Annotated in this window: 54 protein-coding genes and 4 riboswitches (1 of these 58 running past the window's edge); of the genes, 43 read left to right on the top strand and 11 right to left on the bottom strand. The window is 31.2% G+C overall.

Annotated features, from left to right (window positions below; translation table 11 throughout):
• The 8 genes from KPL55_RS09100 to rpsI form a co-directional block, all read left to right on the top strand.
• Nucleotides 1-613, top strand: partial view of a DNA-directed RNA polymerase subunit alpha gene (locus KPL55_RS09100; RefSeq protein WP_216306399.1) — the 3' portion only. 335 nt of this gene lie to the left of the window's left edge; only the last 613 of its 948 coding nucleotides appear in the window; its start codon lies beyond the left edge, outside the window; it ends in the stop codon at nt 611-613.
• Nucleotides 614-625: 12 nt separating this feature from the next.
• Entirely contained in the window at nt 626-967 is a 342-nt protein-coding gene (gene rplQ / locus KPL55_RS09095; protein ID WP_216125692.1) for a 50S ribosomal protein L17, read from the top strand.
• Between the two features lie 80 nt (nt 968-1,047).
• Nucleotides 1,048-1,893, top strand: coding sequence for an energy-coupling factor transporter ATPase (locus KPL55_RS09090; protein WP_216306398.1), 846 nt, complete (start codon nt 1,048-1,050; stop codon nt 1,891-1,893).
• Entirely contained in the window at nt 1,878-2,732 is an 855-nt protein-coding gene (locus KPL55_RS09085) for an energy-coupling factor transporter ATPase (protein WP_216306397.1), read from the top strand. Before KPL55_RS09090 ends, KPL55_RS09085 begins: the two co-directional genes overlap by 16 nt.
• A gap of 78 nt (nt 2,733-2,810) precedes the next feature.
• Nucleotides 2,811-3,608 (top strand): energy-coupling factor transporter transmembrane component T family protein, encoded by a 798-nt coding sequence (locus KPL55_RS09080; RefSeq protein WP_216306396.1) that lies wholly within the window; start codon nt 2,811-2,813, stop codon nt 3,606-3,608.
• A gap of 62 nt (nt 3,609-3,670) precedes the next feature.
• Nucleotides 3,671-4,405 (top strand): tRNA pseudouridine(38-40) synthase TruA, encoded by a 735-nt coding sequence (gene truA, locus KPL55_RS09075; protein ID WP_216306395.1) that lies wholly within the window; start codon nt 3,671-3,673, stop codon nt 4,403-4,405.
• A gap of 163 nt (nt 4,406-4,568) precedes the next feature.
• Nucleotides 4,569-5,009: a 50S ribosomal protein L13 gene (gene rplM / locus KPL55_RS09070; protein ID WP_216306394.1), complete on the top strand. Its 441-nt coding sequence runs from the start codon at nt 4,569-4,571 to the stop codon at nt 5,007-5,009.
• A gap of 24 nt (nt 5,010-5,033) precedes the next feature.
• Nucleotides 5,034-5,426: a 30S ribosomal protein S9 gene (rpsI, locus tag KPL55_RS09065; protein ID WP_216306393.1), complete on the top strand. Its 393-nt coding sequence runs from the start codon at nt 5,034-5,036 to the stop codon at nt 5,424-5,426.
• Nucleotides 5,427-5,498: 72 nt separating this feature from the next.
• Here the strand turns inward: rpsI and KPL55_RS09060 are convergent, their stop codons facing one another.
• Complete coding sequence (locus tag KPL55_RS09060) at nt 5,499-6,149, bottom strand: superoxide dismutase (RefSeq protein ID WP_216306392.1); 651 nt, start codon at nt 6,147-6,149, stop codon at nt 5,499-5,501.
• Nucleotides 6,150-6,302: 153 nt separating this feature from the next.
• Here KPL55_RS09060 and cwlD point away from each other — a divergent pair, with 153 nt between their 5' ends.
• Nucleotides 6,303-7,016 carry an N-acetylmuramoyl-L-alanine amidase CwlD gene (gene cwlD, locus KPL55_RS09055; protein ID WP_216306391.1) on the top strand — a complete coding sequence of 238 codons (714 nt, stop codon included), beginning with the start codon at nt 6,303-6,305 and terminating at the stop codon, nt 7,014-7,016.
• A gap of 79 nt (nt 7,017-7,095) precedes the next feature.
• On the opposite strand, the gene KPL55_RS09050 is transcribed toward cwlD, so the two are convergent.
• A complete protein-coding gene (locus KPL55_RS09050; protein ID WP_216306390.1) occupies nt 7,096-7,248 on the bottom strand; it encodes a hypothetical protein in 153 nt (50 codons plus the stop codon).
• 348 nt (nt 7,249-7,596) lie between these two features.
• On the opposite strand from KPL55_RS09050, the gene KPL55_RS09045 reads away from it, so the two are divergent.
• Nucleotides 7,597-8,859 carry a tetratricopeptide repeat protein gene (locus KPL55_RS09045; RefSeq protein ID WP_216306389.1) on the top strand — a complete coding sequence of 421 codons (1,263 nt, stop codon included), beginning with the start codon at nt 7,597-7,599 and terminating at the stop codon, nt 8,857-8,859.
• Nucleotides 8,860-9,093: 234 nt separating this feature from the next.
• Entirely contained in the window at nt 9,094-9,411 is a 318-nt protein-coding gene (trxA, locus tag KPL55_RS09040; protein ID WP_216306388.1) for a thioredoxin, read from the top strand.
• A 64-nt stretch (nt 9,412-9,475) separates the two neighbouring features.
• Here the strand turns inward: trxA and KPL55_RS09035 are convergent, their stop codons facing one another.
• Both KPL55_RS09035 and KPL55_RS09030 read right to left on the bottom strand, forming a co-directional pair.
• Nucleotides 9,476-10,030 carry a cell wall hydrolase gene (locus KPL55_RS09035; RefSeq protein ID WP_216306387.1) on the bottom strand — a complete coding sequence of 185 codons (555 nt, stop codon included), beginning with the start codon at nt 10,028-10,030 and terminating at the stop codon, nt 9,476-9,478.
• Nucleotides 10,031-10,154, bottom strand: a riboswitch (cyclic di-AMP (ydaO/yuaA leader).
• A 64-nt stretch (nt 10,155-10,218) separates the two neighbouring features.
• A complete protein-coding gene (locus KPL55_RS09030; protein ID WP_216306386.1) occupies nt 10,219-11,244 on the bottom strand; it encodes a hypothetical protein in 1,026 nt (341 codons plus the stop codon).
• Nucleotides 11,245-11,481: 237 nt separating this feature from the next.
• On the opposite strand from KPL55_RS09030, the gene cdaA reads away from it, so the two are divergent.
• The 5 genes from cdaA (at nt 11,482) to glmS (ending at nt 18,943) form a co-directional block, all read left to right on the top strand.
• Nucleotides 11,482-12,330 (top strand): diadenylate cyclase CdaA, encoded by an 849-nt coding sequence (gene cdaA, locus KPL55_RS09025; protein ID WP_216306385.1) that lies wholly within the window; start codon nt 11,482-11,484, stop codon nt 12,328-12,330.
• Complete coding sequence (locus KPL55_RS09020; protein WP_216306384.1) at nt 12,300-13,601, top strand: CdaR family protein; 1,302 nt, start codon at nt 12,300-12,302, stop codon at nt 13,599-13,601. The genes cdaA and KPL55_RS09020 overlap by 31 nt, the downstream gene beginning before the upstream one ends.
• Nucleotides 13,591-15,207: an NAD(P)/FAD-dependent oxidoreductase gene (locus KPL55_RS09015; protein WP_216306383.1), complete on the top strand. Its 1,617-nt coding sequence runs from the start codon at nt 13,591-13,593 to the stop codon at nt 15,205-15,207. The genes KPL55_RS09020 and KPL55_RS09015 overlap by 11 nt, the downstream gene beginning before the upstream one ends.
• Nucleotides 15,208-15,243: 36 nt before the next feature.
• Nucleotides 15,244-16,593 (top strand): phosphoglucosamine mutase, encoded by a 1,350-nt coding sequence (gene glmM / locus KPL55_RS09010; protein WP_216306382.1) that lies wholly within the window; start codon nt 15,244-15,246, stop codon nt 16,591-16,593.
• Between the two features lie 523 nt (nt 16,594-17,116).
• Nucleotides 17,117-18,943 (top strand): glutamine--fructose-6-phosphate transaminase (isomerizing), encoded by a 1,827-nt coding sequence (gene glmS, locus KPL55_RS09005; RefSeq protein WP_216306381.1) that lies wholly within the window; start codon nt 17,117-17,119, stop codon nt 18,941-18,943.
• Nucleotides 18,944-19,084: 141 nt separating this feature from the next.
• Here the strand turns inward: glmS and KPL55_RS09000 are convergent, their stop codons facing one another.
• Nucleotides 19,085-20,287 carry a diguanylate cyclase domain-containing protein gene (locus tag KPL55_RS09000; protein ID WP_216306380.1) on the bottom strand — a complete coding sequence of 401 codons (1,203 nt, stop codon included), beginning with the start codon at nt 20,285-20,287 and terminating at the stop codon, nt 19,085-19,087.
• Nucleotides 20,284-21,489, bottom strand: coding sequence for a sensor domain-containing diguanylate cyclase (locus tag KPL55_RS08995; RefSeq protein WP_216306379.1), 1,206 nt, complete (start codon nt 21,487-21,489; stop codon nt 20,284-20,286). Before KPL55_RS08995 ends, KPL55_RS09000 begins: the two co-directional genes overlap by 4 nt.
• Nucleotides 21,490-21,914: 425 nt before the next feature.
• Here KPL55_RS08995 and KPL55_RS08990 point away from each other — a divergent pair, with 425 nt between their 5' ends.
• Nucleotides 21,915-23,909, top strand: coding sequence for a methyl-accepting chemotaxis protein (locus KPL55_RS08990; protein WP_216306456.1), 1,995 nt, complete (start codon nt 21,915-21,917; stop codon nt 23,907-23,909).
• Nucleotides 23,910-24,093: 184 nt separating this feature from the next.
• The gene (locus KPL55_RS08985; protein WP_216306378.1) at nt 24,094-26,088 is read left to right on the top strand and encodes a methyl-accepting chemotaxis protein; all 1,995 of its coding nucleotides are present in this window, start codon (nt 24,094-24,096) and stop codon (nt 26,086-26,088) included.
• A gap of 106 nt (nt 26,089-26,194) precedes the next feature.
• Here the strand turns inward: KPL55_RS08985 and KPL55_RS08980 are convergent, their stop codons facing one another.
• Nucleotides 26,195-28,630: a transglycosylase domain-containing protein gene (locus tag KPL55_RS08980; RefSeq protein WP_216306377.1), complete on the bottom strand. Its 2,436-nt coding sequence runs from the start codon at nt 28,628-28,630 to the stop codon at nt 26,195-26,197.
• A 498-nt stretch (nt 28,631-29,128) separates the two neighbouring features.
• Between KPL55_RS08980 and KPL55_RS08975 the strand changes: the two genes are divergently transcribed.
• Entirely contained in the window at nt 29,129-30,232 is a 1,104-nt protein-coding gene (locus KPL55_RS08975) for a GGDEF domain-containing protein (protein ID WP_246599364.1), read from the top strand.
• Between the two features lie 16 nt (nt 30,233-30,248).
• On the opposite strand, the gene KPL55_RS08970 is transcribed toward KPL55_RS08975, so the two are convergent.
• A complete protein-coding gene (locus KPL55_RS08970) occupies nt 30,249-31,352 on the bottom strand; it encodes a L,D-transpeptidase family protein (RefSeq protein ID WP_216306376.1) in 1,104 nt (367 codons plus the stop codon).
• Nucleotides 31,353-31,555: 203 nt separating this feature from the next.
• Here KPL55_RS08970 and KPL55_RS08965 point away from each other — a divergent pair, with 203 nt between their 5' ends.
• From KPL55_RS08965 to rbr, 5 genes are all read left to right on the top strand, one after another.
• A complete protein-coding gene (locus KPL55_RS08965) occupies nt 31,556-31,750 on the top strand; it encodes a YnfA family protein (protein ID WP_216306454.1) in 195 nt (64 codons plus the stop codon).
• 85 nt (nt 31,751-31,835) lie between these two features.
• A riboswitch (SAM riboswitch) is annotated at nt 31,836-31,954 on the top strand.
• Between the two features lie 96 nt (nt 31,955-32,050).
• Nucleotides 32,051-32,176, top strand: a riboswitch (SAM riboswitch).
• A gap of 120 nt (nt 32,177-32,296) precedes the next feature.
• A complete protein-coding gene (locus KPL55_RS08960; RefSeq protein ID WP_216306375.1) occupies nt 32,297-33,307 on the top strand; it encodes a methionine ABC transporter ATP-binding protein in 1,011 nt (336 codons plus the stop codon).
• Nucleotides 33,308-33,952, top strand: coding sequence for a methionine ABC transporter permease (locus tag KPL55_RS08955; RefSeq protein WP_216306374.1), 645 nt, complete (start codon nt 33,308-33,310; stop codon nt 33,950-33,952).
• A 167-nt stretch (nt 33,953-34,119) separates the two neighbouring features.
• Nucleotides 34,120-34,941, top strand: coding sequence for a MetQ/NlpA family ABC transporter substrate-binding protein (locus tag KPL55_RS08950; RefSeq protein ID WP_216306373.1), 822 nt, complete (start codon nt 34,120-34,122; stop codon nt 34,939-34,941).
• A 174-nt stretch (nt 34,942-35,115) separates the two neighbouring features.
• A complete protein-coding gene (rbr, locus tag KPL55_RS08945; protein ID WP_216306372.1) occupies nt 35,116-35,703 on the top strand; it encodes a rubrerythrin in 588 nt (195 codons plus the stop codon).
• A gap of 86 nt (nt 35,704-35,789) precedes the next feature.
• Here the strand turns inward: rbr and KPL55_RS08940 are convergent, their stop codons facing one another.
• Nucleotides 35,790-36,509 carry an EcsC family protein gene (locus KPL55_RS08940; protein WP_216306371.1) on the bottom strand — a complete coding sequence of 240 codons (720 nt, stop codon included), beginning with the start codon at nt 36,507-36,509 and terminating at the stop codon, nt 35,790-35,792.
• Nucleotides 36,510-36,712: 203 nt separating this feature from the next.
• Here KPL55_RS08940 and KPL55_RS08935 point away from each other — a divergent pair, with 203 nt between their 5' ends.
• The 3 genes from KPL55_RS08935 to KPL55_RS08925 are packed head-to-tail and all read left to right on the top strand — an operon-like array spanning nt 36,713 to nt 39,646.
• On the top strand, nt 36,713-37,507 hold the full coding sequence (locus KPL55_RS08935; RefSeq protein ID WP_216306370.1) for an energy-coupling factor transporter transmembrane component T: 795 nt from the start codon (nt 36,713-36,715) through the stop codon (nt 37,505-37,507).
• Between the two features lie 5 nt (nt 37,508-37,512).
• Nucleotides 37,513-38,241, top strand: coding sequence for an energy-coupling factor ABC transporter ATP-binding protein (locus tag KPL55_RS08930; RefSeq protein WP_216306369.1), 729 nt, complete (start codon nt 37,513-37,515; stop codon nt 38,239-38,241).
• A 31-nt stretch (nt 38,242-38,272) separates the two neighbouring features.
• Nucleotides 38,273-39,646, top strand: a complete 1,374-nt coding sequence (locus KPL55_RS08925) for an FAD-dependent oxidoreductase (RefSeq protein WP_216306368.1) — start codon at nt 38,273-38,275, stop codon at nt 39,644-39,646.
• Between the two features lie 65 nt (nt 39,647-39,711).
• Here the strand turns inward: KPL55_RS08925 and KPL55_RS08920 are convergent, their stop codons facing one another.
• Nucleotides 39,712-40,068: a NifB/NifX family molybdenum-iron cluster-binding protein gene (locus tag KPL55_RS08920; RefSeq protein WP_216306367.1), complete on the bottom strand. Its 357-nt coding sequence runs from the start codon at nt 40,066-40,068 to the stop codon at nt 39,712-39,714.
• Between the two features lie 158 nt (nt 40,069-40,226).
• Here KPL55_RS08920 and KPL55_RS08915 point away from each other — a divergent pair, with 158 nt between their 5' ends.
• The 3 genes from KPL55_RS08915 to KPL55_RS08905 all read left to right on the top strand — a co-directional run bounded on the left by KPL55_RS08915 (nt 40,227) and on the right by KPL55_RS08905 (nt 42,293).
• Nucleotides 40,227-40,931 carry a cytochrome c biogenesis CcdA family protein gene (locus KPL55_RS08915; RefSeq protein WP_216306366.1) on the top strand — a complete coding sequence of 235 codons (705 nt, stop codon included), beginning with the start codon at nt 40,227-40,229 and terminating at the stop codon, nt 40,929-40,931.
• A gap of 18 nt (nt 40,932-40,949) precedes the next feature.
• Nucleotides 40,950-41,585: a TlpA family protein disulfide reductase gene (locus KPL55_RS08910; RefSeq protein WP_216306365.1), complete on the top strand. Its 636-nt coding sequence runs from the start codon at nt 40,950-40,952 to the stop codon at nt 41,583-41,585.
• A gap of 87 nt (nt 41,586-41,672) precedes the next feature.
• On the top strand, nt 41,673-42,293 hold the full coding sequence (locus tag KPL55_RS08905) for a histidine phosphatase family protein (protein WP_216306364.1): 621 nt from the start codon (nt 41,673-41,675) through the stop codon (nt 42,291-42,293).
• A 78-nt stretch (nt 42,294-42,371) separates the two neighbouring features.
• Here KPL55_RS08905 and KPL55_RS08900 read toward each other — a convergent pair whose 3' ends face one another.
• Nucleotides 42,372-44,054 carry a ribonuclease J gene (locus KPL55_RS08900; RefSeq protein WP_246599363.1) on the bottom strand — a complete coding sequence of 561 codons (1,683 nt, stop codon included), beginning with the start codon at nt 44,052-44,054 and terminating at the stop codon, nt 42,372-42,374.
• 238 nt (nt 44,055-44,292) lie between these two features.
• Between KPL55_RS08900 and KPL55_RS08895 the strand changes: the two genes are divergently transcribed.
• From KPL55_RS08895 to phoU, 13 genes are all read left to right on the top strand, one after another.
• Nucleotides 44,293-44,934: a hypothetical protein gene (locus tag KPL55_RS08895; RefSeq protein WP_216306363.1), complete on the top strand. Its 642-nt coding sequence runs from the start codon at nt 44,293-44,295 to the stop codon at nt 44,932-44,934.
• A gap of 188 nt (nt 44,935-45,122) precedes the next feature.
• The gene (locus tag KPL55_RS08890) at nt 45,123-45,467 is read left to right on the top strand and encodes an ArsR/SmtB family transcription factor (RefSeq protein WP_216306362.1); all 345 of its coding nucleotides are present in this window, start codon (nt 45,123-45,125) and stop codon (nt 45,465-45,467) included.
• A 46-nt stretch (nt 45,468-45,513) separates the two neighbouring features.
• A complete protein-coding gene (arsB, locus tag KPL55_RS08885; protein ID WP_216306361.1) occupies nt 45,514-46,569 on the top strand; it encodes an ACR3 family arsenite efflux transporter in 1,056 nt (351 codons plus the stop codon).
• Nucleotides 46,570-46,603: 34 nt separating this feature from the next.
• Nucleotides 46,604-47,011, top strand: coding sequence for an arsenite efflux transporter metallochaperone ArsD (arsD, locus tag KPL55_RS08880; RefSeq protein WP_216306360.1), 408 nt, complete (start codon nt 46,604-46,606; stop codon nt 47,009-47,011).
• Between the two features lie 28 nt (nt 47,012-47,039).
• A complete protein-coding gene (gene arsA / locus KPL55_RS08875) occupies nt 47,040-48,782 on the top strand; it encodes an arsenical pump-driving ATPase (protein WP_216306359.1) in 1,743 nt (580 codons plus the stop codon).
• A 36-nt stretch (nt 48,783-48,818) separates the two neighbouring features.
• Nucleotides 48,819-48,883, top strand: a riboswitch (Fluoride riboswitch).
• A gap of 63 nt (nt 48,884-48,946) precedes the next feature.
• Nucleotides 48,947-50,128 carry a cation:proton antiporter domain-containing protein gene (locus KPL55_RS08870; RefSeq protein WP_216306452.1) on the top strand — a complete coding sequence of 394 codons (1,182 nt, stop codon included), beginning with the start codon at nt 48,947-48,949 and terminating at the stop codon, nt 50,126-50,128.
• A 309-nt stretch (nt 50,129-50,437) separates the two neighbouring features.
• Entirely contained in the window at nt 50,438-50,683 is a 246-nt protein-coding gene (locus KPL55_RS08865) for a hypothetical protein (protein WP_216306358.1), read from the top strand.
• Nucleotides 50,684-50,950: 267 nt separating this feature from the next.
• Nucleotides 50,951-52,033, top strand: a complete 1,083-nt coding sequence (gene pstS / locus KPL55_RS08860; RefSeq protein ID WP_216306357.1) for a phosphate ABC transporter substrate-binding protein PstS — start codon at nt 50,951-50,953, stop codon at nt 52,031-52,033.
• Nucleotides 52,034-52,155: 122 nt separating this feature from the next.
• On the top strand, nt 52,156-53,112 hold the full coding sequence (gene pstC / locus KPL55_RS08855; RefSeq protein ID WP_216306356.1) for a phosphate ABC transporter permease subunit PstC: 957 nt from the start codon (nt 52,156-52,158) through the stop codon (nt 53,110-53,112).
• Nucleotides 53,113-53,123: 11 nt separating this feature from the next.
• Nucleotides 53,124-53,966 carry a phosphate ABC transporter permease PstA gene (pstA, locus tag KPL55_RS08850; RefSeq protein ID WP_246599362.1) on the top strand — a complete coding sequence of 281 codons (843 nt, stop codon included), beginning with the start codon at nt 53,124-53,126 and terminating at the stop codon, nt 53,964-53,966.
• Between the two features lie 40 nt (nt 53,967-54,006).
• A complete protein-coding gene (locus KPL55_RS08845; protein WP_216306355.1) occupies nt 54,007-55,833 on the top strand; it encodes a methyl-accepting chemotaxis protein in 1,827 nt (608 codons plus the stop codon).
• Nucleotides 55,834-55,916: 83 nt separating this feature from the next.
• Nucleotides 55,917-56,666 carry a phosphate ABC transporter ATP-binding protein PstB gene (pstB, locus tag KPL55_RS08840; RefSeq protein WP_216306354.1) on the top strand — a complete coding sequence of 250 codons (750 nt, stop codon included), beginning with the start codon at nt 55,917-55,919 and terminating at the stop codon, nt 56,664-56,666.
• Between the two features lie 46 nt (nt 56,667-56,712).
• Nucleotides 56,713-57,369 carry a phosphate signaling complex protein PhoU gene (phoU, locus tag KPL55_RS08835; RefSeq protein ID WP_216306353.1) on the top strand — a complete coding sequence of 219 codons (657 nt, stop codon included), beginning with the start codon at nt 56,713-56,715 and terminating at the stop codon, nt 57,367-57,369.
• Nucleotides 57,370-57,671: the final 302 nt, after the last annotated feature.

Genomic DNA, 57,671 nt, shown 5'->3' with positions numbered 1-57,671 from the left:
CAATACTGATGGAGATATAGAGGTCGTTAATGACGATTTACATATTGCAACATTAGATGATGATGCTAGATTATATATGGAATTAACTGTTAATAGAGGTAGAGGATATGTGTCTATGGCTAAAAACAAGACAGATGAATTACCAATAGCTACAATTCCAGTGGATTCAATTTATACTCCTGTTAAAAGAGTAAATTTCTCTGTAGAAAACACTAGAGTAGGCCAAATTACTGATTATGATAAATTAACTATAGAAATTTGGACTAATGGAACAATTAGACCAGATGAAGCCATTGGTTTATCAGCTAAAATACTTATCGAACACTTTAAATTGTTTATGACATTAACAGATCATGCTGATAATGTTGAAATAATGGTAGAAAAAGAAGAAGATAAGAAAGAAAAAGTTCTTGAAATGACTATAGAAGAACTAGATCTTTCAGTTAGAAGCTATAATTGCTTAAAAAGAGCTGGAATTAATACAGTTCAGGAACTAACAGAAAGATCAATGGATGATATGATGAAGGTTAGAAATTTAGGTAAGAAATCACTTGAAGAAGTTGAACAAAAACTTCAAGCTTTGAGTTTGAACTTAAAACTAACTGAAGAGTAAGGAGGAACGCACATGGCAATGTATCGTAAGTTAGGACGATCCACTGATCAAAGAATTGCAATGTTTAGAAGTCTTGCAACTAATTTGTTGAAATATGGAAAAATTGAAACTACAGTAACTAGAGCAAAAGAAACTAGAAAATTTGCTGAAAGAATGATAACTCTTGGTAAAAGAGGAGATCTTCATGCTAGAAGGCAAGCACTTGCATTTATTACTGAAGAAAGCGTTGTTAAAGAGTTATTTGACAATATTGCACCCAAGTATGCTGAGAGAAACGGCGGATATACTAGAATAATGAAAATGGGTCCAAGAAGAGGCGACGCAGCAGAAATGAGCATAATAGAATTAGTATAGTTTGAATAAAGGGGATTAAGTGAATATTTACTTAATCCCCATTTTCATATTTATATTTATAAACGTAGGGAGTGACACTTATGGGTGAAAAAATGGTTATATGTAAGAAACTTGTTTATAAGTACCCCCAAAGTGAAAATGAACAGCCTAAAGTAGCCATAAATGGTTTAGATTTAGAGGTTAATAAGGGTGAATTTTTGGTAGTACTTGGTCATAATGGATCAGGAAAATCCACTTTTGCTAAACATATAAATGCATTGTTAGTTCCATCGGATGGAGAAGTCTATGTTGATGGAATGCGAACTTCCGATGAGAGTAATCTATGGCTTATTAGGAATGTAGCAGGCATGGTGTTTCAAAATCCAGATAATCAAATTGTTGCAACTATTGTTGAAGAGGATGTAGCATTTGGGCCAGAAAACTTAGGAATTGATTCTAAGGAGATTAGAAAAAGGGTTGATGATGCATTAAAAAATGTTCAAATGTATGAATATAGAAAACATGCTCCACATTTACTTTCAGGTGGTCAAAAACAAAGAGTAGCTATTGCTGGGATTCTTGCTATGATGCCTAAGTGTATTGTTTTTGATGAACCAACAGCTATGCTGGATCCATTTGGTAGAAAAGAGGTTATGCGAACTATTAAAGAAATAAACAAGAAATATGGCATAACAATAATATTAATAACTCATAATATGGAAGAGGCAGTAGAGGCGGACCGAATTGTGGTTATGGATAGCGGTAAAGTTGTAATGAATGGGAAACCTAAGGAAATATTTAAAAATGTAGCTGTAATGAAGAAAATAGGATTAGATGTGCCTCAAGTAACAGAACTTGCATATGAGCTTAGACAAAATGGTATTAATATAGGATCAGATATATTAACTATAGATGAGATGGTGAATGCATTATGTCAATTAAAATAGAAAATTTAACATATATATATATGCCAAAAACTCCTTTTGAAAAAAAAGCTATAGATGATGTATCCATAGAAATAAAGCAGGGAGAATTTATAGCACTTATTGGGCATACAGGCTCTGGAAAATCTACACTTATACAACATATAAACGGACTTTTAAAACCGACATCCGGTAGATTATTAATTGATGACATAGATATAACAAAGAAAAATGTGAAACTTACAAATATACGAAAGAAAGTTGGATTAGTATTTCAATATCCTGAATACCAGCTTTTTGAAGAAACTATCGAAAAAGACATTGCTTTTGGACCTCATAACTTAGGTTTAGATAATGATGAAATAAATAAAAGAGTTCAAAGAGCCATGAAGATTGTTGGTCTGGACTATGAAGAGTATAAAGATAAATCACCTTTTGAGATAAGTGGTGGACAAAAGAGAAGAGTAGCTATTGCGGGAGTCATAGCTATGGAGCCAAAGATTTTAATTTTAGATGAACCAACTGCAGGTCTAGATCCAAAAGGTAGAGATGATATTTTAGGTAAGATTCTAGAACTCTATAACCAAAATGATATGACTATAATTTTAGTGTCACATAGTATGGAAGATGTTGCTAAAGTTGCAAATAGAATTTTGGTAATGGATAAAGGTAAGTGTATCTTAGATGGATCTCCTGAGAAGATATTTAGGGAAGTAGAAATATTAGAGAGCGTTGGGCTAGCTGTACCACAGGTTACATATTTAATTAGAGAACTACGTAATAAAGGGTTCGATTTGTCACGCGATATATTTACAATAGAAAAGGCTAAAGAAGAATTGCTTAGAATATTAAAAAAAAACTAGTATAAATCTTCTGCTATAACAAGGTGACATATATATAATAGTAATATGTGCTTTTTACAATACATTGGAGGAATTTGTATGATCAAGGATATTACAATAGGTCAATATATACCAGGGGATTCTTTTGTACATAAGTTGGACTCAAGATTTAAGATACTAATATCTATATTATTTATTGTTAATCTATTTTTGGTAAATAACTTTGAGGGCTACCTATATGTATTGATATTTATTTTAGGAACAATACTAATAGCTAAGCTGTCATTTAAGTATATTTATAATGGTCTTAAGCCGATTTTGGTTTTATTGCTAATTACAGCAATATTAAATATTTTTATGACTAGTGGGAAGGATCTACTTTTTCAATGGGGATTTATAAGTATTTATAAGGAAGGGTTAATGATAGCAGCCTTTATGATTATTAGGCTGGTGTTCTTGATTATGGGTACGTCAATACTAACACTTACAACGTCTCCAATAGAGTTAACTGATGGTATAGAGAGTCTTCTAAACCCATTTAAAAGGATAGGAGTACCTGCTCACGAACTTGCAATGATGATGACTATAGCTTTAAGGTTCATTCCTACGCTTATGGATGAGACTGATAAAATAATGAAAGCACAAATGGCAAGAGGTGCTGACTTTGAGTCTGGAAATTTAATTAGTAGGGCTAAAAGTTTAATTCCTATATTAGTGCCATTATTTATAAGTTCTTTTAGGCGGGCAGATGAACTAGCTATGGCTATGGAATCAAGATGTTATAAGGGTGGAGAAGGAAGAACTAGAATGAAACAATTAAAGATAAGCAATAAAGATTATATTGCAAGTTTTGCGTTTTCACTGCTATTTTTTGTTACTATTTTTAGTAGAACGTAATATTCTAATAAAGAGCAAAGTAGTATTAAATACTAGGTGTAAATAGAAAAGGGCGTGATGTTGTGAGAAATATAAAGCTTATAATAGAATATGATGGAACGAACTATTGTGGATGGCAAAGGCAAAATAATGTCATGACTATAGAGGAAAAAGTAGAAAGAGCTATTGAGGAAATTACAGGTGAAGAAGCCTTAATTACTGGTTCTAGTAGAACAGATGCTGGAGTCCATGCAAAGGGCTATACCGGTAACTTTTATACTAATAGTAAAATAGTACAAGAGAAATTTGCAAGAGCTATTAATAGTAAATTACCTAGAGACATTGTAATACTTAAGGCTATTGACATGCCAATGGAATTCCATTCAAGGTATAATAGCACTGGTAAGGTGTATAGTTACACAATAATAAATAGACGAGAGTATGTTGCAGTAGGTCGTAATTACATATATCATCATCAAAGAATATTAGATGTAGAGGCTATGAAACTAGGGGCTTTATATTTTATAGGGACTCATGATTTTTCTGCATTTAAAAATTTAGGAAGTTCAGTAAAGACATCTGTAAGAACTATATCTCAATTAGATATTATAAAAAATGAAGATATGATTAAAATATATATTGCAGCTGATGGATTCTTATACAATATGGTTAGAATAATAGTTGGGGCATTAATTAGAGTTGGTGAAGGAAAGATAAAACCAAGCGAAATTAATAATATAATAGAGTCAAAAGAGAGATCAAAGGCTGGAAAAGCAGTCCCGGCGAATGGATTATGTTTAGAAGAAGTTTTTTATTAAAATAAATAAATTAAAGTTGCAACATGATGGCTAAAAACATTGACACACCCGGTAGAATGTATTATACTTATAAATGTTTGTATAAATAATCGTGTATAAGATCCACTAGCCCCGGATCTTTAGCATAGAGTTTTAATTGTTAAAAGTTCAGGGAGGGAAAATAATGAATTCAAAATCATACTTAGCAAAACCACTAGAAGTGGAAAGAAAATGGTTCGTTGTAGACGTAGAAGGAAAAGTTTTAGGAAGAGCAGCTAGTCAAATAGCAGCAATATTAAGAGGTAAACATAAACCAACATTTACACCACATGTAGATACAGGTGACTTTGTAATTGTATTAAATGCTGATAAGATAGTTTTAACTGGTAAGAAATTAGACCAAAAAATGTTAAGACATCACTCTTTTTATCCAGGTGGATTAAAAGAAGTTCCATATAGAATCGCATTAGCTAAAAAACCAGAGTTTATTTTTGAAGAAGCAGTAAGAAGAATGCTTCCAAAGGGACCATTAGGTCGTCAAACACTTAAAAAAATGACTGTATACAAAGGTTCAGAACATAACAATGCTGCACAAAACCCAGAAACACTAGTGCTTAAATACTAATTAGATTCGGAAGGAGGAAATACAATGGCAAAGGTTCAATATATAGGAACAGGAAGAAGAAAGAAATCAGTTGCAAGAGTTAGACTTGTACCTGGTGAAGGTAAAATTGTTATAAACAAAAGAAACATAGAGAATTATTTTGGATTAGAAACTTTAATGCTTATAGTAAACCAACCTCTAGTATTAACTGGAACTAAAGATAAATTTGATGTTTTAGTTAACGTACATGGTGGTGGATATACAGGTCAAGCTGGAGCAATAAGACATGGTATTTCTAGATCATTATTAAAAGCCGATGAAACTTTAAGACCAGAACTTAAAAGTGCCGGATTTTTAACAAGAGATCCAAGAATGAAAGAAAGAAAGAAATATGGTCTTAAAAAAGCAAGAAAAGCATCTCAGTTTTCAAAGAGATAATTTTCATGTTATTAAAAACCCTCAAACACTTGTGTTTGAGGGTTTTTATTTTCTAGGAAATAAATAAAGTTATTAGAATAAATTATAAGGGCAGAATCTACGTTGATTCATATCATTATTCATATGCTGAGCCAAAGAAATATATTTTTCAAACCTGTCATTCAAGACGTCCCAATTTATGTTTTCTATAAATGTAGAAATATATTTTTTCCTGTCTGTTCCAAAATCCATAAAGTATGCGTGTTCATAAACATCCATAATCAATATTGGGAAGGATAACCATACGGCACCATTATCGTGTGAGTCACTTCCTATTATATGCAACTTATTGTCAATAGAATCAATGGTAAGAACTGCCCAACCTCTCATGGATACCCCTACATTTGTAAGGTAAGAGATGAATGTATCGTAGGAACCAAATTGATTTATAATTGCATTAAATAAGAGGCCATGTGGTGTGTTATTTCCTCCAGTCATGTTTTCAAAATAAAGATTGTGAAGTTTTACTCCATCTAGTGAATATGTTTCCCCTAGCTTTAAGCTACGCATCTTGGAGTAAGTTGCATTGCTATCAGTATAATTAGCAGGCACATATGGAGTGTTCCAAATTTCATTTAATTTGGTTACGTAACCTGTATACAATTTGTAATGTTCATCAAGTTGTTTTTTTGAAATACCTTTTACTGAATTAAAATCAAATAGTTCAGGCTTTAAATTGTACATCAACTCACCTCTAAAAAATATTATAATACATTACAATATATGTATTATAATTTAATCTGTGTATTTTCTTATAAGTAAAATCAAAAACATATTATAAAATATATACATGTTGAATAAAATTAACACATAGCAATAAATAAAAGGGTGGGTGCATTGAAATACACAAATAAAAGGTTAGTAGCCGTGGTTGTTGTAATAATTTTAGGAATGGCAAGTTTAATAGGTGTGAATATAGGCCTTGCTCATGAAACTATGAGTATAAATGAAGGAAGCAAAACAATACTTATTGATGCAGGGCATGGTGGCATGGACGGTGGAACAAGTTCTAAAAATGGTACTGTGGAGAAGGATATTAATTTAAGTATAGTAAAAAAACTTAAAGTCAGTTTAGAAAAAGCAGGATATAAAGTAGTTATGACAAGAGAGGGAGATGTTGGCCTTTATTCAAATGATGGGACTATAAGACAGAGGTATATTGAAGATTTAAAAAAGAGATGTGATTTAAAAAAATCTAGCAATTGTGACATGCTTATTAGCATACATTTAAATTATTTTACACAGAGTAAATATTATGGAGCGCAAGTATGGTATTCAAACTATAAAGAAAGCTCAACCCTCGCCAGCGTAATTCAGACGAACCTTAGGGAAGAGTTAGATCCTAGTAATAAGAGAGTACAAAAACCTGCTAAAAATGCCTATAGGTTATTAAGAGATTATGACATCATACCAAGTGTTATAGTTGAATGCGGATTTTTATCAAACGATCAAGAGGAACAAAAGTTAAAGACAGATGAATATCAAGGAAAAATTGCAAATTCTTTAAGTAAATCAGTAAGTGATTTCTTTAAAAGTAGTTCTTCGGAGTAAATAATTAAAATGCAATAATGTTAATTAATTTTAAGTTATTATAAAAGAAAAAGACATATTATCCTAAAAGTATGTCTTTTTATCTTTTAACCATAAATTCTGTCGCTGTTATTTTCTCATCAAAATTACCGTAACTAATATGTGTAATTATTCTATAAATAAATATTGAAAGAATTAGTACCAAGACAGCACTAAGAAAATATATTAGTACAGAAAAATTCTTATTTACCATGAATGACCTCCAGTTTCTACATTTATTATTACAAGGTGCACCAATGCATGTTACACTCTATTTAATGGATATACTTACGCCATAAGGAATAATTATATAGATGTACTTATTAACACTCAGGACGGGACGTATGCAACCATGTGATAGATGCTTCCAGATTATCTTTATGTACAGATACCCTTAAAAATAATGTAATTATTATAATGATATGAAAGAATTCATATTTTACTACAAAATATGAATTAATATATATTTTTATTACTCTAATCATGTATAATTATCTTAAATAAAATAAAGCCTATGATACAATTAAAATAATCACAAATATATGGAATAAAAGGTGAACTTATGGATAAGTCAGGGAAAGTATACGTAAAAGCGATGAATAAATATAATGATGGTTATATAGATAAGGCGGTAAGACTTTGTGAGAAAAGTATTTCTCTTAATAATACAAATGCTGCGGCACTAAATTTAAAGGGCATTTTATTTTACATAAAAGGCGATCTAGAAAAGGCTAAACAGACATGGAATATAAATTATAAAAGAAATAATGACAAAGTATCAAAAAAGTATCTAAATGATAGCGTGAGGGATAAGGAAAAATTACAGCTTTATGTGAACGCATTAGAACTAATAAAGCAGCTAAATATAAGTGGTGCACTAAAGCTCCTAGAGCAATGCAAGTCCAGTGACTTTAATTTTATAAACGTAAATAACTATATTAGCGTTTGTTATATAAAGCAAGGAGAATATGATAAAGCATATACTTATATAAAAGAGGTAACACAAGTAGATAAAAAAAACATTCAAGCTATAATTAATAAAAATATATTAATAGAATATGGAAACATAAAGAGAGAAATAAACTATAAAAAAATTTTTATTGCTGCTGCATGTATAGTTTTAACCGTAATTGTAATTTTCCCAGGTAGAAAATATATGTATAAAATGATAGATAACAATAAAACTAAAAGCTTAGTTAAAATAGAAAGTGAAAAATTAGTCGAAGCTAAAGCAAAGGTTGAAGTAGAAAAGCAAAAATCAAATAATAATGATAAAAAATCAATAGAAATCAATTCACAAGAAGCTACTAAGTTTCCATATGAACAATTAGATGAGAGTTTAAAAAAAAGTAACATGGAGTTAATAGTTGGATATGTGAATGCATGGAAGAATACCAAACTGGATATAAATGACAAGCTACTCATTGTAAAAGGAGAAGAAGTTATTAAGAGTAATGGAGTGCCATTTTTTTATGAAAAGGGAATGTCATATATAAAAGACAAAAAGTTTATAGAAGCTCAGAAATATTTTTTATATGCACTGCCATACTCAAATGATAATTATTTACAAGAACATATAGTTTATATGTTAGCACTAGCATATAAAGCTACATCTGATTTTGAAAACGCTATTAAATATTATGAACTTAGTTTGAAACAATCTCCGAGAGGAAGTTACTCGGAAGAAGTTTTATATAATTTAATTACTATAAATAATGAAGTTGATGTAAAAAAATCAAAGAGTTATGCAAAAAAATTAGTTAATCAATTTCCAAATTCACAATATAATAATTCGATAGTAAAAGAAATATTAAAAAAAGATTAAAAAATACAGTTTTTAAGCTGGCATAGAGTTTTTTTAATTTTAATTTGGGTATACTAATATTGATATAAGGGTAAGAAAACTTATAAATTTTGAGGGATTTAATAGAGTGAACAAGAAATTTGAATATTATTGACTAGTATAGTAATATGGTATACAATTATATCAATAATAAATATATAGATACCCTATATGGGTATAATAAAAATTTAAAGTATAATAAATGGAGGTAATAATATGATTAAGGTAGTTAATGATAAGAATTTTAATGAAGAAATTGCAGATTCAGATAACATAGTTGTAGTTGATTTTTGGGCACCTTGGTGTGGACCTTGTAAAATGTTAACTCCAGTAATAGAGGAATTATCAAATGAAATGGGGAAAAATGTGACATTTGCAAAGATAAATGTTGATGAGAGTCCTATAGTAGCTTCTAAATATAAAATCTCAAGTATTCCTACAGTGATGGTATTTAGTAAAGACACAGTTAAAGAAACTATGGTTGGATTTAGACCTAAAGCTGACTTAAAGAAAATAATAGAAAAACATCTATAAAATTAATATTAATAAAATTAGGCAGTTAACTGTAGTTGAATAAACTAAAGTTAACTGCCTAATTTTATTTAACTACAAAGAAAACATGATTGCCGATAGTTTTTATATCATCTTTTTTTATACCCTTCATCCACTGAGACGTGGATATTTCAGGATTATAAAAGAAAACAGCGTTGTGCGTAGGGTCCTTACCTTTTAATGCATCCAGTACCGCATTATAACAGCTAGAATCAGGAACAACGCCAGATTTGCCATTGTGAATTACCTTTCCGTTTTTGACACAAGAAAAGGCGTTTTTTTGATTAATAACACCAGAAATGGATTTTGGGAAATGACCATCGCTAGCGCGATTTAATATAACGGATGCTACTGCAAGTTTACCACTATCAGGCTCACCACAGCTCTCAGCATATACGACTTGCGACATTAAATATATATCGCTGTTAGTAATATATATTGAGTTATTTGATTGGTTAAACACTTCTACAGCCTTTATTTGCTCATTATATAAATCTTTACTTTGTGTTCCTTTTGAATATAATTGTTGACCATTTACTCTTAAACTAGGTAATACTAATAATAACGTTAGCATACAAGATAAAAAAGCAAATTTTTTCATATTATCTCTCCTTTTGCCTACGGAGTTAGCTGACGGGTTCGGGAAAGGTTTAACCTACACAACTAGTGATTCACCCCAAATGCATGGTTCCTCCGTGTTTTTTTTACTTAGGCTAATAATATTGTTACCAAGATCGTGAGAATAATACACTTATTTTTTATAGTAAATGGAAAGTAGTACATAATCGTTTATTCCTTAGCCTTTAACTGAGTATAAACTTTATTAAAATCATTATTGGCACTTTGTACTTTACTAAACAGTCCTGTAGAAGATGTATATAAAGCATCCAATGAGGATGGATCTACAACCGCACTTAAAGCTTGAATTTTTTCACTTGTAAGAGCAATTTTAAAATCTTTTAAATAACTTTCGTAATTATCTATTAGAATCTTAAATGATTCGTAAGTTGGTATAGACGTTGGAGGTACAGATAAACTTTTAAATTCAGTTTGCACTTCGTTTAATTTTGTAAAATCATCATCAACTAGTGACAAAAGGTCGTCATAAGACATCTCTTTTGCTCTCACTTTTGATACATCTGAGTAAAAATTAGTTCTAGAGGCTAGAAAACTTACTGATAATCCATCGATTTTATTTATAAAAACCTGATTTTGTTCTAGTTTTATATCGGTTTCTTTTTTTATCATCACAGCACTATAACTGTAATTAAGTACGTTGCTAATGAAGACTAAAGATGTTTCTGGTAATACTATTTCAATATTATTAATATCTACTAAAGAGTAAAAATTCATGCAGTCATCTCTAAATGTTTTGAGATTTTCTACAGAGGTTCCTACATCATTGCCAGAAGGATTATTTAAAATCGCAAGTGTTTGTCTATATATTAATAAATTTTTATCTAGGCCTGAGCTAAGATTTTCGATGTCTTTTTTATATTTAGAGGTAGGAGTCGAATTTGATAGAGTATCTCTAAGAGCAGATAAATCTTTAATAATAATAGGCAACTGCTGCTTAGCATATTTAACATCTATTGTTTGGTTACTATTGAATTGGGATGTGTTTTTATTAATTTTGTTAATAGTGTTAATATTTGATACTATGGTAACTTTATATGAATCGTATACCCTATTTGCAAAAGTGTAGTAACTAACTAAGAAAATACCTACGACCAGTATGAAAATAGATGGGAAAAACAATATTTTTAATATTTTTTTCTTATTACTAGTATCTATAGTTTTTTTATTTTCACTCAAAAGAACTCACTCCCTTATTATTTCTCTAGTATTCATATATTAACATAATACACTTATTATTCTAGTTTATTTATAGAATTATACATTTTCAGGATTTAAAGCAGTAAATTATTTAATAGGATAACTTTGGTATATAAGCTTAATTGTTATAATAAAATTAACTTATATTATATACTAATAAAGCAAAGCATGGTGTATAATTGTAAATAGGAGTTTCAATGGAGGGGTGTAGGCTTTATGGAAGTATTTAAATTAATGATAAGCACAATCAAAAATATAAGTCCATTTTCAATTTTAGATATATTAGTGGTGGCTTATATATTCTATAAAAGTTATATGCTAATGAAAGAAACAAGAGCTATACAATTATTAAAAGGAATTATTTTTATTTTTGTTCTTATTCCAATAAGCCAATTACTCAACTTAACCATTTTAAATTGGATTTTAAATAAAACAATTACAATTGGTGTCTTGACTATTGTTATTATTTTTCAACCGGAAATAAGAAGGGCACTTGAGCACATAGGGCGGACAGCTTTTACAGATAAACATATATTTGAAGATGAAGAGATAATGGAGAAAGTTATAACGGAGATTGTTAATTCTGTTGAAATATTAGCAAAAAGCAGAACCGGTGCATTAATAGTAATAGAGCAAAAGACAGGTATTGGAGAGATAATTAAAACAGGGACCACATTGGATGCTGTAATATCTTCAGCATTACTCGAAAACATATTTGTTGTTAACACTCCACTTCATGATGGGGCTACTGTAATTAGAAATGATAGAATAATTGCAGCAGGATGTTTTTTGCCTTTAACTAATAATGATGTAATAAGTAAAAAGCTAGGAACACGGCATAGAGCAGCAATAGGAATAACAGAAATGTCAGATGCTCTTACAATTATAGTATCGGAAGAAACAGGGAACATATCTCTTGCAATGAATGGGAGACTTGTAAGGAACTATGACAAAGACAAGCTTAAGAAAATACTTGTCCAAATAATAAAGAGAAGACAAATTAAAAAAATAACTTTAAAGGAGAGAATAAAGTCATGGATAAAGCCAGAAAAGAACAATATATAATCAAAACTTGCTGTGTAATAGCTGCCTTTGTGTTATGGCTTTTTATAACAAGCACTGAAAATCCATTGACTTCCTATAAAATTAAAAGCATACCTGTACAGCTTTTGAATACTGATACATTAACTAGGTCGAACCTTGTTTTAGTCCCAGGTCAGGATTTAACAATAGATTTAAATATTAAAGGAGCTAATAATAGCGTACTTTTGGCCACCAAAGCAGAAAATTTCTCTATAGTGGCAGATTTAGATGCATACGCACTTAAAAGTGGGGAACAAAATATCCCTATTACAATTAAAAAAAGTCCTGATAATATAAATGTAGTTAATGGTGATACTCTTTTTGTAAAAGTCAATTTAGATGAACTTGTTAAAACTAAAGTTTCTATAACTACCAATATAACTGGGGATCCTAGCAATGGATTTTTTGCTTCAGCTCCAGTATTATCACAAACTTCTGCTACGGTATCAGGAGGGTCGAAGTTTGTAAATTTAGTAAAGAAATTAGTGGTAGAAGAAAATATAAAAGGCATGGAATCGGACGTTTCAAAAACATATAAACTTAAACCCATTGATGAATCAGGGGAAGAAGTGAAAAATGTAGTCGTAGACCCAGCTCAAATAGATGTTAAGATTCCAGTAAGTAAGACAAAGTCTGTTGGAGTCTCGGTAAAAACTATAGGTACTTTAAATGAGGCATTTACTTTAGCAAGCACAAAAGTATCGCCAAAACAATTTAATCTGACTGGAAGTGCTGCTGCCCTTGATAAGGTAGAAAATTTAGACACGAAAAATATTGATTTAAGTAAAATAGATAAGAGCACTACAATAAGTACAAAGGTAATAATACCTAGTGGATTAACTTTAGTTAGTGGAACCGATGATGTTAACATTGAAGTTAATTTAGACAAGGTAGTGGTAAAAGATGCAGCTCAGATAGAGAAAGAAGCGGCGGATGTTGCAGCAAATAAGCAAGTGCAAAAGAGTATAAGTCAAGACGTTAAATATGTTAATTTAAATGACTTGTATGAAGCAAAGATTGGGAAGAATAAGGACTTGCTAGTGCTTTCAGGTACTCAGTCGGTTATAGATTCTATGGATCCAAGTAAAATCGCCGCCCAGCTAGATTTAACTAATCTGGTGGAGGGTGAGCACACTGTTTCGGTGAAAGTGTCCGTTCCAGATGGTATAAGTTTAGTATCACAAGACTCGGATAAAATATTAGTAACTATTACGAAAAAACTAACGGAGGTACCGGCAAACAATGGCAATTAGGGTGAATAATATAGTAATAGACATAAATGACTGTGATCCAGATAATATAGATGCTGTAAAAATAAAGGCAGCAAAGATAATGAGAGTTGATTTTAGTGAAATAAAGAGTTTTAGAATAGCTAAAGAATCCATTGATGCTAGGAAGAAAAATAATATTAAGTTTAATTATGCCGCCAGCATTAGAATGGATAATGAAGAAAAAGTAGTAGAAAAAGCAAATAGTAAAGATGTTAAACTTGAAGAAGTTAAGTATGATGCCCAGTTTGAATTTGGAACGCGGAAAATGGAAAGTAGACCCATAATAGTAGGAATGGGACCAGCAGGTATGTTTGCTGGCCTTCTTATGGCGCAGAAGGGTTATAATCCTCTTATTATTGAAAGAGGAGAGCAAGTTGAGAATAGAACAAAAAGCATAAATAAATTTTGGACTAGAGCTGTTCTTAATACTGAATCTAATGTGCAATTTGGTGAAGGAGGAGCAGGAACCTTTTCAGACGGAAAACTAACTACAAGAATAAAGGACACCACTAGATGTGATTTTATTCTAGAGGAATTCGTAAAAGCTGGTGCACCTGGTGAAATAGTGTATGCAGGGAAACCTCACATAGGAACAGATGTGTTAAAAGAAGTTGTAAAAAATATTAGAGAGACTATTATTAAATTAGGTGGAGAAGTAAGATTTAATAGTAAACTTGAAGACATTACAATTAAAGATAAAAAAATTAAAAGCGTAATTGTAAATGGAGAAAAGCTAGCTTGTGATAATTTAATATTGGCAATCGGACATAGTTCTCGCGATACCTATGAAATGTTATATAAAAAAGGCGTGTTTATGTCTAGTAAACCTTTTGCAATGGGAGTTCGAATAGAACATCCTCAGAGTATGATAAATGAAAATCAGTATGGAAAATATGCTAACCATCCAATGTTAAAAGGGGCGGATTACAAACTTACATATACTAGTGAAAAATCTGGTAGAGCAGTATATAGTTTTTGTATGTGCCCAGGTGGTGAGGTTGTAGGGGCAGCGTCCGAGCAAGGGCGTATTGCGATAAATGGTATGAGTGAATATAAGAGAGATAAAAACAATGCAAACTCAGCTATTGTTGTATCAGTAGGGCCTAAAGATTTCGCATCGGATAGTCCATTAGCAGGCATTGAGTTTCAAAGGCATTATGAATCTCTAGCTTATCAAATAGGTGGATCTAACTACAATGCACCGGTACAATTAGTTGGTGATTTTTTAAGTGGTACTGTTAGTAGTGAACTCGGAAGTATAAAACCAAGTTATACGCCTGGATATAAATTTGCTGACCTTACTAAGTGTTTGCCAAGCTACATAACTGATGCTATAAAAGAAGCTTTGCCTAAATTCGATCATAAAATAAACGGATATGCAAGAGAAGATGCAGTTATGACTGGTATTGAAACACGAACTTCAGCACCCTTAAGAATAGATAGAAATGAAAATTTTCAGAGTATATCATTAGAAGGTCTATTTCCAGCAGGAGAAGGAGCTGGATATGCAGGTGGAATAATTTCTGCAGCTGTTGATGGGTTAAAAATTGCAGAAAACATAATGAAGAACTGGAAACCAGCAAAATAAATTTTTATTAAATATAGATGAAAGAGGTAGAAAAATATGAGTAGAATGTTTGGAACAGATGGAGTACGTGGTATAGCAAATACAGAATTAACAGGAGAAATTGCATATAAATTAGGAAGATCAGGGGCTTTTGTACTAACCGATGGAGCGCATAAACCTAAAATTATAGTAGGAATGGATACAAGAGTTTCAGGAGATATGTTAGAAGCAGCAATGGTTGCAGGTATTTTATCTGTAGGAGCGGAGGCTATATGTCTTGGTGTAGTACCAACACCTGCAGTAGCATATTTAACAAGAAAATACGGAGCAGATGCAGGAATTGTTATTTCAGCTTCTCATAACCCGGTAGAATATAACGGAATAAAATTCTTTGATAAAAATGGATTCAAATTATCAGATGAATTAGAGGATACGATTCAAGCAGTTATAGAAAATGGTTTTAAAGATGTACCATCTCCAATAGCAGGAGATTTAGGTAAGAAAACGGTTAACGATAATGCAGTTGAGGATTATATGGAATTCGCCAAATCTACTATTGAAGGTGACTTAAAAGGACTTAAAATAGCTCTAGATTGTGCAAATGGAGCTTCATATATCACTTCAGTAAAAGCTATAAGAGCTCTTGGCGCAGAAGTTTTAGTAATTAATAATGATCCAGATGGAATTAATATAAACAAAGATTGTGGATCAACTCATCCTGAGCATTTAATGGCATTTGTTAAAGAGAATCATTGCGATTTAGGATTAGCTTTCGACGGTGATGCAGATAGGTGTTTAGCAGTGGATGAAAAAGGAAATCTAATAAACGGCGACTTTATGATTGCCATTTGTGCAAAACATTTAAAAAGCATAGGCAAATTAACTAAGGACACAGTAGTTGTAACAGTTATGAGTAATTTGGGTCTTGATATCTCAATGAAGCAAGAGAAAATAATTACTGTAAAAACTAAAGTTGGAGATAGATATGTGCTTGAGAAGATGCAACAAGAAGGATATAGCCTTGGAGGAGAGCAATCAGGCCATGTAATTTTCTTAGACTTTAATACTACAGGTGATGGACTTGTTTCAGGACTACAACTTGCAACTGTAATTAAAGAAACTGGAAAACCACTATCAGAACTTGCATCAATGATGACAGAGCTTCCACAGGTATTAGTTAATGCAACAGTACCAACAGGTAAAAAAGATATACATGAAACTGATAGTGAAATAGTAGAAGAAATAAGAAAAATAGAAGAAAAATTGGATGGTTGTGGCAGAGTGCTTATAAGGCCATCAGGAACAGAACCATTAGTAAGAGTAATGCTTGAAGGTAAAGTACAAAGTCAATTGGATGAAATGGCTCATTCTCTTGCTAAAATGATTGAACAAAAGGCAAACGCGTAAATAAAGTTACAATTTTATAAACTTATTGTTAAAAACATTGACGTTTGTACCATAAAATGAATATAATAGACTGAAAGCTTATGGGAAAGGTTCATAAGTTTTCAGTTTTTCTATTTAAGAATAGATTATTATATAATTCAAGAGAAGGAGGATAGTGGTTGAAGAATTAAAAGCGCCAGGACTAAAATGTAACTTGATAGTTACATTATGAGTTGACGAGGATGGGGAGTATCGAATCTTCGGCGGATGCCCCACGGTAGCGCACTACCGTTAATGGTTGATAAAAGCGAGAAGTGATTTTCGTAACAATTTCAATCTGGTGTTAAAACCTTTAAAAATATTATGGCACCATAGGGTGCCTGGTGAATTAGTATATTTACATTCATGATTATAATTATGTAGTGCAAGGAGTTCATATAAAAAATTATATGAGTATTTCCAATACTATTTTAATTTAGAAAAAATGGGTGAGAAGTATATACTGTGTTTGCTGTGCAATATTAAATTAGAGAGGAAGATGAATATGTGCGGAATAGTTGGATATTTTGGAAATAAAGAGGCTCAACCAATATTAGTGGAGGGTCTTAGAAAATTGGAATATAGAGGATACGATTCAGCAGGAATCGCAGTTATAGATAATGGAGTGTTAAGTGTTACTAAATGCAAGGGAAGACTTGCAAATTTAGAAGCTGAGTTATTAGAAGGACCACTTAAAGGACATGTTGGGATAGGACATACAAGATGGGCTACTCATGGTAAACCATCAGATGAAAATTCTCACCCACATACTAATGAAAAAGAAACTATTAGTGTAGTTCATAATGGGATTATAGAAAATTATATTCATTTAAGAGAATGGTTAATTGAAAAAGGATATAAATTCGTATCTGAAACTGATACTGAAGTTATACCACACCTTGTAGATTACTATTACAAAGGTGATATAGTTGATGCGGTAATGAAGGCCACTACTAAAATGGAAGGTAGTTATGCTATAGCGGTATTATGTAGCGATGAACCAGATAAATTAGTAGCAGTAAGAAAAGATAGTCCATTAATAGTAGGACTTGGAGATAATGAATTTTATGTAGCATCAGATATACCAGCAGTATTGAATCATACAAGAGAAATATATCTATTAGAAGATAATGAATTTGTTGTTATATCAAATGATGGTATAAAACTTATTGATATTGAAGGCGAAACTATAAATAAAGAAGTTTTTCATGTAACTTGGGATGCAGCTGCAGCTGAAAAAGGCGGATACGAGCACTTCATGATAAAAGAAATACATGAACAACCAAAAGCAATCAGAGATACAATGACTTCAAGAATAGTATTAGGAAAGCCTATAACTCTTGATGATATAAATATAACTACAGAGCAAATTAAAAATTTAAATAAAATATATATTGTTGCTTGTGGAACTGCATACCATGCAGGGGCTGTAGGTAAATACGTTATAGAAAAACTTGCAAGAATACCAGTAGAATTAGATATAGCTTCTGAGTTTAAATATAGAGATCCAATAATTGATAAAAATACACTAATGATAGTTATTAGTCAATCAGGAGAAACTGCAGACACAATGTCCGCTTTAAGACTTGCAAAACAAAAGGGTGCAAGAGTTATAGCTGTAACTAATGTTGTAGGTAGCGCAGCTTCTAGAGAAGCAGATGATGTACTATACACATGGGCAGGACCAGAAATAGCAGTAGCATCTACTAAGGCTTATGCAACTCAGCTTATAGCAATGTATATAATCGCTCTATTCTTTGCTCAGAACAAAGAAACTATGAGTATGGATGAAATTGAAGAAATAAAAGCAGCAATGTTAGAGCTTCCAGAAAAAGCTGAAGAAATGTTAAAAGACAAAGAAACGCTTCAGAGATTTACAGCTAAAACTTATATGCACAAAGATATGTTCTTCATAGGACGTGGACTTGATTATGCAGTTGCACTGGAGGGTTCATTAAAACTTAAAGAAGTATCATATATCCATTCAGATGCATATGCCGCAGGAGAGCTTAAACATGGCGCCATAGCACTTATGGAAGAAGGTACCATAGTTATAGCAATGGCTACTCAAGAAGAGCTGTTTGGCAAGATGGTAAGCAATATAAAGGAACTAGCAACTAGAGGAGCAAAAGTATTTGCTTTTGCACCAGTAGGTCATACTGAAATAGAAAAATCAGTTCATTCAGTAACTTATATACCGAAGGTAATTGATATACTAGCACCAGTAATATCAGTAATTCCACTACAATTATTAGCTTATTACATGGCAATTCAAAAGGGCTGCGACGTTGATAAGCCAAGAAATCTTGCAAAATCGGTAACAGTTGAATAAATAATAAAGTATGAATAAATACAAAAAAATGAAGGAATGCGGGAATAATCACCTGCATACCTTCATTTTTTATTCTGAGAATGATAAGTTTTACGATTATAGCAATTATCATGATATTATCCCAACTTACAACTGGGGGAATTAATTCGCTTGACCCATAAGATATTGCACATGCTTTTTTTGTCTTTTGTTTTTATACATATTACTGTCAGCAATATCTAAAGTATGTTGCATAACATTAAGTGATGTTTCTGAATAAGCACGTCCCATAGATATATGTATAGGCATATCTCTATTACCATCATTATGATGGTTTATTGCTACTTGAAACTCAGAACAAAGGCCATTAGCTTCATGACAAGATATGTCCATCATAATAACAACAAATTCGTCTCCACCGGCCCTTACAACTATGTGATTACTATTAAATGTTGATAATAGAAGTTTTGCCGTATTTTTTATAAGGATATCACCTTTTGAATGACCTAAGGAGTCATTAATATATTTCAATTTATCTAAATCACAAGCAAGTATGCCAACTGGTACATTTATCTTATTATTTAGCAAATCTATTTCCTTTAACATATAATTTTTATTGAATAATGCAGTTAAATTATCATGATACCCTAATTTCTCAAGGCGTATTTCTAATTCTTTTTTTTCTTGGATATTTCTTGTAATTGTTTCGACTGCAACAAGTTGTCCTTCTTTGTTATAATAGGGTATGATATAATCCTCAAGCCATAAATAATGACCCTTCTTATGTCTAAATCTTGCTTGAAACAGTTTTGAAAAGTCTGTTTTCCTATCTACCTTTGATAATTGTATTTCGCGATCATCTGGATGTATTATTTCAAAGGGTAACATAGGGTTTTTCTTGTATTCTTCTAAGCTATAGCCTAGAATATCTTCTACAGAAGGACTTAAATATGTGAATTTTACTTCAGGTATTAATTCTAATCTACAGATAAGATCTTTAGCATGTGAAAACATCCTAAACAACATTTCTTCTCGGTTTTTAGATTCTTTATATTTGCTAATATCAATAAGTGAAAGGTGAACAAGATAATGTTTATTATCATTATTTCTTATATGGTTAGATGATATATCAAAAAAGATTTTTATACCGTCTTTACTTAATATTTCAGCATTAGTACTTTCGATATGAACCAAGTCATCAAAAGTATACTTTAAATACTTACAAATGTTGGTATCTAGCATTTCTACATCAGTATAACCTAATATATCATAACAATTAGATGTAATTTCAGTTATCATTCCACAACTATCTATTACTATCTGAAGTTCTCTAGAAAATATAGTTCTATTAGGTATTAGACTCATTTTATATTCCCTTCTGACTGATTTTTATATAGATTTTTTTGTCTTTTATTTTTATACATATTACTGTCTGCAATATCTAAAGTATGTTGCATAACATTAAGTGATGTTTCTGAATAAGCACGTCCAATAGATATATGTATAGGCATATCCTTATTACTATCATTATGAAGTTTTATTGCTAATTGAAACTCAGCATAAAGGCCATTAGCTTCATGACAAGATATGTCCATCATAATAACAACAAATTCGTCTCCACCGGTCCTTACAACTATGTGATTACTATTAAATGTTGATAATAGGAGTTTTGCCGTATTTTTTATAAGGATGTCACCGGTTGAATGACCTAAGGAGTCATTGATATATTTCAATTTATCTAAATCACATACAAGTATTGCGATTGGAACATGTATCTTGTTATTCAACATATCCATTTCTTTTAATAAATAATTTTTGCTGAATAATCCAGTTAAATTATCATGATATCCTAATTTTTCAAGTCTTTGTTCTAATTCTTTTTTTTCTTGAATATTTCTGGTGATTGATTCAATTGCAACAAGTTGTCCATTGTTGTTATAAGTAGGTATTATGTAATCTTCTACCCATAAGTAATGACCTTTCTTATGTCTAAGTCTTACTTGGAACAACTTTGAAAAGTCTGTTTTAGCATTTGTTTTTGATAGTTGTATTTGATAATCATCTGGATGTGCTATTTCAAAAACCAACATTGGATTTTCTAAATATTCTTCGACAGTATAACCTAAAATACTTTCCACAGAATGACTTAAATATGTGAATTTTGGTTCGGGTATAATTTCAAAGCTACAGATAATATCTTTAGCACGTTCAAACATCCTAAACATCATTTCTTCTCGGTCTTTAAATTCTTTATATTTACTAATGTCGATAAGTGAAAGGTGAATATGAGAGGTTTTATTTTCATTATCTATTAAAGTAGTGGATGATATAGCAAAAAAGAGCGTTATACCGTCTTTCCGTGATATTTCATCGCTAAAATTTTTTGTTTCAACTGATTTATCAAAAGTATACTTTGAATACTTAGAGATGTTAGTATCAATCATTTCGACATCAGTATAACCTAATATATCATAACAATTAGATGTAATTTCAGTTATAATCCCAGAACTATTTATTACTATCTGAAGTTCTCTAGAAACTACATTTATCTTGGATATTATACTCATTATATATTCCTCCATTAACAGATGGATATTATGAAAAAATTGGTTATATTACATAGTTTACCACATGATACATTATAGCACTAGGACTTGGTTATTTTTATAATATAATTGTAACTTTTAATTATTAGAGTATAGCATGACATAAACTGCGACTAACCTTAAAATATAATGAAATTAGTAATAAAACTATCCACAGTGGTTTGATAAATATGTATATTAATAGAATAATTTATATTGAACATAAAAAAATAGTGAGAAAAAATAAAAAATATAAATTAATATAACATAATAATGTAAAGTATTAGATTATTATAACGAATTATATACAATGTGCATCGAAGTTTATTTAATAATATTTAAATTATAAATAAACTTTATTAGATGAAATGGAAGTAAATCAATAAAAGGGGGAAAGTATAAAAATGATGAAAAGTATAAAATCAAAACTATTATTATCATTGGGATTATTAATGGGGGTTATGTGTTTAGGCCTCGCCGTAGTATCCTTCGTAAACTCAAATAAGGCGCTAACATCAAATTTAGGAAAAACACTACCTAAGATTGCGGAACAATCAGCAAGTAGCATTCAAGGTAGAATAGAAGGTCAGTTAAATTCATTAGAGATTATAGCAGCAGATGAGGATATAAAAGATATTAAAAACCCATGGCAAAATAAAAGATCTCTTCTTCTAGAGGAAGTTAAAAGAAATGGTAGTATAAAGATGGGTGTTGCTGATATAAATGGGAACGCAAAATTTACTGATGACAAAGATACAAGTGTTAAAGAGAGAGAATATTTTCAAACTGCAGTGTCTGGAAAAAATAGTGTATCGGATCCAATAGTAAGTAAAACAGATGGATCTATAGTTGTGGTATATGCAGTTCCAATTAAGAATGATAATGTAGTAGTAGGAGTATTAATTTTAGCAGGGGACGGTAATATATTAAGCGAATTAACTAATCAGGTTAAATTTGGAGAAACCGGTAATGCATTTATGATATCAAAAGATGGAACTACTATAGCGCATAGCAATAAAGACTTAGTACTTAAATTGTATAATGCCATTAATGAAGCAAAAAAAGATGATTCTTTAGTAGCTTTAGCAGACATTGAAAAGATGATGACAGAAGGTAAAACAGGAGTAGATCAATATAAGTTTAGTGGGGTAGATAAATTTGTAGGATATGCTCCTGTAAAAGGAACTCAGTGGTCAGTGGCAGTTGTAATATCAAAGACAGAAATCTTATCTGAAATGGATAGTCTAACAATATCTATAATAATATCATCCATAATATTTATATTAATTGGATTTGTTGTAGTATATGTAATTGCAAGTAGTATATCTAAAGGTATAAAGTCAACGTCGAAACATTTGGATCTATTAGCGAAAGGTGATTTAACTCAAGAAGTTTCTCCTAAATATCTAAAATTAAAGGATGAAGTAGGAGATATGACTAATTCAATGAAAACAATGCAGCAGTCACTAAGGCAAATGATTAACACAATAAAAGAAAATTCTTCAAATGTTAATGTACAATCAGGGAATTTATCATCAGTTGCAGATGAAATTTCTAGTGCGTCAGAAAATGTTGCGCTTGCAATTAATGAAATAGCACAAGGAACTGGCACCCAAGCAGAGGATTTAATAAATGTAACTGATATTCTTAATGAATTTAGCAATAAGTTATCTAGAATGGTTAGTGAAATACAAATTGTAGACTCGACTTCTAGGGAAATTAGTTTAAGGGCAAATGAGTCCAGTGGAGATATGAATAAATTAAATGAGTCTGTAGAAAAAGTTGGACATTCGTTTAAGACTTTTAACGGAAAAATCATTGGGCTTGGGAAAGACATAAATAAAATAAATGATATAACTAATATAATAAATAGTATTGCAGAGCAAACAAATTTATTAGCATTAAATGCTGCTATTGAGGCAGCAAGAGCAGGAGAATCAGGACGAGGATTTTCTGTTGTAGCAGATGAGATAAGAAAACTTGCGGAGCAATCAAAAGTATCATCTGAAAATATTAGCAAATTAATTAGTGTTATATCAATGGACACTGATGTAATAGTTCAAGATTCTCTTAGTATGGATGATGAACTTATAAACCAAGTTGATATTATAAACAGTTCAATTATATCTTTTACAAAAATTATAGAATCAGTAAATGAAGTAATACCTAAAATAGAAACTGTAAAAAATTCAGCTGATAGTATAGATAAAGATAAAAATTCTATTTTATCTAGAGTGGAGGAAGTGTCGTCAGTTGCACTTGAAGTTTCAGCGTCATCAGAGGAAATTTCAGCATCATCAGAAGAAATGAATGCTGCTACAGAGGAAGTAGTAACGGCAGCACAAATACTTAACACTATGACAAGTGGAATGCTTGAGGAAGTAAATAAGTTTAAGATTTAAATCATATATTTAATTTAAGGAAAGGGAGGTGCATTTTTATTTAGCACTTCCCTTTATTTTTGAAAATAATGTTGTAAAAAGATAAAAATATAGACTAATATTGTATAATAACATAAAGTATTAAGTTATTATAACGAAATATATATAATATATTAAATTATAATAAATTAACAAGGGGGAAAGTATGAAAAGTATAAAATCAAAACTATTATTATCCTTAGGAGTATTAATGGGGGTTATGTGTTTAGGACTCGCAATAGTATCTTTCATAAACTCAAATAAGGCACTAACTTCAAATCTAGGAAAAACGCTACCAAAAATTGCGCAGCAATCAGCAAGTAACATTCAAGGAAGACTTGAAGGCCAGTTAAATGCATTAGAGGTTATAGCGGCAAGGAATGATATAAAAGATCTTAAAATTTCAATGGAAAAGAAAATGCCAGTTTTTTCAGAAGAAGTTAAAAGAAGTGGAAACATAAAGATGGGTATTGCAGATAAAAATGGTGATATAAAATATACCGATGGAACAAGTACTAACGTTAAGGACAGGGAATATTTTCAAAAAGCATTATCTGGTGAAAATAATATATCCGATCCATTAAAAAGTAAAGCAAATGGACAAATAGTAGTGGTATATGCAGTGCCGATTATAAATAATAATCAGGTTGATGGAGTGCTGGTTTCAACTGGAGACAGTAATAAATTAAGTGAATTAACAAATCAGGTCAAATTTGGGGAAACCGGTAATGCATTTATGATAACAAAGGATGGAACAACTATTGCACATAGCAATAAAGACTTAGTGCTTAAAATGTATAATGCTATTGAAGAAGCTAAAAAAGATGATTCCTTATTAGCTTTAGCGGATATTGAAAAGTTGATGGCGCAAGGGAAAACTGGAATAGATAAATATAAATTCGATGGGATAGAAAAATATGTAGGATATGCGCCTGTAAGTGGAACTCAGTGGTCAGTCGCAGTTGTAGTTTCAAGCTCTGAGATCTTATCTGAAATGGATAGCCTTACGATATCAATTATAATATCATCCATAATATTTATATTAATTGGATTTGTTGTAGTTTATATAATCGCAAGTAATATATCTAAAGGTTTAAAGTCAACGTCAAAACATTTGGATCTATTAGCGAAAGGTGATTTAACTCAAGAAGTTTCTCCTAAATATCTAAAATTAAAGGATGAAGTAGGGGATATGACTAAGTCGATGCAAACAATGCAAGAGTCACTAAGAGAAATGATTAACACAATAAAAGAAAATTCTTCAAATGTTAATGTACAATCAGGTAACTTATCGTCAGTTGCAGATGAGATTTCCAGTGCATCAGAAAATGTTGCTCTTGCAATTAATGAAATCGCACAAGGAACCGGCAGTCAAGCTGAGGATTTAATAAATGTAACTGATATTCTTAATGAATTTAGCAATAAGTTGTCTAGAATGGTTAGTGAAATACAAATTGTAGATTCAACTTCTAGAGAAATTAGTTTAAGAGCAAATGAGTCCAGCGGTGATATGAATAAATTGAATGATTCTGTTGCAAAAGTTGGTCATTCATTTAAGAATTTTAACGGCAAAATCATTGGGCTTGGAAAAGACATAAATAAAATAAATGATATAACTAATATAATAAATAGTATTGCAGAGCAAACAAATCTATTAGCATTAAATGCTGCTATTGAGGCAGCAAGAGCAGGAGAATCAGGACGAGGATTTTCTGTTGTAGCAGATGAGATAAGGAAACTTGCTGAGCAATCAAAAGTATCATCAGAAAATATTAGCAAATTAATTAGTGTGATATCAAAGGACACTGATGTTATAGTTCAAGATTCTCTTAGCATGGATGATGAACTTATAAACCAAGTTGATATTATAAACAATTCAATTATATCTTTTACAAAAATTATAGAATCAGTAAATGAGGTAATACCAAAAATAGAAACTGTGAAAAATTCTGCCCAGGATATAGATCAGGATAAAAATTCTATTTTAACTAGGGTTGAGGAAGTGTCGTCAGTTGCTCTTGAAGTATCAGCATCGTCAGAGGAGATTTCAGCATCCTCAGAAGAAATGAATGCTGCTACAGACGAAGTGGTAACGGCGGCGAAAATACTTAGTGCTATGACAAGTGGAATGCTTGATGAAGTAAATAAGTTTAAGATTTAAAGTAATAAGTAGAGTAAAAAGGGGAATCCATTATAATAATGGATTCCCCTTTTTAATATAAAATATTCTTTAGTTTTCGGTTGTGTTAGGTTTCATTTATACTTCATTAATTGGTCTTTGAAGCGTTGGCATCATCAATTGCCTTTTGAGCAGCAGCAGCTGCGGCTGCTGCTGCAGCATCATCAATCGCCTTTTGCTTTGCAGCGTCATCAATTGCCTTTTGTTTTGCGGCATCATCAATTGCCTTTTGCTTTGCAGCATCATCAATTGTTTTTTGCGTAGCTGCATCAGCACTTGCTTTTAGAGCAGCATCATCAATTACTTTTTTTGCAGCAGCATTGCTTGCATTTTTTGCATCATCAATTACCTTTTGCTTTGCAGCAGCTCTCGCATTTTTATCAGCCTGTTCTTTTAATTTTTCTTTTTCAGTTTTAGCTATTTTACCATTTGGATTTAATTTAACAAAAAGTGTATTCATTAATATCCCACGATTGGTAACTACTGTATTAGGGCGAGTAAAGTCTTTTTGCTCTAAGTTTTTGTGTAAGTACTGCATATATTCTTTCCAGATACGTCCAGGTTCATTAGCTCCGAACATATTTTGGGGAGCAGGGATATCATTTCCTACCCACACGGATGTTGTGTAATAAGGGGTATATCCTACGAACCAACAATCTTTAGATTTATCTGTAGTTCCAGTCTTTCCTGCAGCGTACGGATAGTTACTAAGAGATAATCCACTTCCTGTTGAATGGCTATTAGTTAATACTCCTTTTAAAGCATCTGTCATAAGATAAGAAGCTCCACTATCATATACTTTAGTTTGTGCATGTTTATTCTCGAATAACACTTCATTAATTACCGTATTGGTTATTTTACGAATATTAGTTGGCGTTATGAATGTACCGTTTCTTGAGAGGGTTGAATAACCCGAAGCCATTTCTACAGGGGTAACACCCTTTGTAAAACCACCTATAGCAATAATAGGGTTGGTATCTTGTGGAGTTATATACTTAAACTGCATATTTCGAAGATAATTTAGTGACTTCTGAACGCCTGTTTCACCTACTAATCTATAAGCGACAGTATTTATAGATATTTCAAGAGCATATCTTAAAGATACCTGACCACGGTTTTTAAAGTCATCATTATTAATATGGACTGTCTTACCATTACTTAATACCTCAATTTCTTTGTCTTCATATTCGCTTTCTGGAATGTATCCTCTTTCAAATGCAGGTGTATATGCTACTAATGGTTTTATAGCAGAACCTGGCTGTCTTACACTTAAAAAGCCTCTATTAAAGGTGTTACCATATTGACTTCTACCTCCAACAATAGCTACTACCTCACCTGTAGTGTTATCTATAGTAACACTTGCACCTTGTTTTTTATATAAACCTGTAGCGTTATTTGTATCAGTATATTTTTGCAACTGATTATCTACAATAACTTGTAATTTTTCTTGTTTTGCACTATCAATAGATGTGTCAATTCTATATCTTCCAGCAAGTAGCTGTTTTTCTTTTATAGCATATTCAGCATTATATTTTTTAAAATAAGTTTTTCGATTAGTATCATTAGTGAAATTATATTTTAAAACAAAACCATCTTGCTCCATTAATTTTAAGGTTGCATTATGAACTGCATATTGAACGCTGTAATCAATAGGTTCAGATTTTACAGATTTTTTTATATTTAATTTTATAACTTCTGCCTTTGCTATATCATAATCGTTTTGTGAAATCTTTCCTAAACTAAGCATTTTAGAAAGTACTAGGTTCCTCCTCTTTATTGTATTGTCAAGATTGTAAGTCGGGTTATAAAAGGAGGGATTATTCGGAATTGCTGCAAGCATGGCTATTTGAGATAAATCTAAGTCAGTGTTGGACTTTTGAAAGTAGTATTGCGCGGCACTTTCAACACTATAACAGCCGTTTCCATAGTTTACGTTATTTACATAGAACTCTAATATTTCTGATTTTGAATACCTTTCTTCTAATTTCTGAGCTATAACTGCTTCTTCAAGTTTTCTCCATAAGGTTACATCAAATGTAAGAAAGACATTTCTTGCAAGTTGCTGAGTTATTGTAGAACCACCTTGAAGAGTTGACCCTTTGGATTTTACATACACCCAAACGGATCTTCTTATACCTTTGTAATCAATACCATGATGTTCATAAAATCTCTCATCTTCTATTGAAGTAACAGCATCAGCTACGTATGGATTTAAGTCATCTACTTTTGTATAATAGTAAGTATTTGTATTAAATTCTTTTAATAATTTTCCATCGCTATCATAAAATTGCGTTGGTTTTCTGCTGTTAAAGGCAGTTTTGTTTATAGTCTGAGCTACAGTGTTACCATCTTTTATAGTAGCCTTTATTCTATCACCATATTTAAAAGAAACATAACCTAAGACTACTGTGGCTGAAATAAGCATTATTGCAGAAAATATCAATAAACCTTTAACAATTTTTTTCCACAACTGCTTTTTAACTTTTATTGTTTCTTTGACTTCTATGTTTTTATTATCTTCCATTATTATCTCCTACTTTCGTTAATCTTCAAAAAAAGAAATTGACTTAGCTAAGGCTTGGACCACTATGGTTCATATATACGCTTTATGGAGTTGTTGCAAGTGGTTTGATTTATAGTTTACTCCCATAAGTATAATTCTAGTTATGGGGGGATATTCCTTTTTTTATTATTGCTTAAGCGAATAAGGTATACTTAAGAGGCATTAGGTGTCTCTTTTATAGTATTAAAAAAGTAGCTAGTTTATGTATTTATAATATAAATATTTTACATTTTAACCATTAAAGATTATAATATAAAATGGATAACGTTTTATAAAAAAACGCTTCAATTACCATTTACATTTAAATAAAACTTTTATACTAGATTATCATAATATATTGTAACATAAATGTTTAGAAATGTATGAAATATTAATAAAAATATAGTAAATTAATATAGATGAAAATGATAAAGTATACTATAATCTGCGTCGGGATAAATGAACTAAAGAGGTGTAAAATTGATAAATGATCTATTCATAAATACTATATTACTTATAGCCATTACTTTTATAGGTGGGCATATTTTAAAAGAGATACCAAAAATAATGGTAAGCACATTGTATGGTAGGATACTATTAGGGCTTTGTGGAGGGCTTATGGGAATTCTACTTATGATATATGCTATTGAAGTTAACGGAACTACAACAATACTTGATTTACGAGTTTTTGCAATAATGATAGTTTCATATATAGGTGGTATTGTACCTACTATAGTTTCAGGAATTATTATAGGGGGATATCGCACAGTTAAATATGGAATAAATATATCTAGTATTGCTGCGATTATTCAAATAATATTATATATAATATTTTTTCATATAGTTGATATTAAAATTAAATCTGAATGTAAGAAGTGGGTTACAAAAACTTTAATTTCATTAATTATATTGATTCCAACTTTCTATTACCTTCTAAGGAATTTAGGGAATGCTGAAATAATATGTTTTGGACTCTCTTTACTAATAATATTTACGAGCATAGTGGAGTATCTGTTATTGAATTATGTTCACAAATCAAATGAGTTATATAGAGTATATAAAAAAGAGTCTACAAAGGACTTTCTTACAGGACTTTATAATACAAGACAATTTGATAAAATACTTAACCTGGCATTTGAAAGAGTTTTGATGAATAAAGAAAAATTATCTTGTCTTATGATAGATATTGACCATTTTAAGAAAGTTAATGATACTTATGGACATGCTACTGGAGATAGAGTACTTAAAGAGTTAGCATATGTATTAAGAAAGAATTGTAGGGAGTTTGATATTGTGGGGAGAGTTGGGGGAGAGGAATTTTGCATCTTATTACTTGATTGTCCTAAAGAGCAAACATTTGAGATAGCACTAAGAATAAATGATGCTGTGGAGAAACATAAATATACTATAGGTCAAAATAAATTTATAAATATCACAGTGTCTATTGGAGTTGCAATGTATCCAGATGAAACACTTAATTTACATAGTATAAAAGAAACCGCTGATATGGACCTTTATAAGGCAAAGCAAAATGGACGAAATAGGGTTTATCATAGAGGTATATGCATAAGTTGTCCTCTATGATAAATTTATAAATATACTACATTTTTAGTACATCTGACATTGATCCTTGAATTATTATGGGACTTTTAGATGGATTCAACCATTTTAAAGTGCTTATCACATTACTCTGAGCAGCTGCAGTACAGCCTGCGGTTCCTTGTCCTGGTCCTGACCAAACGTGAAAGAATATAGCAGATCCTTTTCCTGGTGTTCTTGAACTTGTATTATGATTTATTACAAATCCATAGTTATACTGTGGGATATACATATTTTCAGCAGAATTCCATCGATTGTTTGCGGGACCTTGTTGCCATGTGTTGTACAAGGGTGAATTAACATCATCTACCCAAAAATCATTGGTTGTAGATTGTCTATAGTTCATCGAAGTACCAGGGCTAACATATCTACCAAATGCAGTTCCTAGCGAGAAAATACCAATTGGTGAATGTCCATCGCCTTCTACTTTATTATAGGTAAAACTGGTCCTTCCTATATTTCCAGCAAAAGAGGAAACTTGTTTCCAGGTTCCATTAACTTTTTCAAATGTTGTGATGGTTACGGATACGCTTCCAGGGCTATTACTAGTAACAACTATAGCTTGCTGAGCATTTCCCTTGCCACTTATCTTATCTATCAATAATTTAGGTTTTGGTACTGCAATAGGAGTTGCAACCGGAGTAGCTTTAATAGAGCTTGTCTCTTTTTTAGAAGAAGTTATTTGTTTTTGCTGGACTGATTTTGTTTGTTTGGCAGCTACTTCTTGTTTTTTTATCTCTTCTAGCTTTTTTTGTTCCTCTAACGCTTTAGTTTTTTGTTGCACTTCCAATTTTTTCTTTGCATCCAATTGTTGGGTTACCTCCAATTCTTTCTGCTTCTTAAGTGCGGCATCTTTTTCTGATTTATTTCTTTGTTCAATTAGTTGATTCTCTTTAACTTTAGCTAGTTCCTCTAATTTTTGTTTATCTTCTAATTCTTTTTGTTTATCGATTTGTGATAAATCGCTTTTAACCTGGGCGGTCGGAGATGTTTGGACTTTATTTTTTGCAAACATAGATGGGGACTTTACGTATGCTGCTATAGAAATTATAGAAATTAATATAAGCATAAAAAAAATCATATGTACTTTCTTTAATAATTTCATCTTTAGCTCCTTAAAATAATATGACGTTTATAACCTAAATTTGACAATACTCGACAAATAATATAATTGAAATCGTTATTATATAATATTGTATCATATTATATAAAGCATATAACGAGAATAATGGCGAAATATGTTTCGTGTATGTAAATAAAGGATTAATATTAAGTAAATATAATATAATTTGTCGAATATCTTAAGTTATAAATCAATCATTTGTTTTAGCGGGAGTATTTGAAATAGGTGGGGGATACCTAATATGGATGTGGCTACGTGAAGGTAAAGGTATTTTGTGGGGCTTTAAAGTTGAAAATATAATCCCAGATAAATTTGATTTAATTGGTGGCACTATAGCAGTAATTGGAGCACTTATAATTATGTATGCTCCAAGAGGTTAAAGTTTAATGATAGGTTTAATAAATTTTCTTCTTTACATTGCTTTAATATAGTGATATCATGAGTCTAATTTAATAAATCAATTAATTCTCATCAAGAGAGGTAGAGGGACCGGCCCGATGATACCTCGGCAACCATCAGACAAGTTTTGTTTGAATAGGTGCTAATTCCTGCGTTAAGTGCATAGCCTTAGCGGAAGATGAGAGAGGTGTCTTTGAAATTTTATACCTCTTTCATCATTAGCTATAATGGTGAAAGAGGTTTTTTGTTTTTTTATATGACTATAAATTAAAATTTAATATCTCTTATCAAGAGAGGTGGAGGGAATGGCCCGATGAAACCCGACAACCAGTATCAGGTATGATATATGGTGTTAAATCCTGCAGCAATATATAGTATCTCTATATTAATATGCTGTAAGATAAGAATAAAGTTGGCTTTAGAGCTCGAGTTTATTCTTGGGTTCTATTTTTTTTATGAAAATAATTAGTTGCTTGTAAATTCTATTAATATATGAAGTATAAGCATTAAAAGAGAGAAGGGATATCATGATTAAAGTTCAGGGCGTAAGTAAAAGTTTTTCAAATGTAAAAGTATTAAATGATGTTTCCTTTACAGTGCAAAAAGGTGATATTTATGGAGTTATTGGTCACAGTGGTGCGGGAAAATCCACTTTGCTTAGATGTTTTAATGGTCTTGAAACATACGATGAAGGTACCGTTAATATAATGGGCAAAAGTGTTAAGGACTTAAGCGTAAAAGAACTTCGAGAGTTTAGAAAAGATGTAGGCATTATATTTCAAAGTTTTAACCTTATTAATAGCAAAAATGTTTTTGAGAATATAGCTTTTCCGTTAGAAGTATGGGGAAATGATAAAAGTTTCATTAAAAAAAGAGTGGATAGCTTAATAGAGCTCGTAGGACTTAATGATAAAGTTTATAGCAATGTAAAACAACTTAGTGGAGGTCAAAAACAAAGGGTTGGAATTGCAAGGGCTTTAGCGCTTAATCCAAAGATATTACTTTGTGATGAAGCTACTTCTGCATTAGACCCTAAAACTACAAAATCAATATTGCAGCTTTTAAGAGATATTAACAATAAATTTAATATAACAATTATTGTAGTTACTCATCAGATGGAAGTTGTAAAAGAAATTTGTAATAAATTTATACTCCTAGAAGGTGGCGAAATTAAAAGCCGCGGAACTACGGATGAATTATTTATTAGGCCAACAAAAGAAATGAAAATACTTATTGGCGAGGAAGAATTACTGCCAAGTTCAGGACATAATATAAAAATATTTTTTACAAAAGAGATTACTCAGAGTTGTCTTATAACTCAAATTGCTAGGGAACTTGATATTGATTTCTCAATAGTATGGGGTAGACTTGAAAAATTCCGAGATAATGTAATGGGAAGTCTTATAATAAACGTATCATCTCAAAATAGAGATAAAATAACAAACTATTTAGATGGGAAATTTATAGCTTGGGAACTTAGCGATAATGTAGAGATTAAAAATGATTTAGAAATAAATGATGCGAAGGAGGGAGTATAGATGTTATTTAAAGAAGTTTTATTGCCAGCACTAATAGATACCTTATATATGGTAACATTATCAACAATTTTTGCAGTAATTTTAGGATTTATTTCAGGAGTAGGATTAATCGTAACTGGTCCTAAAGGACTTCGTCCAAATCATTTGGTTTATAAAAGTTTGAATCTAGTTATTAATATACTCAGGTCATTCCCGTTTATAATACTTATGATATCTATACTTCCTTTAACAAAATTTATTGTTGGAACAACTATAGGTACTACTGCAGCTATAGTTCCACTAACACTTGGAGCAGCTCCATTTACTGCAAGGATAATAGAATCTGCACTCTTAGAGGTTGATTACGGAATTATTGAAGCAGCTAAATCATTTGGTGCAAAAACATACCAAATTATATTTAAAGTTATGGTAAAAGAAGCAATGCCAGCTATGGTCCTTGGAATTACATTAATCATTATAAACATTATAGGCTTCTCAGCAATGGCTGGAATAATTGGTGGTGGAGGTCTTGGAGATGTAGCTGTAAAATATGGATATTATAGATTTAAGGTGGATATTATGATATACACTGTTGTAATATTAATTTTACTTGTTCAGATAATACAAGTATTAGGTAATATATTGTACAGGAAAATGATTAAATAGATTTTCATATTATGATTTATTCATTACTTTGGGTGATGCGCATCACTCTTTGGTGATGAATAATAGTTAAGATGGAAGTTTTATTATAATAAGTTAAAAAAGAATAACAAATGATTAATAGTTAAATACTATTAAGACTAATACAAGAATACAAGGGGGATTTAAAAATGAAAAAAAGAGATTTAAAAATGAAAAAAATATTAAGTTTAGTATTATCAATAGTTGTAGTTTTCGCATTAGGCGGATGCGGTGCGAAAAAAGAAGCGGTTGTAACTGACAAAAAAATAATTAAAGTAGGTGCATCACCAGTGCCTCACAAAGAAATATTAGAGGTTGTAAAACCATTACTTGCAAAAGAAGGATATACTCTTGAAATAGTCGAATTTACTGACTATGTAATACCAAACACTGCACTTGCTGAAGGCCAATTAGATGCTAATTTCTTTCAACATGTACCGTACCTCGAAACATTCAGTAAAGAAAAAGGATTAGATCTTACTTATACTGTAAAGGTTCATATTGAGCCTATGGCTTTATATTCTTCTAAATACAAAACAATTGCCGATATAAAAGATGGAGCTGAGATAGTTATTCCAAATGATCCTACAAATGGTGCGAGAGCACTTAGAGTACTTGAAAAAGCAGGACTTTTAAAATTAAAAGCTGGCGATCTTATATCAAAACTTGATATTACAGAAAACAAAAAGAATCTTAAAATAACTGAATTAGAAGCTCCACAACTTCCAAGAGTATTAGCAGATTTAGATGCAGCAGTTATAAATGCTAATTACGCAATAGAAGCTAAATTAAATTTAGGGGATGCATTAGCAGTTGAAGCAAAAGATTCACCTTATGCAAATGTACTTGCAGTTAAAACAGAAGATAAAGAAAAACCTTATATAAAAGCACTTTCAGAGGCTTTAACTTCTCCAGAAGTTAAAAAGTTCATTGAAGATAAATATAAAGGTGCTGTAATTCCTGCATTCTAAACTATAATTAATATTGAAACCACTATGATTTAGCTTATAGCTAATATCATGGTGGTTTTATTGTTTAAGTGGACTAATTTAAAGAAATATTTTTTTGATGAAGGAAAATATGTTATTTGGGCAATACTAGTTAATATAACTATTTTCTCGATCGAGAAAACAAGGAGGTATTTCATGAAAATGTTAAAGGGAACAGAGACAGCAGAGAATCTCATGAGAGGTTTTGCAGGGGAATCACAAGCTAGAAATAGATATACATATTATGCATCTGTTGCAAAAAAAGAAGGATACATACAGATATCTAATATATTTACAGAAACAGCAGGCAATGAGTTATCTCATGCTAAACAGTTTTTTAAATTTTTAAATCAAGAATTAAATGGTGAATCAGTAGAAATTAATGCAGGTTATCCTGTAGGGCTTGGAGATACCAAAGCAAATTTATTATCAGCAGCAAATGGAGAAAATGAAGAGTGGACAGAAATTTATCCAGGCTTTGGGGAGGTTGCACAAAAAGAAGGTTTTCCTGAAATTGCTCTTGCATTTAGAAAAATAGCTGAAGTAGAAAAACATCATGATGAAAGATTTAAGGCGTTATTAACTAGTTTAGAAACCGATACTATATATCATAGAGAAACGCCAGTAAACTGGTTATGTAACAACTGTGGTTATATATATGAAGGTACAGATGCTCCGAAAATATGTCCAGTCTGCAAACATCCACTAGGATATTTTCAGGTATTAGTTGAAAATCTAAAATAGGATATTAAATAAATAAATTAAATGACTCTCAAATTAGATAAGTTAATTTGAGAGTCGTTTTTAATATAGTGCGTGTTCTAAAACAATCATTTCTTAAAAACTCTTAGCCTATAAGCATTAACAGCTGTAGTATATAACTTATTCATTAGTTTATAGTTAGCATACGCACCAACAACTAGGCCAATTCCAGGAACAAGTTGTAACATTTTCGCCAAATCTATATAATCCCTGTATTCTTGTTGGAAAGTTTTCCAGTCAAATGAGTCTACATCAGTAGGTAAATCTTTAACGTAACTATCCCAGTTAGAAATTTGATCATAAATTTCTATCCTTCTTTTATCATTTGAAAAGGCTAACTGAAAAACGTATAGAATATATAATCTCTCTTTGTAATCACGTACATCAAAACCATATATGCTAGCTAATTCAAATAAAAATTTAACTTTTAAACTTAAAAGGATAGGGAAATCTGCAAGGCCTACTATAAGGCCAGAAGCTCCGGTTCCAGCTCCAGATGCGGTGGCAGCATTTCTATAAAAATCAATAGATTTTTTCGCAAGAATTTCGCGATCTTCAAGACTTGTATTAAATACTGGTTGTTTTGATGTGTATTCAGAACCAACTAGAACTAGTTTTGCCATGTTTTCTATTGAAGTATTAATAATATTTTGAATTTTATCAGGCATTAAGTTATTCATCTTATCTTGTATACCTTTGGCAATGCCACTTGTAGAAGATGGTTTCTTTTTCATTTTACCTTGCCATAAAATTAATTCGTTTAGTGCATTTTCTTCGTAGTTATCCATACTTTGCTCCTTATAAAAAATTAATAGTAATATTATATAATTATCTTATTAATAATTATACCAGTAAAAATTGTAAATATACTGTTTTATATAATAATATATAGGAGGAATTTGATATCCCAAGGTGGTTGTAATATACATGTATTCAGTGTAGAATATTTATATGTAGAATTAAGAGAGGCCACGGAAAGAGGGAGTTTTAAATGCCAGAATGGCTATTGAAAAAAGATGATTATATTCCTTTAGAGGAGAAAAATACTTTTATCAACAAGAGTATCTTAACTATTTTGAAGATGCTGTCAAAATTTAAATATGGGTCAAAATTTGAATCTAATAGATTCAATATAAATGCTATAACTAAAATTATATCAGCAATTATATTAATAATAATGGTATCGTTATCTAGAAGTTTTGGGTTTTTAATAATAGTAGACGTATATTTATTACTTATTATTAGTGTGCTTACAGCGAAAGAAATAAATCATATAATTAGAATGGCAGTAGTAGTTGCAATTTTTACTCTTATTGTTCTTTTGCCATCTATACTTATGGGAAATCAAAATAACAGTGTATTACTAATAATTAAAACACTCACAACAATTACAGTAGTTAATATTACATCATCTATTTCTAAATGGGATGAAACTACTAAGACATTAAAATTATTTTTTATACCAGATATTTTTATTTTAGTCTTAGATATTACTATAAAGTATATAATTATTTTTGGAGAGTTTTCATTAAATATGTTGTATGCTCTTAAATTAAGATCGGTTGGGAAAAACAAAAATAAGACTACTTCGATATCAGGAATAATAGGCACTATGTTTATAAAGTCAAAAGAAATGGCTGAGGAAATGTATGGAGCAATGGAATGTAGGGGATTTACAGGAGAATATAAATTACATAGCAAGTTAAAGTTTAGATTAAATGATATGTTATGTATTATGATTGATATAGGTTTTATAGTTTCATATTTTTATTTTGTTAGGGTGTGATTTTAGTGATTGTGTTAAAAGATATTAATTATTCATATGATTGTGGAGTGCCAGCACTTAAAAATGTAAATATTAAAATTAATGCGGGTGAGTCTGTAGCATTTATTGGACCAAATGGAAGTGGAAAATCAACACTTATGAAATTAATTAATGGGTTAGTTAATCCAGATAGTGGAAGCTACGAGTTCGAAGGACTCAAAATAACCTCAAAACACCTTCAAAATGATATGTTTTTAAAGAAGTTTCATAAAAAAATAGGATTTGTATTCCAAAATTCAGAAGTACAACTATTCTGTTCAAATGTATATGATGAAATAGCTTTTGGAATAAGACAAATGAATATGCCAGAGGATGAGGTCCGAATTAGAGTTGAAGATATATTAAATTTATTAAAGGTTGATAACTTAAAAGATAGGCAGCCTTACCACTTAAGTGGAGGGGAAAAAAGAAAAATAGCTATAGCCTCTGTACTTGTAATGAATCCCGATGTACTTGTTTTTGATGAACCTATGAATGGACTAGACCCTGAGTCTAAAAGGTTTTTAAAAAAATTAATGATTGAATTAAATGAGGCTGGAAAAACTATATTGTGTTCAACTCATGATTTTGAGTATGTAGAAGGGGTATTTAAGAGAGTTGTTGTATTTTCAAAGGATCACACAATTATCAGAGATGGTGATTATAAGGAAATAATGGAAGATAAAAAGTTCTTATTTGATAATAATATAATTTAAATTATTTTATGAGATAAGGGAGGTAAAATAGATGAAAATTGTAATAATTGGTGCAGTTGCGGCTGGAACATCCGCTGCGGCAAAGGCAAGAAGAAATGATGATCAGGCCAAAATAATCATTTTTGAGAAAGATATGGATATATCCTACTCAGGGTGTGGACTTCCATATTATATTGGGAACAAAGTAAAGGATAGAGAAGAGATAGTTCCAAGAGATTCTGATTACTTTAAGAAAAAGTATAATGTAGATATTTTTACAAGGCATGAAGTATTAAATATAGATGCGATAGGAAAGAAATTGACTGTAAAAAATCTAATAACTAATGAGATTTTTCTTGAGGAGTTTGATAAGCTTGTTATTGCGACAGGGGCTAGTGCTGTAGTTCCTAATATTGCGGGTATTGACAGGCCAAATGTATTTTATTTGAGAAATGTTCAAAGTGCCGATAAAATAAAGAATTTTATAAATAAAAATAATCCATCGAAAGTTGTTATTGTTGGTTCTGGGTTTATAGGACTTGAAATGACTGAAAACCTTAAGGAATTAGGTATTGATGTTACTATAGTGGAACTTGCAACTCAAGTTATGCCAGCAATGGATAGTGATATGGCATTATATGTTGAAAAATACTTAAAGGAAAAGGATATTAAGCTTGTTCTGGGGGATAGTGTGGCTGCTATTGAAGGTGAAATCTCTAGTACTAAAGTAATATTAAGTAGTGGTAATAAAATAGAAACGGATTTTATTATTTGTGCTGTAGGAATTAAGCCTAATATTAAGCTTGCTAAAAATGCGGGAATAGAAATCGGTGAAACGGGAGCAATTAAAGTTAACAAGAAGATGTTGACGAGCGTTGAGGATATATATGCTTGTGGAGATTGCTCAGAAAGCTATTCATGTTTAACGGAAAAGAATATATATAGACCGCTTGGTTCAACTGCAAACAAAACAGGAAGAATAGTAGGGGAAGCATTAAACGGCGGTAACCTTGAATTTAGAGGTATACTTGGAACTGGAATTTTCAAGGTTTTTGATAAAGCTATTGCGTATACTGGGTTAAGCGAAAAGGAAGCATTAAAGGAAGGATATGAAATAGTAGTTTGTCATAATATAAAGATTGATAAGGCAACATACTATGGTGGGCAGGAGATGATTATCAAAGGAGTTGCAGATAAAAACACAGGTAGATTACTTGGTATACAAATTGTTGGTAATAGTGGAGTTGACAAGAGAATTGATGTTTTTGTCACAGCAATAACCTTTGGGGCTAAGGTACAAGATTTATTTCACCTTGATTTAGCTTATGCACCACCATTTTCAACAGCTAAAGACCCTGTAATGTACACTGGGATGATTTTAGAAAATGAGATAATTAAATTATCTCCTACGAAGATGGAATATTAGCGATTTATGCGCAAAAAAAGTATATATTACGTATAATGCATTAATAGTAATATATACTTTTATCTTTATTGGTGATGATGTTCTCCATGATGATTACAAGTTACATCTTTATTTTCTAATGTTCCATTAATATATTCCTGTAGTACATCTTTATATTCTCCAGAGGCACCTTTTATTACTTCAAGGCCGTTTTGAACAAGGCCACTAATTGCACCTCCACCAATTCCTCCAGTAATAACTACTGTTGCTCCGCTTTTTTTTAGTAGATCTGCTAAACCTTGATGTTGATGTGCAAGCTGGGTTGCATCTAATTCTTCAATGCTTACAATTTTTTTATCTTCTACAGTTGCAATTACAAAACTTTTGCTCATTCCAAAATGCTGATTCACTATACTACCATTATTAGGTACTGCTATTTTCATAAATATAACCTCCGTTTTTGTTGTCATATGCTATTTATAGTATAAAACAAATATTGATTATTGTCAAATGCCAATAAAAATATAATAAAAGGTATATAAATAAAATTAGTAGGTATACGAATTTAATAGAATATAAAAAAATTGGAGGTGATTTAACTTTGAATAATATATCAGTATTGCTTGCTTTTTCAGCAGGGCTTTTATCTTTTTTGTCTCCTTGTGTCCTTCCACTAGTGCCTGCATATGTAAGTTATTTAACTAACTCTTCTATAGAAGAGTTAAAGAATGATAAAACAAAACTTTTAACTTTATATAGATCTTTGGGATTTGTATTAGGCTTTTCTATAATATTTATTTTAATGGGAATTTCTATAACTTCTTTGGGTAAATTATTAACTGAACACAAAGACTTGTTTAGAAAAATTGGTGCAGTTATTATTATTGTTTTTGGTTTGCATACACTAGGAGTTTTTAAGGTGAAATTATTTTATCGTGAGAAAAGGTTTTTATATTTTGATAAAATCAAAGGTCCGTTTAGCTCAGTGATAATGGGTATGGCGTTTGCAGCAGGATGGACTCCTTGTATTGGGCCAATATTATCATCTATACTGATCTATGCGTCTAGTATGGATTCGATTGGTAAAGGAGTTATACTTCTTATAATGTATTCGCTTGGGCTTGCTGTTCCGTTTGTGTTAACTGCCATAGCCATAGAAAGCTTTACAAGAAATTTTAAAAAACTTTCAAAGTATTTGAATGTTATATCAATAATAAGTGGTATTTTAATGATAATAATGGGTGTTATGATTTTTTTGAATAAATTAGCGGCTCTAAGTCAATATGGAAACTTTATAAATTTTTAGTTTAAGGAGAGATCAAATATGAAAAGATCATCAAAAATACTTGTAGCTGTGGCATTAGTATGTGTAGCTCTTGTAGGGGTATCCATTTATACAATGAATAATTATACTAATCCTAAACCTAAACCAAATATTGAAAGCACAATAGGCGATAAAACTGATACCAATAAAAGTAATACTACTAAAACGGAAGCTAATGATACCGATAGCTCGAATAATGCAATCCAAATAAAACCCAATGTTATTAAAACTAAGGCTCCTGATTTTAAGTTAAAGGATCTTAATGGTAAAGAATTGTCTTTAAGTGATTTAAAAGGTAAAAAAGTATTTCTTAATTTTTGGGCAACTTGGTGTCCTCCTTGTAAACAGGAAATGCCTGAAATTCAAAAATTATATGAAGAGACAAAAGATAGTGATTTAGTTATAATAACTGTTGACATAGGAGAACCTTTAAGTGAAGTTAAGTCCTTTATTGATAAGAATAAGTATAGTTTTAAAGTGCTTTTAGATTCAAATCAAAGTGTAGCCACTAAGTATAATATAACAGCAATTCCAACCTCGTATTTCATTGATGAAGACGGGAATATTATATCTAAAAGCAGTGGAGGTATGAGTATAAATCAAATGAAATCATATATTAAAACCTTAGATAAGTAAGTGAGATCACCATGGATTAGTCACTTATAAGTATAGTATGTTATTATTAGTATTAACGCACAATAATATTAATAGGAAGTGAATGATATGAGTACTACAATAACACTAGTAAGACATGGGGAAACAGGATGGAATGCATTAGGTAAATTTCAAGGATGTAGTGATATAGAACTATCTAATGATGGAGTGCAACAAGCGCAATATCTAAGTGAAAAATTTAATAATAAATTTGATTTTATTTACGCAAGTCCTTTGAAGAGAGCCAGGAAAACTGCCGAAATAATTTGTGCGTGTAGTAACAAAGAGCTTAAGATTGCAGAAGACATGCGAGAAATAAATTTTGGTGAGTGGGAAGGTCTTACTATAAAAGAAATTGAAGCAAATTTTCCGGAAAATGTGATTCAGTGGAGAACTGATGAAATTAATGGACCGCTTTGTGGTGGTGATTTAAGCTTAAGAAAAGCAAGCCAACGTGCACATAAGGCTATTTTAGAAATTGCCAAAAGACATCAAGGGCAGAAGATTATTATAGTAGCTCATAGTGGAATCATTAAAGCTGGAATATTAGGCATATTTGATCTTAAAATGACTATGTACCACAAAATGATGTTAGGAAATACATCTGTTAGTAAAATTATTTTTGATGATAATTTTAATGCTAAAATAGTTACTTTAAATGATACAAGCCATCTTCCAAGTAACCTTTAAATATCGATCTAATGATTAATTTTAATTTATTAAAAAAAAAACAGTCCAAAGATTAAAAAATCTTTGGACTGTTTTATTCTAGATTTCCATTATTACTGGTATAATTATAGGTCTTCTCCGAGTTCTTATATATAAAAACTCACCTAAAACATTTCTTATTCTAGATTTTATTACTGTAAATTCTTTAATTCCATCATTTAAACATAAATCCAATTCATTTCTCACGATGTCTCTAGCCTCATTTATAAGAACTGTTGATTCTTTCATATGTACAAATCCCCTACTTATTATATCAGGTCCAGCTAGTATACTAAAGGTTTCTCTATTTATAGTGACTACCACAGTAAGAATGCCCTCTTCAGCAAGATGTTTTCTGTCCTTAAGTACAACATTGCCAACATCCCCTATACCTAGTCCGTCTACCATTATAGCCCCAGTTTGGACTCTACCAGCTAGGATACCTTCCTTTTGGGTTATTTCTAATATTTGACCGGTTTCCCCAATGAAAATGTTTGATGGATCCATACCCATTTTTTCTGCAAGTAATGCATGCTGTTGTAAATGCCTAAATTCACCATGTACTGGCATAAAATATTTAGGTTTAACTAATGTATGCATTAATTTTAAGTCCTCTTGACATGCATGACCAGAAACATGAATATCATCTGTAGTATTATATATTACATTTGCGCCTTTTCTAAATAATTCATTTATAGTATTGTATATAGGTTTTTCATTTCCTGGAATCGGGGATGCAGATAAAATAATCAAATCACCACTTTGTATTTGAATACTTCTATGTGTCCCCATTGCCATTCTTGTTAATGCAGCAAGTGGTTCACCTTGGCTACCAGTAGTTACTATCGTTACCTTATTATCAGGGTAATTACGAAGGTCTGAAACTGTGATTATATGTTCTGGTTCTATATGCAGGTACCCAAGAGTTATTGCAATTTCAGAAATTTTTTCCATGCTTCTTCCGCTAAATGCTATTTTTCTTCCGTGTTTAATTGAAGCATTGGCAATTAGTTGTAATCTATGGATATTTGATGCGAAGGATGCCACTATTATTCTGCCTTTCACATTGTAAAATAGGTTATCTAAAGATTCTCCAACTATTTTCTCAGATATGTTAAAGCCAGTACGCTCTACGTTGGTGCTATCTGCCATTAGCAATAGTACCCCTTGATCACCTAATTTTGCAAATCTCTCTAAATCTATAATTTCTCCATCTATTGGAGTGTAGTCTATTTTAAAGTCGCCTGTATGTATGATTCGGCCGATAGGAGTGTGCACTGCGATAGCGCAAGCATCTGCAATACTGTGATTAACTCTTATAAATTCAACACTGATTTTGTCTAGTTTTACAATATCACCAGGTTTTACAACATTTAGAGTGCAGTCTGATAATATCCCATGTTCTTGTAACTTACTTTCTATAAGGCCTAATGTTAGTTGTGTTCCGTATACAGGAACATTAATTTGTTTTAAAACGTATGGTAATGCCCCGATGTGATCTTCATGACCGTGTGTTATAAAAATTCCTTTTACCCTATCTTTATTTTCTATAAGATAAGTTACATCAGGAATTACTAAATCCACCCCATGCATATCTGCATCTGGAAAGCTAATCCCGCAATCGATAACAATAAGTTCGTCTTTGTATTCTATTACATTAATATTCTTTCCGATTTCTCCAAGTCCACCAAGTGGAATAATTCTAATTTTGTTTTTGCTTTTGCCTTTATAGTTATTATTCAATATTTTCCCCCTTGTATTAGTTCACCTTGTCTTAATTAACATTCTACTATAGTGAATGTTAATAGTAAATATATTACTCTGTTATAATCGTTTTAAATTTTCCGAAAATTCATGATTATTAAAGAATTGGAAATGGAATGAGTTAGGAAGTATGATTTATAGAGGCTATTGACAATAACTTTTATGCGATGTAATCTATGAGTAATGTTAATAAATTTCGTAATTAAGGAGGCCTCGCATGATTGAAAAGTCAATAAAAAAACTTGATATATTTAAATGGACTGATAAAGATTCTCAAAAAACTATATATGGATACGATCAAGAATGGTATTGTACTCATTGGCAACGTCAATCTGGATGCGGACCTACAGCAGCAAGTAGTATTATGTATTACTTGAATCATACTAGATCTATAGCAGTGGCGGGCTTAAATATAAGTAAAGAAAACTGTTTATCCCTTATGGAGGAAGTTTGGGAATATGTTACACCGACAGAAAGAGGTATACCTACAACTGAAATGTTTTATGAAGCAGTGCTTGTTTATGCAAAATCAAAAGGAATAAATCTTGAGTATAACTTCTGTGACTTACCTGAAGAGATAGCTCTTAGGCCTAAATTATTAGAGGTCTTAGATTTTTTAGATATGGCACTAACAAATGACGCGCCAGTAGCATTTTTGAACTTATCCAATGGAGAAGAGAAAAATTTGGAAAGCTGGCATTGGGTTATAATAGTGTCGATTGAGTACTCAGAGGATGGGAGAAGTGTTTTTATAAATATTTTGGATGCTGGAATGGTCAAAAAAATAGACCTTTTATTATGGTATAATACCACAACACTCGGAGGGGGATTTGTATATTTCACAACTTTGCCTAAATAAATTAATCAACCTTATGAAGGGATCAACTATTGACAATAACTTTCATGGGGTATAGAATATGAGTAGATGAGCATATACAAATTAGGAACGATTTTCTTTAAAAATCATACTATATGAGTATAGGAGTATATAAGAATACATTGCAGTAAAATATAAACTTATATAAATTTAAGTTAGGGGGCAAAATAATGGTTGATATATTTAAAGCATTAGCAGAAGAAAACAGACTTCGTATACTGGCATTAGTTATGGAAGGTGAAATGTGTGTATGTGAGATTGAGGATTGTTTAAATATGACACAGTCAAATGTTTCAAGGCATCTAACTGCACTTAAAAAAAGTGGGATATTAGCTAGTTACAAAAAAGCGCAATGGACATATTACAAAATAGATACTAATTTTATTGAAAAAAACGAGGACTTATTTGTCTATTTAACAAAAGAATTAAAACAATTACCTTGTTATGTTAATGATAAATTAAAGCGGGATAAATGTAAACTTCAAGATTTATGTGATTGTAATATGAAGATCTAATCACAAAACGGGAATTTTTTAAGTTTTAATAAAGGGGGAATTAATTATGAGTGAAGTTAAAGCACCAGAGATTGGTTTTTTTCAAAGATACCTAACAATTTGGGTAGCTATTTGTATGATAGTGGGTGTAGTTATTGGTAAGTTTATTCCAGGAATTCCGGAGTTTTTAAATCAATTTGAGTATGCGAAGGTTTCGGTGCCAACAGCTATACTAATTTGGGTAATGATTTATCCAATGATGATGAAGGTGGATTTTCAAAGTGTTAAAGATGTTGGAAGAGAGCCGAAGGGTCTATATGTAACTTGGGTTGTTAATTGGATTATAAAACCATTTACTATGTATGCTATATCAGCATTTTTCTTCTATGTTGTATTTAAATCATTTATTACGCCAGATTTAGCTACGAAATATCTTGCAGGAACAATATTACTAGGGGCTGCTCCCTGCACTGCTATGGTATTTGTTTGGAGCTCCCTTACTAGAGGTAATCCAGCATATACTGTTGTGCAAGTAGCCACAAATGATTTGATTATTTTGGCTTTGTTCATTCCTATAGTGAAATTTCTTTTAGGAGTTAGTAGTATTGCCGTTCCTTGGGACACACTAATATTATCAGTAGTCTTATTTGTTGTTATACCTCTTGTAGGTGGTATTTTGACTAGACTTATGGTAACAAAGAAAAAAGGCAGAGAGTATTTTGAAAAAACTTTCATTGGTAAGTTTGATAATGCAACCACTATTGGATTATTACTAATGCTTGTATTGTTATTTTCATTCCAAGGTAAAACGATATTGAACAATCCTCTTCATATTTTGCTTATTGCAGTTCCGCTAACCATACAAACATTTTTTATTTTCTTTATTTCATATTTAACATGCAAAAAGTTAAAGTTGCCACATGATATAGCAGCTCCTGCTGGAATGATTGGAGCATCAAACTTTTTCGAACTCTCAGTTGCAGTTGCCATTTCATTGTTTGGTATGGATTCCCCAGCAGCTCTCGCGACTGTTGTAGGAGTATTAGTTGAAGTACCGGTTATGCTAATACTCGTAAGGATAGCAAATAAAACCACCAATTGGTTTCCGAAAAGACAATATTAAATATAAAATAATAAAAGAATAGGAGAGGTTATTAATGAAAAAATTGCAAATATTCGAAGGTGCTATGTGTTGTTCAACAGGACTTTGTGGTATAGGTGTTGATCCAGAACTCCTAAGGGTTTCAACGGTTTTTAATTCACTGAAGAAAAATGGTGTAGAGGTTCAGAGATTTAACCTTTCAGATTCACCTCAAGAGTTTGTTGATAATAAGGTAGTGAACAAATTTATAAATGAAAAAGGAATAGATGAGTTTCCGATTTCAGTTTTAGATGGAGTTATTGTGTTAACAAGTAAATATCCATCAAACGAAGAGATATCAAATTTTTTAGATGTTCCAATGAGTTTTTTAGGTGGGGCTAGAAAGACTTATAAAATTAAAGGGGTTCCTAAGTCTATTCCTAAATCAGGCGATTGTGGATGTGGCGGAGGGGACTGCTGCTAAAGATATAATAAATCAGGAGGTAACTAAAATGGAAATTTTTAATCCGCAAAATATAAAACTTACAAAATATCTATTTTACACAGGTAAAGGCGGCGTAGGAAAAACTTCAACTGCTTGTGCTACAGCAGTAAATCTAGCTGATCGTGGCATGAAGGTACTTCTCATAAGTACTGACCCTGCGTCCAATTTGCAAGACGTTTTTAACGCTAAGCTTACAAATAAGGGAGTACCTATAAAGGAAGTGCCAAATCTTGTAGTTGCTAATCTTGATCCTATTACTGCAGCAGCAGAGCACAGAGAGAGCGTAATAGCTCCTTACCGAGGGAAATTACCAGATGTGGTTCTTAAAAATATGGAGGAACAACTTTCAGGCTCATGTACTGTTGAAATTGCAGCATTTAATGAGTTTTCGAAATTCATAACAGATGATTCGCTAGCAGAGGAATATGACCATATTATATTTGATACTGCGCCTACTGGCCATACACTTAGGATGTTACAGTTACCATCAGCATGGAGTGGGTTTATAAGTGAAAGTACACATGGAGCATCATGTTTAGGTCAACTTTCAGGGCTTGAAAGTAAAAGAGAAATATATAAAAAAGCAGTAGAAACATTATCGAATGGAGAATTAACAACTCTAATGCTTATTTCACGCCCAGAAATGACTCCACTTAAAGAAGCAGAAAGAGCATCAAAAGAACTTTCGGATATTGGCGTAAACAACCAAACAATGATAATAAATGGTGTTATGAATTCTTATGACGATAGCGTGTCTCAGAGTCTGTATGAAAAACAGCAAAAATCACTTAAACAGATGCCACTAGGATTACAGGGAATTACAACCTATATGGTGCCGTTAAGAGCTTATAATATAACTGGCATGGAAAATGTAAGGGCACTTCTGACTATTGATAACTATAAAATTAGAAGTGAAAAGATAAACGCGCAAATCATTCCGGGTCTTAAAGATGTTATTGAAGATTTATATAAAAGTGGTAAAAAGGTAATATTTACTATGGGAAAGGGTGGAGTAGGTAAAACTACAATTGCAGCGGCTATTGCACTGGGATTATCTGCAAAGGGGAAAAAGGTGCACCTTACTACAACTGACCCTGCAGCCCATCTTAAATATGTTATTAACGAAAACGAGAACATTACTATGAGCCATATTGATGAGAAGGTCGAACTTGAAAAATATAAAAAGGAAGTACTATCTAAAGCTAGAGAAACTATGGAAGGCGACGATATAGCATATGTTGAGGAAGATCTGCGTTCTCCATGTACACAGGAAATTGCAGTATTTAGAGCTTTTGCCGAAATAGTTAATAAGGCAGAAGATCAAATTGTTGTTGTTGACACTGCTCCAACAGGCCATACGCTCTTGCTACTTGATTCTACTCAAAGTTATAATCAAGAAATTAAGCGTTCGCAAGGGGACATTCCAGAATCTGTGAAAAAACTCTTGCCTAGGCTCAGAAATATAGATGAAACTGAAGTTATTATTGTAACTCTCGGTGAAGCTACACCAGTATACGAAGCATTGCGCCTAGAAGAAGACTTAATACGCGCAAAGATTTTTGCGAAGTGGTGGATTATTAACTCATCACTATATAGGGCTGGGTCAACAAATAAATTATTGTCTGCAAAAGCAAGCAATGAAATAGAATGGATTAACAAAGTTGATGCACATGCAGAGGGCATGTTTGCTGTTATACCTTGGAGTGCTGATGATATTAAAGGTGATAAGTTAAAAGAATTATTAAAATAACTATTGATATAAAGTATTATTAGAGTATAATTAATTTATATTATAGGTGATGGAGTTCACCTTAACTATTGCATTTTGCAATTAATGACTCCTACTTAGAGGTTTATTCTAAGTAGGAGTCTTTTATTTTGCAAAAAAATACAAAAATGGGTGAGGTGTTATATATGGCAATGAGTTTAGCTATTATAATTATTTTAGGATTATTATTTAATCAATTATTTGAAAAGTTAAAACTTCCTGGATTACTTGGAATGCTGATTTTAGGAGTGATACTTGGACCGTATGGAATAAACATTATAAGCAAAAATATACTTATAATTTCACCAGATCTAAGAAAAATAGCACTTATTATTATTTTACTAAGAGCAGGTCTTGGAATCAAAAAGGATACTTTAAACAAAGTAGGTGTACCTGCACTTAAAATGAGTTGTATACCTGGAATTTGTGAAGGGCTTACTATTATGTTTGTGGCAAGTTATGTACTTGGAATATCAAAAGTTGAAGCAGGGATGCTTGGTTTTATTATAGCTGCGGTTTCACCGGCAGTAGTTGTACCGCCTATGCTTAATTTTATGTCTAGAGGAAAAGGCGAAAAGAAAGGAATTCCAACAATAATACTAGCGGGAGCATCTATTGATGATGTTTTTGCAATAACTATATTTTCAACATTCTTGGGCTTATATGGTGGAGGAAAAGTAAATATAGCAATGAAAGTACTAGGTATACCTCTATCTATATTAATTGGTATTGGTATTGGTCTAATTGCAGGGATAATATTAACGATTATATTTAAAAAATATCACATGAGAGATACTAAGAAAATATTGATATTAATTGCTGCAGCAATAATGCTTACAGGAATTGAGGATGTCTTTAAAAATATAGTACCTATTGCAAGTCTACTAGGAGTAATGACTATTGGGTTCATTCTTTTAGAGAAGTATTCTAAGGTTGCAAATAGGTTATCGATGAAGCTTAGCAAAGTGTGGGTAATTGCAGAAATCTTACTTTTCGTATTAGTGGGAGCACAGGTTAATATACATGTTGCCATGAAATCGGGGTTAGTTGGACTTATAATAATATGTATTGGATTAATAGCAAGAAGTATAGGTGTATTAATATCATTATGGGGTACTAATTTAAATGCAAAAGAAAGATTGTTCTGCGTAATTTCATATATTCCCAAAGCCACTGTTCAAGCAGCGATGGGCGCAGTACCACTTGCGGCAGGGGTTCAATCTGGAGAAGTAATACTTGCGATTGCAGTACTATCTATATTTTTTACAGCGCCACTAGGAGCTATAGGTATTAAAATAGCAGGAGAAAAGTTATTGCCGGATGATTAAGTTAATGGATTTATTGATTATAAGATAAAAAGTACATTAGGAATGTTTTATTTCCGCAAATATGTTAATACTTATAAATGAATATAATTCATATCAATAATTATATTAATAAGGAAGAAAAATCCGTATTATAACAAATAAAGAGAGATATATCAAATCTAATAACAATCTATGTTGATTATATAGAGTGAATTATATATAATAGAAGCGAACGATTAAAAGTACATGAGTTATATAATTAAATAAACATATTAATATTAATATATTAAACGATATAATATTATTTGTATTATACAAGGAGGAACATAAATGAATATAGATGTAAACACACCACTTGATGAATTATTAGAGACCTGGGCTATGTATTCGCGAAAACTTATATACACAATGCTTGATGATAAAGAAGAACTTGGTGATTTTAATAAAGTAAAATTAGTGTTAAAAACCAAAGGGATTATAAAATTAGATATACAAAATGTTTATGACAACGAATATGTTTTGCATTATACTAAACAGGGCGGTATATTTGAAAAGAGAATTATTTTTAATGACTAAATAGTAAGAATATCAACACCTTGCTTTCAAATGAATTATTTGAAAGCAAGGTGTTTTTTTGCGCCAAAAGAGTGAAAGCAAAATAATATTCTTAGTATAATTATTATAATATTGTAAGATACTATTTTAGAAGATTGAATAACTTAACATACCCTTAACATTAGGTTAATATAAACTAAACAAAGCAAATGTATACTAAGGTTGTAGTGTAATTAAGAATATAAAAAAAGAACATAAAAAAAGAATGTAAATAGGGGGAATATTAATATGATAAAAAATCTTAAAAAATTTCTTGTAGTTGCAACGGTACTTACTACTTTAACAGGGGCTTTAGCTGGGTGTGCTGCTAAACCTGCAGCAACTAAAGATGAAACTAAAACTGGAACTTCTACAAAAAAAGAATATATGATAAATGCGGGCGGTTCATCATTTGTTAATCCACTATTTTCGAAAATGTTCTCCGAATATAATAAACTAAACCCAGAAGTGAAAGTTAACTATCAGTCAATAGGATCGGGAGCTGGTATAAAACAACTTACAGAAGCTACAATAGATTTTGCCGCATCTGATGCATTTATGAAAGATGAAGATGAAAAAGCAGTAAAAAATGGTGTTATTCATATACCTATCACTGTAGGAGCAGTAGCTGTAATATACAATGTTGAAGGTGTGGATAAGGGATTAAAACTTACTCAAGAAACACTTACTCAAATATATCTTGGAAATATAAAGAAATGGAATGATGTTAAGATAAAAGCTGATAATTCAGGTGCAAAACTTCCTGATTTAGCAATAACACCTGTATATAGATCTGATTCAAGCGGAACAACATCTATATTTACAGATTATTTAACCACAGTATCTCCAGAGTGGAAAGAAAAAGTTGGTCAAGGAAAAGCTGTTAAATTCCCAGCAGGAATTGGAGCTAAAGGAAATGAAGGTGTAGCTGGTCAAGTTAAGCAAACACCTGGATCAATAGGATATACAGAACTTGCATATGCAACTGTTAATAAAATATCTTATGCAGATTTAAAAAATAAAGATGGAAAATTCGTTGCACCATCACTTGAGGCAGCAACGCTTGCAGCAGAAACAGCAGCAGTAGATATGCCTAAAAACACAAAAGTATCTATAGTTGAAAAATCAGGTGAAAAAGCATATGGTATTGTAGGATTTGCTTGGATACTTGCGAATACAACTTATGCAGATGCTGACAAGAAAAAGGTAATAGTAGATTTAATCAAGTGGGCAAATACAGATGGACAAAATTACTCAAATGATTTATTTTATGGTAAATTACCAGAGTCTATTATCAAACTTAATGAAGCTAATATAGCTACAATTAAGTAATAATAAAATAAATAAAAAAATTAAATAATATATAAACCCGGAGTAGTTAAAAACTAATTAAAAAGGTTTTAACACTTTGGGTTTGTGTAGTTTACTAGAATCATGTAAAGGAGAGTAAGCCCATGGGAGAAAATAACATCGTAAAAAAAAGCGAACAAAAACCAAAAAAAATAAGTCAAAGCTTTTTAGACAAAACTTTTAAGAATGTAACATTATTTTTCGCAGTTATTGTTGTGGTTTTAATGTTATGGATGGTAATAGCGCTATTACTACAGTCTAAATTATCTATTAAAAAGTTTGGATTCTCTTTCATTAAAAGTATTGAATGGGATCCAGTAAGAGATGAATTTGGAGCGTTACCTTTTATATATGGTACTATAGTATCTTCGATCATTGCAGTTTTAATAGCAACACCGATAAGTATAGGTATAGGTCTGTTTTTAACTGAAATATCAAATAAATGGATGAAAGTAATCATAGCTTTTATGGTTCAAATTTTGGCAAGTATACCAAGTATTTTATATGGATTGTGGGGATTATTTGTTTTTGTACCATTTATAAGAGACTATTTCCAAAAACCTGTAAGTAATGTACTAGGATGGTTCCCTCTTTTTTCAGGGGCACCTATTGGACTTGGAATGTTATCGGCAGGACTAATTTTAGCTATTATGATTATTCCTATAATTTCTGCGCTAGTTGTTGATATTATTGAAACAGTACCAAGTGATTTAAAAGCGGGGTCGCTGGCTCTTGGATCAACTAAATGGGAAATGATATGGAACGTAGTTTTGCCTTATGCGAAACAGGGAATATTTGGAGCCGTAATAATGGGTCTTGGTAGAGCACTTGGAGAAACTATGGCGGTTACCATGGTCATAGGTAATAGAGCTGAAATTAGTGCATCATTATTCGCACCTGGCCACTCAATGGCTGCAGTTATTGCTAATGAATTTAATGAAGCTACTGGAGCGGTTTACTATTCATCATTAATAGAAATAGGATTACTTCTATTCTTAGTAACATTTATTCTTAACGCAATAGCAAGGGTGTTTATTCATAAAATATCTAAAGTTTATTAGGGAGTGATATTATGCTAGCTGGAAACATAAAAGCAAGAAAAATATTTAATAATTTTATGCATGTTGTAATTATTATATTAACGGTATTAGCATTAATCCCTTTGATAAGTATACTTAGTTACATCATTTATAAAGGATACAGAGTTATAAACTTTGAGTTTTTAGTTTCACTACCTACTCCGGCTGGAGATATAGGTGGTGGAATAGGTAATGCTATACTTGGAACATTAATCTTAGTAGGAGTTGCTTCACTAATTGGACTACCAATAGGAATTATGACAGCTATTTACTTAAATGAATATGAGCCTAAAGGGAGATTTGCGGAAATTGTTAGATTTGTGGTAGATATTCTATTAGGAATACCTTCAGTAGTTGTAGGTATCTTTGCATACGTAGCCTTTGTTAAGCCTTTTGGTGGGTTCTCAGCTATGTCTGGTGGTATGGCACTAGCAATCATATTAATTCCGATAGTTACACGGTCAACTGAAGGTGTTTTAAAACTAGTTCCAAACGAATATCGAGAAGGTTCATATGCACTTGGTGTAAGTCAGTGGCAAACTATTATTAAAATAGTTATTCCCACAGCTATGAAAGGGATAGTAACAGGTGTAATGCTTGCTGTGGCAAGATCAGCTGGAGAAACTGCCCCGTTATTACTAACTGCTTTTGGTAACCATTATTGGTCACATAGCCTAAGTGAGCCTATAGCATCACTACCAGCACAAATTTTTGAGTATGCTAAGTCTCCATATACTGACTGGATAGAAAAAGCTTGGGGTGCGGCGCTAATTCTTATAATTATGGTTTTATTTTTAAATATTACTGCAAGAGTTTTAACTAGAAAAAAATATTAAAATAATAATAAAAATCCATTAAATTTAAGGGGATATTTTTATGAAAAGATTCTTGAACTTAAAGAGGTTATTTAACAAAAGGAAACTTTCGGAATTTATGAAGTTATTTAGCAAAATAAGATTTAGAGATCTGAAGAAATTATCTATTATGAAAAGATTCCTTAATTTAAAGGTTAGAAGTAAGTTACTTATATGTTTTGTAGCCATATCATTGTATATAAGTATGGTGGGAATATCTAGTTATGTTAGTATGAAGGCAATTAATAAAGGTAGTCAACAAATTTATAATCATAATTTGGTATCCATACAAACACTCGGTCAAATACAGAAAAATGTTATTAGCATTCAAGGAAACCTGGAGGTAATATTGTTAAAGAAAAATGCTACAGTATCTCAGGTTAAGATTGATAAAGTTAATGACGTTTTAAAAGAAAACAGTAAACTAATATTAAAATATAACGAACTTAATAGTAATATTGCAAACAAACAAGATGAAAATAATATTTTGCTAAATTCTACAAATGATACTTGTACTAAATTAATTGTAGGTTTATTGGATTTAATAAGTGAAAATAAATATGATGAAACAGATGATTTATTTCAAACCTTTAGTGCAGCATCAAGTAATTTAGACAATAACCTTCAAAATTTAATAATAACTAATGAAGAAAGTGCAAATATAACTAACTTAGATAATAAAAATTTATTCATTAAGTCTGTTATTACTATAGTGATAATAACATTAAGCGGATTTATTATAGCTATTATACTGGGTATTTTAATTAGTGCGCTGATAGCTAATGGATTAAATAAAAGTGTAGATTTTGCGGAGAATTTAGGTGAAGGAAACTTAACAAAAACCCTAGACATAAACTTAAACGATGAAGTTGGAATTTTGTCCAAAGCACTAAATAAGGCTTGCTCAAACACTAAAAAACTAGTGGTGAGTATAATTGAACAAGTAAATAAAGTAAATGCATATAGCCGTGATATTTTTAATAGTACCGAGGAGATATCAGCAGATATTCAAATGGTAAATGGATCAACATATAAGATTAATTCAGGCATAAATGATATAAATTTAGCGGTAAATGGCATAAGTGACCTATCACAGGAAATATTATCGTCAATTGTTCTTGTTTATAATAAGGCAGTGGATACAAGTAGTATTTCTAAAGGCATAAAAGAAAGAGCTACAAATGTTAAAAACATAACACTTAAATCAAAGGAAATGGTAAACTCTATTTATATTGAAAAACAAGCGAACATTTTAAAGGCAATAGAAAACGGTAAAGTGGTTAAAGATATTGAAGTTATGTCAGATCTTATTGATAACATTGCAAAACAAACCAAGTTGTTATCATTAAATGCTTCAATAGAAGCGGCTAGAGCAGGAGAGCAAGGGAAAGGTTTTGCTGTAGTTGCAAAGGAGATTGGAAAGCTAGCTTCATTGTCCACTAATGCAACACTAGATATTAAAAATACAGTTAATTTAGTTGAAAAAGCATTTTCTTACATTGGTCAGAGTTCTAATGAGATATTAGAGTTTATTGATAATAATATTATTAAAGATTATGATTTGATGCTCGATATGGGAAATGATTATCAGAGTGATTCAGAGTATATGAATGAATTTTCGGATTATCTAGTAGGGAGTACAACGGATATTAAAAATATTATTGGAAAAACAAATACATCAATTGGATCAGTATTAGAATTGCTTTTAGAAGTAACTGGAAGTTCTAATCAGATAGCAGCAAGTGTATCCGAAACTTCAAAAGCTATGGAGTACATTGTTTCGGGTCATCAAAATCAAGCAAATCAAGGTGAAGATTTACACAAATTAGTACAACAATTTAAAATTTAGATACACTTAAAAAAGTAGTCTAAAGAAATGAAATATTTTAAAGAAATGAAATATTTTAAAGAAATGGAATAGGAGGAATATATATGGGCATTATACAAATTAAAAATCTTAATTTGTTTTATGGTAACACACAGGCATTAAAGAATATTAATTTAGATATAAATAAAAACGAAGTTACTGCGCTTATAGGGCCTTCAGGCTGTGGTAAATCAACATTTTTAAGGACTCTCAATAGAATGAATGATTTGATAGATACAGTGAGAATTGAGGGTCAAGTTATATACGAGGGTAATAATATTTATGACGAGTGTAATATTATAGAGCTAAGGAAAAAGGTAGGGATGGTTTTTCAAAAACCTAATCCATTTCCTATGTCTATATACGACAATATAGCTTACGGTCCAAGGATACATGGAATTAAAAACAAAGCTCAATTAGATGAGATAGTTGAAAAAAGTCTTAAAGGTGCGGCAGTATGGAATGAAGTTAAAGATAGACTAAAAACAAGTGCAATGGGTCTGTCAGGTGGACAGCAGCAGCGAATATGTATAGCTAGGGTACTAGCCGTAGAACCAGAAGTTATACTAATGGATGAGCCTACGTCAGCACTTGACCCGATATCTACAGCGAGCATTGAAGAGTTAATGGACGTACTAAAAACTAAGTACACTGTTGTTATAGTTACCCATAATATGCAACAAGCGGGTAGAATATCAGATCAAACAGCATTTTTCCTTAATGGTGAAGTCGTTGAGTTTGGTAAAACCGAAGAGATATTCTACAAACCGAGGGATAAAAGAACAGAAGATTATATAACAGGAAGATTCGGTTAATAATAAATAACAAATAAATAAAAAGAATATTAAAGGAGAGTGGAATATGACAAGAGCGTCTTTCGATGCAGGATTACAACAAGTTCATAATGACCTATTAACTATGGGAAGTATAGCAGAAAAGCAAATATTTGAATGTATAGAGGCATTAGTTAATCAAGATTGTGAAATGGCCGAAAAAGTTATTAGGAACGATGATTTAGTGGATGATCTTCAAAGGGATATAGAGGATAAGTGTATTAAATTAATAGCGACTCAGCAGCCACTTGCGAATGATTTAAGAACTATATTCACTACAACCAAAATAGTGACAGATATAGAGAGAATAGCAGATCATGCTGTTGATATAGCTAAAATAGCTTTAAGGCTTAAAAATGAAACCTATATAACTCAGTTAACACATATTCCAAGAATAGCTGACATTGCAAAGAAAATGATTATGTTGTCTATTGATGCATATGTTGAAGGGGATGTTGAAAAAGCATATAGTACTTGTAAAATGGACGATGAAATTGACATTATATACAAAGAAGTTTTTAACGAACTACTAGCCGTAATAAAGGATGATTCAGAAGCTGCACATCAGGCTAGTCAATTTTTATTTGTATGTAAGTTTTTAGAAAGAATTGCTGATCACACAACAAACATTTGTGAATCGACTGTTTACAGGGTTACTGGAGAGCAAATAGATTTGAATGATTAATATAACAAAAATAGATTAAAAGTATGAGAATGTAAAATCAATAGAGATGTGGAATACATATGCATATTAAACATCTCTATTTATGCTAAAGTGCATTGACAAAAGCTTTGTTTAGTATTAGCATATGATTATAAGCGAATATACGAATATATAAAATTGTATAAACAAACACAATAAATTACATGGAATATAAAGACCAGCTAGTTAAAGTCAACTATTTAATTTAAATTTATTTTAGTTATTTACATTAATTTTAGGCTCAGCAAATAGACCATTTCGAAACACGAATGATGGTAAAAAAA

Source organism: Clostridium lacusfryxellense (assembly GCF_018861735.1).
In the GTDB taxonomy this organism is placed as follows: domain Bacteria; phylum Bacillota; class Clostridia; order Clostridiales; family Clostridiaceae; genus Clostridium_AD; species Clostridium_AD lacusfryxellense.
This window is presented reverse-complemented; position numbering and strand designations above follow the sequence as displayed.

Coding starts and splice junctions, on each gene's coding strand:
- glmS (WP_216306381.1), top strand. CDS start 17,117: ATGTGCGGAATAGTTGGATATTTTGGAAATAAAGAGGCTCAACCAATA.
- KPL55_RS08925 (WP_216306368.1), top strand. CDS start 38,273: ATGAAAATTGTAATAATTGGTGCAGTTGCGGCTGGAACATCCGCTGCG.
- arsB (WP_216306361.1), top strand. CDS start 45,514: ATGAGTGAAGTTAAAGCACCAGAGATTGGTTTTTTTCAAAGATACCTA.
- KPL55_RS08970 (WP_216306376.1), bottom strand. CDS start 31,352: ATGAAATTATTAAAGAAAGTACATATGATTTTTTTTATGCTTATATTA.
- KPL55_RS08985 (WP_216306378.1), top strand. CDS start 24,094: ATGAAAAGTATAAAATCAAAACTATTATTATCCTTAGGAGTATTAATG.
- cdaA (WP_216306385.1), top strand. CDS start 11,482: ATGGAAGTATTTAAATTAATGATAAGCACAATCAAAAATATAAGTCCA.
- KPL55_RS08910 (WP_216306365.1), top strand. CDS start 40,950: ATGAAAAGATCATCAAAAATACTTGTAGCTGTGGCATTAGTATGTGTA.
- arsA (WP_216306359.1), top strand. CDS start 47,040: ATGGAAATTTTTAATCCGCAAAATATAAAACTTACAAAATATCTATTT.
- KPL55_RS09020 (WP_216306384.1), top strand. CDS start 12,300: ATGGATAAAGCCAGAAAAGAACAATATATAATCAAAACTTGCTGTGTA.
- rbr (WP_216306372.1), top strand. CDS start 35,116: ATGAAAATGTTAAAGGGAACAGAGACAGCAGAGAATCTCATGAGAGGT.
- KPL55_RS09090 (WP_216306398.1), top strand. CDS start 1,048: ATGGGTGAAAAAATGGTTATATGTAAGAAACTTGTTTATAAGTACCCC.
- KPL55_RS09085 (WP_216306397.1), top strand. CDS start 1,878: ATGTCAATTAAAATAGAAAATTTAACATATATATATATGCCAAAAACT.
- KPL55_RS08955 (WP_216306374.1), top strand. CDS start 33,308: ATGTTATTTAAAGAAGTTTTATTGCCAGCACTAATAGATACCTTATAT.
- KPL55_RS08865 (WP_216306358.1), top strand. CDS start 50,438: ATGAATATAGATGTAAACACACCACTTGATGAATTATTAGAGACCTGG.
- KPL55_RS09050 (WP_216306390.1), bottom strand. CDS start 7,248: ATGGTAAATAAGAATTTTTCTGTACTAATATATTTTCTTAGTGCTGTC.
- KPL55_RS08950 (WP_216306373.1), top strand. CDS start 34,120: ATGAAAAAAAGAGATTTAAAAATGAAAAAAATATTAAGTTTAGTATTA.
- trxA (WP_216306388.1), top strand. CDS start 9,094: ATGATTAAGGTAGTTAATGATAAGAATTTTAATGAAGAAATTGCAGAT.
- pstB (WP_216306354.1), top strand. CDS start 55,917: ATGGGCATTATACAAATTAAAAATCTTAATTTGTTTTATGGTAACACA.
- KPL55_RS08845 (WP_216306355.1), top strand. CDS start 54,007: ATGAAAAGATTCTTGAACTTAAAGAGGTTATTTAACAAAAGGAAACTT.
- KPL55_RS08895 (WP_216306363.1), top strand. CDS start 44,293: ATGATTGAAAAGTCAATAAAAAAACTTGATATATTTAAATGGACTGAT.
- rplM (WP_216306394.1), top strand. CDS start 4,569: ATGAATTCAAAATCATACTTAGCAAAACCACTAGAAGTGGAAAGAAAA.
- pstA (WP_246599362.1), top strand. CDS start 53,124: ATGCTAGCTGGAAACATAAAAGCAAGAAAAATATTTAATAATTTTATG.
- rplQ (WP_216125692.1), top strand. CDS start 626: ATGGCAATGTATCGTAAGTTAGGACGATCCACTGATCAAAGAATTGCA.
- KPL55_RS09080 (WP_216306396.1), top strand. CDS start 2,811: ATGATCAAGGATATTACAATAGGTCAATATATACCAGGGGATTCTTTT.
- arsD (WP_216306360.1), top strand. CDS start 46,604: ATGAAAAAATTGCAAATATTCGAAGGTGCTATGTGTTGTTCAACAGGA.
- KPL55_RS08935 (WP_216306370.1), top strand. CDS start 36,713: ATGCCAGAATGGCTATTGAAAAAAGATGATTATATTCCTTTAGAGGAG.
- pstS (WP_216306357.1), top strand. CDS start 50,951: ATGATAAAAAATCTTAAAAAATTTCTTGTAGTTGCAACGGTACTTACT.
- glmM (WP_216306382.1), top strand. CDS start 15,244: ATGAGTAGAATGTTTGGAACAGATGGAGTACGTGGTATAGCAAATACA.
- KPL55_RS09045 (WP_216306389.1), top strand. CDS start 7,597: ATGGATAAGTCAGGGAAAGTATACGTAAAAGCGATGAATAAATATAAT.
- KPL55_RS08980 (WP_216306377.1), bottom strand. CDS start 28,630: ATGGAAGATAATAAAAACATAGAAGTCAAAGAAACAATAAAAGTTAAA.
- KPL55_RS08905 (WP_216306364.1), top strand. CDS start 41,673: ATGAGTACTACAATAACACTAGTAAGACATGGGGAAACAGGATGGAAT.
- KPL55_RS08960 (WP_216306375.1), top strand. CDS start 32,297: ATGATTAAAGTTCAGGGCGTAAGTAAAAGTTTTTCAAATGTAAAAGTA.
- pstC (WP_216306356.1), top strand. CDS start 52,156: ATGGGAGAAAATAACATCGTAAAAAAAAGCGAACAAAAACCAAAAAAA.
- KPL55_RS08870 (WP_216306452.1), top strand. CDS start 48,947: ATGGCAATGAGTTTAGCTATTATAATTATTTTAGGATTATTATTTAAT.
- phoU (WP_216306353.1), top strand. CDS start 56,713: ATGACAAGAGCGTCTTTCGATGCAGGATTACAACAAGTTCATAATGAC.
- KPL55_RS08995 (WP_216306379.1), bottom strand. CDS start 21,489: ATGAGTATAATATCCAAGATAAATGTAGTTTCTAGAGAACTTCAGATA.
- rpsI (WP_216306393.1), top strand. CDS start 5,034: ATGGCAAAGGTTCAATATATAGGAACAGGAAGAAGAAAGAAATCAGTT.
- KPL55_RS09035 (WP_216306387.1), bottom strand. CDS start 10,030: ATGAAAAAATTTGCTTTTTTATCTTGTATGCTAACGTTATTATTAGTA.
- KPL55_RS09000 (WP_216306380.1), bottom strand. CDS start 20,287: ATGAGTCTAATACCTAATAGAACTATATTTTCTAGAGAACTTCAGATA.
- KPL55_RS09015 (WP_216306383.1), top strand. CDS start 13,591: ATGGCAATTAGGGTGAATAATATAGTAATAGACATAAATGACTGTGAT.
- KPL55_RS09060 (WP_216306392.1), bottom strand. CDS start 6,149: ATGTACAATTTAAAGCCTGAACTATTTGATTTTAATTCAGTAAAAGGT.
- KPL55_RS08940 (WP_216306371.1), bottom strand. CDS start 36,509: ATGGATAACTACGAAGAAAATGCACTAAACGAATTAATTTTATGGCAA.
- KPL55_RS08920 (WP_216306367.1), bottom strand. CDS start 40,068: ATGAAAATAGCAGTACCTAATAATGGTAGTATAGTGAATCAGCATTTT.
- KPL55_RS08990 (WP_216306456.1), top strand. CDS start 21,915: ATGAAAAGTATAAAATCAAAACTATTATTATCATTGGGATTATTAATG.
- KPL55_RS08890 (WP_216306362.1), top strand. CDS start 45,123: ATGGTTGATATATTTAAAGCATTAGCAGAAGAAAACAGACTTCGTATA.